The 57671-nt window shown below is 33.8% G+C and carries 52 protein-coding genes (1 of these 52 running past the window's edge); 23 read left to right on the top strand and 29 right to left on the bottom strand.

Translation table 11 applies throughout. The features are described 5' to 3' along the window. The 3 genes from ACEN2K_RS14140 to ACEN2K_RS14150 form a co-directional block, all read right to left on the bottom strand. Positions 1 to 331: DUF1801 domain-containing protein (locus ACEN2K_RS14140; RefSeq protein ID WP_441759985.1), on the bottom strand; the 331-nt coding region annotated here is incomplete at its 3' end. Then, positions 332 to 1609: a peptidase T gene (gene pepT / locus ACEN2K_RS14145; protein ID WP_441759986.1), complete on the bottom strand. Its 1278-nt coding sequence runs from the start codon at positions 1607 to 1609 to the stop codon at positions 332 to 334. Between the two features lie 100 nt (positions 1610 to 1709). Further along, positions 1710 to 2255, bottom strand: coding sequence for a histidine phosphatase family protein (locus tag ACEN2K_RS14150; RefSeq protein WP_441759987.1), 546 nt, complete (start codon positions 2253 to 2255; stop codon positions 1710 to 1712). Positions 2256 to 2401: 146 nt separating this feature from the next. On the opposite strand from ACEN2K_RS14150, the gene ACEN2K_RS14155 reads away from it, so the two are divergent. Further along, complete coding sequence (locus ACEN2K_RS14155; protein ID WP_441759988.1) at positions 2402 to 3424, top strand: quinone-dependent dihydroorotate dehydrogenase; 1023 nt, start codon at positions 2402 to 2404, stop codon at positions 3422 to 3424. 63 nt (positions 3425 to 3487) lie between these two features. On the opposite strand, the gene ACEN2K_RS14160 is transcribed toward ACEN2K_RS14155, so the two are convergent. Continuing rightward, positions 3488 to 4186 (bottom strand): DUF3307 domain-containing protein, encoded by a 699-nt coding sequence (locus ACEN2K_RS14160; protein WP_441759989.1) that lies wholly within the window; start codon positions 4184 to 4186, stop codon positions 3488 to 3490. Continuing rightward, a complete protein-coding gene (locus ACEN2K_RS14165) occupies positions 4183 to 4794 on the bottom strand; it encodes a hypothetical protein (protein ID WP_441759990.1) in 612 nt (203 codons plus the stop codon). Before ACEN2K_RS14165 ends, ACEN2K_RS14160 begins: the two co-directional genes overlap by 4 nt. A 209-nt stretch (positions 4795 to 5003) precedes the next feature. On the opposite strand from ACEN2K_RS14165, the gene ACEN2K_RS14170 reads away from it, so the two are divergent. The 4 genes from ACEN2K_RS14170 to guaB all read left to right on the top strand — a co-directional run bounded on the left by ACEN2K_RS14170 (position 5004) and on the right by guaB (position 9606). Continuing rightward, a complete protein-coding gene (locus tag ACEN2K_RS14170) occupies positions 5004 to 5867 on the top strand; it encodes a hydroxymethylglutaryl-CoA lyase (protein WP_441759991.1) in 864 nt (287 codons plus the stop codon). Between the two features lie 107 nt (positions 5868 to 5974). Further along, entirely contained in the window at positions 5975 to 6523 is a 549-nt protein-coding gene (locus ACEN2K_RS14175; protein ID WP_441759992.1) for a hypothetical protein, read from the top strand. Beyond that, a complete protein-coding gene (locus ACEN2K_RS14180; RefSeq protein WP_441759993.1) occupies positions 6520 to 7908 on the top strand; it encodes a DUF5723 family protein in 1389 nt (462 codons plus the stop codon). Before ACEN2K_RS14175 ends, ACEN2K_RS14180 begins: the two co-directional genes overlap by 4 nt. 225 nt (positions 7909 to 8133) lie before the next feature. Beyond that, positions 8134 to 9606 (top strand): IMP dehydrogenase, encoded by a 1473-nt coding sequence (guaB, locus tag ACEN2K_RS14185; RefSeq protein ID WP_441759994.1) that lies wholly within the window; start codon positions 8134 to 8136, stop codon positions 9604 to 9606. 61 nt (positions 9607 to 9667) lie between these two features. Here the strand turns inward: guaB and ACEN2K_RS14190 are convergent, their stop codons facing one another. The 3 genes from ACEN2K_RS14190 to ACEN2K_RS14200 form a co-directional block, all read right to left on the bottom strand. Next, positions 9668 to 11905, bottom strand: coding sequence for a cation:proton antiporter domain-containing protein (locus ACEN2K_RS14190; RefSeq protein ID WP_441759995.1), 2238 nt, complete (start codon positions 11903 to 11905; stop codon positions 9668 to 9670). Positions 11906 to 12243: 338 nt separating this feature from the next. After that, on the bottom strand, positions 12244 to 13590 hold the full coding sequence (gene purB / locus ACEN2K_RS14195; RefSeq protein ID WP_441759996.1) for an adenylosuccinate lyase: 1347 nt from the start codon (positions 13588 to 13590) through the stop codon (positions 12244 to 12246). A gap of 67 nt (positions 13591 to 13657) precedes the next feature. Beyond that, complete coding sequence (locus ACEN2K_RS14200) at positions 13658 to 14350, bottom strand: SIR2 family NAD-dependent protein deacylase (RefSeq protein ID WP_441759997.1); 693 nt, start codon at positions 14348 to 14350, stop codon at positions 13658 to 13660. 265 nt (positions 14351 to 14615) lie between these two features. On the opposite strand from ACEN2K_RS14200, the gene ACEN2K_RS14205 reads away from it, so the two are divergent. Together ACEN2K_RS14205 and ACEN2K_RS14210 are read left to right on the top strand one after the other, a co-directional pair. Continuing rightward, positions 14616 to 16631, top strand: a complete 2016-nt coding sequence (locus ACEN2K_RS14205; protein WP_441759998.1) for an ATP-binding protein — start codon at positions 14616 to 14618, stop codon at positions 16629 to 16631. 107 nt (positions 16632 to 16738) lie between these two features. Then, positions 16739 to 17401: a TrmH family RNA methyltransferase gene (locus ACEN2K_RS14210; RefSeq protein WP_441759999.1), complete on the top strand. Its 663-nt coding sequence runs from the start codon at positions 16739 to 16741 to the stop codon at positions 17399 to 17401. A gap of 199 nt (positions 17402 to 17600) precedes the next feature. Here ACEN2K_RS14210 and ACEN2K_RS14215 read toward each other — a convergent pair whose 3' ends face one another. The 10 genes from ACEN2K_RS14215 to ACEN2K_RS14260 form a co-directional block, all read right to left on the bottom strand. Continuing rightward, positions 17601 to 18098: a hypothetical protein gene (locus ACEN2K_RS14215; RefSeq protein ID WP_441760000.1), complete on the bottom strand. Its 498-nt coding sequence runs from the start codon at positions 18096 to 18098 to the stop codon at positions 17601 to 17603. 595 nt (positions 18099 to 18693) lie between these two features. Beyond that, entirely contained in the window at positions 18694 to 18891 is a 198-nt protein-coding gene (locus ACEN2K_RS14220) for a hypothetical protein (protein WP_441760001.1), read from the bottom strand. Positions 18892 to 19070: 179 nt separating this feature from the next. Beyond that, a complete protein-coding gene (locus ACEN2K_RS14225) occupies positions 19071 to 19577 on the bottom strand; it encodes a hypothetical protein (RefSeq protein WP_441760002.1) in 507 nt (168 codons plus the stop codon). Between the two features lie 144 nt (positions 19578 to 19721). Next, positions 19722 to 20531 (bottom strand): hypothetical protein, encoded by an 810-nt coding sequence (locus ACEN2K_RS14230; RefSeq protein ID WP_441760003.1) that lies wholly within the window; start codon positions 20529 to 20531, stop codon positions 19722 to 19724. Positions 20532 to 20643: 112 nt separating this feature from the next. Then, positions 20644 to 21195 carry an STM3941 family protein gene (locus ACEN2K_RS14235; RefSeq protein ID WP_441760004.1) on the bottom strand — a complete coding sequence of 184 codons (552 nt, stop codon included), beginning with the start codon at positions 21193 to 21195 and terminating at the stop codon, positions 20644 to 20646. 325 nt (positions 21196 to 21520) lie between these two features. Further along, on the bottom strand, positions 21521 to 24862 hold the full coding sequence (gene secA, locus ACEN2K_RS14240; RefSeq protein ID WP_441760005.1) for a preprotein translocase subunit SecA: 3342 nt from the start codon (positions 24860 to 24862) through the stop codon (positions 21521 to 21523). 87 nt (positions 24863 to 24949) lie between these two features. After that, positions 24950 to 25171: a DUF2795 domain-containing protein gene (locus tag ACEN2K_RS14245; RefSeq protein ID WP_007138072.1), complete on the bottom strand. Its 222-nt coding sequence runs from the start codon at positions 25169 to 25171 to the stop codon at positions 24950 to 24952. Between the two features lie 163 nt (positions 25172 to 25334). Further along, complete coding sequence (locus ACEN2K_RS14250; protein WP_441760006.1) at positions 25335 to 25904, bottom strand: cob(I)yrinic acid a,c-diamide adenosyltransferase; 570 nt, start codon at positions 25902 to 25904, stop codon at positions 25335 to 25337. Positions 25905 to 26179: 275 nt separating this feature from the next. Continuing rightward, positions 26180 to 29104: a M16 family metallopeptidase gene (locus ACEN2K_RS14255; protein WP_441760007.1), complete on the bottom strand. Its 2925-nt coding sequence runs from the start codon at positions 29102 to 29104 to the stop codon at positions 26180 to 26182. 67 nt (positions 29105 to 29171) lie between these two features. Next, on the bottom strand, positions 29172 to 29858 hold the full coding sequence (locus ACEN2K_RS14260) for an ABC transporter ATP-binding protein (RefSeq protein ID WP_441760008.1): 687 nt from the start codon (positions 29856 to 29858) through the stop codon (positions 29172 to 29174). 350 nt (positions 29859 to 30208) lie between these two features. Between ACEN2K_RS14260 and ACEN2K_RS14265 the strand changes: the two genes are divergently transcribed. After that, positions 30209 to 30868: a hypothetical protein gene (locus ACEN2K_RS14265; protein ID WP_441760009.1), complete on the top strand. Its 660-nt coding sequence runs from the start codon at positions 30209 to 30211 to the stop codon at positions 30866 to 30868. Positions 30869 to 30923: 55 nt separating this feature from the next. Here the strand turns inward: ACEN2K_RS14265 and ACEN2K_RS14270 are convergent, their stop codons facing one another. Beyond that, positions 30924 to 31703, bottom strand: coding sequence for an O-methyltransferase (locus ACEN2K_RS14270; RefSeq protein ID WP_441760010.1), 780 nt, complete (start codon positions 31701 to 31703; stop codon positions 30924 to 30926). A 160-nt stretch (positions 31704 to 31863) separates the two neighbouring features. Between ACEN2K_RS14270 and ACEN2K_RS14275 the strand changes: the two genes are divergently transcribed. Continuing rightward, positions 31864 to 33411 carry an SDR family oxidoreductase gene (locus tag ACEN2K_RS14275; RefSeq protein ID WP_441760063.1) on the top strand — a complete coding sequence of 516 codons (1548 nt, stop codon included), beginning with the start codon at positions 31864 to 31866 and terminating at the stop codon, positions 33409 to 33411. Between the two features lie 506 nt (positions 33412 to 33917). Here the strand turns inward: ACEN2K_RS14275 and ACEN2K_RS14280 are convergent. From ACEN2K_RS14280 to ACEN2K_RS14290, 3 genes are all read right to left on the bottom strand, one after another. Continuing rightward, positions 33918 to 35780, bottom strand: coding sequence for an ABC-F family ATP-binding cassette domain-containing protein (locus ACEN2K_RS14280; RefSeq protein WP_441760011.1), 1863 nt, complete (start codon positions 35778 to 35780; stop codon positions 33918 to 33920). 224 nt (positions 35781 to 36004) lie between these two features. Beyond that, complete coding sequence (locus tag ACEN2K_RS14285; RefSeq protein ID WP_441760012.1) at positions 36005 to 37276, bottom strand: DUF445 domain-containing protein; 1272 nt, start codon at positions 37274 to 37276, stop codon at positions 36005 to 36007. A gap of 109 nt (positions 37277 to 37385) precedes the next feature. Then, positions 37386 to 38351 (bottom strand): T9SS C-terminal target domain-containing protein, encoded by a 966-nt coding sequence (locus ACEN2K_RS14290; protein ID WP_441760013.1) that lies wholly within the window; start codon positions 38349 to 38351, stop codon positions 37386 to 37388. Between the two features lie 204 nt (positions 38352 to 38555). Here ACEN2K_RS14290 and ACEN2K_RS14295 point away from each other — a divergent pair, with 204 nt between their 5' ends. From ACEN2K_RS14295 to ftsY, 10 genes are all read left to right on the top strand, one after another. Continuing rightward, a complete protein-coding gene (locus ACEN2K_RS14295) occupies positions 38556 to 39719 on the top strand; it encodes a glycosyltransferase family 2 protein (RefSeq protein ID WP_441760014.1) in 1164 nt (387 codons plus the stop codon). 84 nt (positions 39720 to 39803) lie between these two features. After that, positions 39804 to 41108 carry a dihydrolipoamide acetyltransferase family protein gene (locus ACEN2K_RS14300; RefSeq protein WP_441760015.1) on the top strand — a complete coding sequence of 435 codons (1305 nt, stop codon included), beginning with the start codon at positions 39804 to 39806 and terminating at the stop codon, positions 41106 to 41108. A gap of 175 nt (positions 41109 to 41283) precedes the next feature. After that, a complete protein-coding gene (locus ACEN2K_RS14305; RefSeq protein ID WP_441760016.1) occupies positions 41284 to 42054 on the top strand; it encodes an exonuclease domain-containing protein in 771 nt (256 codons plus the stop codon). A 64-nt stretch (positions 42055 to 42118) separates the two neighbouring features. Next, complete coding sequence (locus ACEN2K_RS14310) at positions 42119 to 42730, top strand: fumarylacetoacetate hydrolase family protein (protein WP_441760017.1); 612 nt, start codon at positions 42119 to 42121, stop codon at positions 42728 to 42730. After that, positions 42730 to 43074 carry an Hpt domain-containing protein gene (locus ACEN2K_RS14315; RefSeq protein WP_441760018.1) on the top strand — a complete coding sequence of 115 codons (345 nt, stop codon included), beginning with the start codon at positions 42730 to 42732 and terminating at the stop codon, positions 43072 to 43074. Before ACEN2K_RS14310 ends, ACEN2K_RS14315 begins: the two co-directional genes overlap by 1 nt. A gap of 102 nt (positions 43075 to 43176) precedes the next feature. Next, positions 43177 to 44430 (top strand): CinA family nicotinamide mononucleotide deamidase-related protein, encoded by a 1254-nt coding sequence (locus ACEN2K_RS14320; RefSeq protein WP_441760019.1) that lies wholly within the window; start codon positions 43177 to 43179, stop codon positions 44428 to 44430. Between the two features lie 72 nt (positions 44431 to 44502). Next, on the top strand, positions 44503 to 44739 hold the full coding sequence (gene rpmB / locus ACEN2K_RS14325) for a 50S ribosomal protein L28 (RefSeq protein ID WP_072941276.1): 237 nt from the start codon (positions 44503 to 44505) through the stop codon (positions 44737 to 44739). A 30-nt stretch (positions 44740 to 44769) separates the two neighbouring features. Continuing rightward, complete coding sequence (gene rpmG / locus ACEN2K_RS14330) at positions 44770 to 44952, top strand: 50S ribosomal protein L33 (RefSeq protein WP_007138097.1); 183 nt, start codon at positions 44770 to 44772, stop codon at positions 44950 to 44952. Positions 44953 to 45028: 76 nt separating this feature from the next. Beyond that, on the top strand, positions 45029 to 45181 hold the full coding sequence (locus ACEN2K_RS14335; RefSeq protein WP_084157731.1) for a DUF4295 domain-containing protein: 153 nt from the start codon (positions 45029 to 45031) through the stop codon (positions 45179 to 45181). A gap of 126 nt (positions 45182 to 45307) precedes the next feature. Beyond that, positions 45308 to 46261 carry a signal recognition particle-docking protein FtsY gene (ftsY, locus tag ACEN2K_RS14340; RefSeq protein WP_441760020.1) on the top strand — a complete coding sequence of 318 codons (954 nt, stop codon included), beginning with the start codon at positions 45308 to 45310 and terminating at the stop codon, positions 46259 to 46261. Between the two features lie 188 nt (positions 46262 to 46449). Here ftsY and ACEN2K_RS14345 read toward each other — a convergent pair whose 3' ends face one another. After that, complete coding sequence (locus tag ACEN2K_RS14345; protein WP_441760021.1) at positions 46450 to 47526, bottom strand: serine hydrolase domain-containing protein; 1077 nt, start codon at positions 47524 to 47526, stop codon at positions 46450 to 46452. A 268-nt stretch (positions 47527 to 47794) separates the two neighbouring features. Here ACEN2K_RS14345 and ACEN2K_RS14350 point away from each other — a divergent pair, with 268 nt between their 5' ends. Together ACEN2K_RS14350 and ACEN2K_RS14355 are read left to right on the top strand one after the other, a co-directional pair. Further along, positions 47795 to 48235 carry a lipocalin family protein gene (locus ACEN2K_RS14350; RefSeq protein ID WP_441760022.1) on the top strand — a complete coding sequence of 147 codons (441 nt, stop codon included), beginning with the start codon at positions 47795 to 47797 and terminating at the stop codon, positions 48233 to 48235. Then, positions 48216 to 48512: a DUF721 domain-containing protein gene (locus tag ACEN2K_RS14355; protein ID WP_441760023.1), complete on the top strand. Its 297-nt coding sequence runs from the start codon at positions 48216 to 48218 to the stop codon at positions 48510 to 48512. The genes ACEN2K_RS14350 and ACEN2K_RS14355 overlap by 20 nt, the downstream gene beginning before the upstream one ends. Positions 48513 to 48628: 116 nt before the next feature. Here ACEN2K_RS14355 and ACEN2K_RS14360 read toward each other — a convergent pair whose 3' ends face one another. Both ACEN2K_RS14360 and bshC read right to left on the bottom strand, forming a co-directional pair. Next, the gene (locus ACEN2K_RS14360) at positions 48629 to 49048 is read right to left on the bottom strand and encodes a nucleoside-diphosphate kinase (RefSeq protein ID WP_072941331.1); all 420 of its coding nucleotides are present in this window, start codon (positions 49046 to 49048) and stop codon (positions 48629 to 48631) included. 85 nt (positions 49049 to 49133) lie between these two features. Next, a complete protein-coding gene (bshC, locus tag ACEN2K_RS14365; protein WP_441760024.1) occupies positions 49134 to 50723 on the bottom strand; it encodes a bacillithiol biosynthesis cysteine-adding enzyme BshC in 1590 nt (529 codons plus the stop codon). Positions 50724 to 50820: 97 nt separating this feature from the next. Between bshC and ACEN2K_RS14370 the strand changes: the two genes are divergently transcribed. Together ACEN2K_RS14370 and ACEN2K_RS14375 are read left to right on the top strand one after the other, a co-directional pair. Beyond that, the gene (locus tag ACEN2K_RS14370) at positions 50821 to 51075 is read left to right on the top strand and encodes an autorepressor SdpR family transcription factor (RefSeq protein ID WP_441760025.1); all 255 of its coding nucleotides are present in this window, start codon (positions 50821 to 50823) and stop codon (positions 51073 to 51075) included. A gap of 4 nt (positions 51076 to 51079) precedes the next feature. Further along, positions 51080 to 51733, top strand: coding sequence for an SdpI family protein (locus ACEN2K_RS14375; protein ID WP_441760026.1), 654 nt, complete (start codon positions 51080 to 51082; stop codon positions 51731 to 51733). A 145-nt stretch (positions 51734 to 51878) separates the two neighbouring features. On the opposite strand, the gene ACEN2K_RS14380 is transcribed toward ACEN2K_RS14375, so the two are convergent. The 4 genes in view from ACEN2K_RS14380 to ACEN2K_RS14395 are tightly spaced (at most 45 nt apart) and all read right to left on the bottom strand, a layout consistent with a single transcriptional unit that may run on beyond the window. Next, positions 51879 to 53213: a DUF4302 domain-containing protein gene (locus ACEN2K_RS14380; RefSeq protein WP_441760027.1), complete on the bottom strand. Its 1335-nt coding sequence runs from the start codon at positions 53211 to 53213 to the stop codon at positions 51879 to 51881. Positions 53214 to 53258: 45 nt separating this feature from the next. Next, on the bottom strand, positions 53259 to 54122 hold the full coding sequence (locus ACEN2K_RS14385) for a zinc-binding metallopeptidase (RefSeq protein WP_441760028.1): 864 nt from the start codon (positions 54120 to 54122) through the stop codon (positions 53259 to 53261). A 13-nt stretch (positions 54123 to 54135) separates the two neighbouring features. Then, positions 54136 to 55617, bottom strand: a complete 1482-nt coding sequence (locus tag ACEN2K_RS14390; protein ID WP_441760029.1) for a RagB/SusD family nutrient uptake outer membrane protein — start codon at positions 55615 to 55617, stop codon at positions 54136 to 54138. Between the two features lie 9 nt (positions 55618 to 55626). After that, positions 55627 to 57671, bottom strand: the 3' portion of a protein-coding gene (locus ACEN2K_RS14395) for a SusC/RagA family TonB-linked outer membrane protein (RefSeq protein WP_441760030.1). 1669 nt of this gene lie beyond the right edge of the window; 2045 of the gene's 3714 nt are visible here — the last part of the coding sequence; the start codon falls outside the window, past its right edge; the stop codon is at positions 55627 to 55629.

Below are 57671 nucleotides of genomic sequence, written 5' to 3' on the forward strand. Positions count from 1 at the left end.
CTACAATATACGCTAACACTTTTTTTTCATTCACCTCTTCAATAGTATTGAAACGCCATTGTCGTAAGGACTTCGTGGGTCCTTCTTGCGCGTTCACCAATTCTTTAGAGTCATCTTTTAAAAAGACGCCATTGTAAAACCAAATTCCGAAATAACTTTTAAATCCTCCAATACCAATTACATTTTTACCATTTAAAACATAAACTGGGCCTCCCCATTTAGTTGTCTCAATCAGCTCTGTTTTTGCAATAATTTCTTTTAGAAGATTCAGTTCTTCCGTCCAGTTATTATTCTTGTCCCAAACATGTTTTTTTGGTGTTGCAGCTTCCACTTATTTTCTTTTTTTAGTTTTAGGAACTTCTAATCCGTGATTAGGCATTGACGTCAGCTCAGCAATTTTGACAATTACTTCTACCGCCTTTTGCATGCTCTCAACAGGAACATATTCGTATTTACCATGGAAATTGTGGCCTCCTGCAAAAATGTTAGGACAGGGTAACCCTTTGTAAGATAATTGACAACCATCTGTTCCGCCACGAATGGGTTTAATTAATGGTTTAATGTCTAATTCTCTCATTGCTTTTTCAGCGATATCAACAATATGTTTAACAGGGACTACCTTTTCTTTCATATTGTAATACTGATCTTTGATCTCAGCTATCACAATATCTTCTCCAAATTGTTTGGCAAATTTCTTGTTGATCTTTGCCGTTATTTTTTGGATTTTTTCTTTTCTTTTCTCGAATTTTTTCTTGCTATGGTCTCTAATAATTAATTCCAAAACAGTCTCCTCAATACTTCCAGTTAAATGGTGTACATGATAAAAGCCTTCATAACCTTTAGTCTCTTGTGGTGTTTCGTCAGCTGGTAATGCATTGATAAATTCATTAGCGATCAACATAGAATTAATCATTTTTCCTTTAGCATAACCTGGATGCACACTTTTACCTTTAAAAGTAATTTTGGCTCCAGCCGCATTAAAATTCTCATATTCTAATTCTCCTATCTGACTACCATCCATAGTGTACGCCCAGTCAGCACCAAATTTCTCTACATCAAAATGATGGGCTCCACGACCAATTTCTTCATCAGGTGTGAATCCCACTCTAATTTTACCATGTTTAATTTCTGGATTTTTGATTAGGAATTCCATTGCTGTAACAATTTCGGTAATTCCAGCTTTGTCATCTGCACCAAGAAGAGTAGTTCCATCGGTAGTGATCAAAGTTTGCCCTTTGTACTGTAATAAATCTTTAAAATAACTAGGAGATAAAACAATGTTTTGCTCTGCATTTAAGATAATGTCTTTTCCGTCATAATCTTTGATTATTTGCGGGTTTACATTTGCTCCAGTAAAATCAGGAGTCGTATCAAAGTGGGAAACAAAACCTATAGTAGGTACTTCATGGTCGACATTACTGGGTAAAGTAGCCATGATATATGATTTGTCATCTATCGTCACCTCTTGCATTCCAATCGATTTTAGTTCCTCTACTAATTGATTAGCTAAGTCCCATTGTTTTGCAGTGCTTGGAGTGGTGTCTGAGTTTGGATCTGACTCTGTATCAACAGTTACATAACTGATGAAACGATCAATAATATGTTGCATAAAAGTATTTTTTTAATGAAGGTCAAAGATAAGGTTTATTTAGAATTCAGCCAGTAAAACTCCAATTATGAGTAGTATTTATACTGATGAAAAATTGTGTTTAGTGCATCATTTGCTCGCCCTCTGTATAACTGTTTGGCGCTCCGTAATGCATTGCTGTAACTTCAGTAGAACCGTCTGGATTGATGATCAGTAAAAATAAATTATTATAGTCTTGATCAGCAATACTATCAAATGGTCTTTTAGCACCCATCGCTTCAATAGTTTCTAGCACGGTGTTTGAATGCCCTACAATTAATAGGTTTTTACCTTTGTTATTCTGTAGCATAGAAGATGCGGCTGTCTTTATATTTTTAGCATCATACAATTGTATTTCTAAATGTTGGTCTTTAGCGGTAGCTGCGGCAGTAGCTCGAGTACGTTTGTAATCAGTAGAATAAATGGCATCTAGAGAAACGGCGTTTAAGAGTTTTGATAAAGCTAAAGCTCTTTCATTTCCCTTTGAAGTTAAAATAGGATCTTTCTCTTGAGGGTTATCGGTCATTTTTTCGGCATGGCGTACCATATAAATTGTAGTTGCCGTTTCTTTTTGTGCAAAAAGAGTTATAGATATAAAGAGAAATGCTAAACTGATATAATTTTTCATGTTGCTTATTTAAGGGCACTAATTTATTGCTAATTATTCAAAATAGGGGCATTAAATACGTCTTTAACAGCTTCTTTAATTTTTAGGTCGAAATATTTATTTATCGGGGAGATAATTCTATTTTTGCAGCACACAACTAAAAAGCTATGTACAAACTACTTATTCGACCGTTATTTTTCTTTTTTGATCCCGAAAAAATTCACCATTTTACCTTTTCATTAGTACGGTTCACTTCAAAAATCCCTGGATTTTCGGCAATATATCGATCGCTTTATTTGGTTGATGATAAGCGATTAGAGACAGAAGTTTTTGGTTTAAAATTCAAAAACCCAGTGGGACTGGCTGCAGGTTTTGATAAAGATGCTAAATTATACAAAGAGCTATCTAATTTTGGTTTTGGATTTATAGAAATAGGGACTTTAACACCAAAAGGGCAGGAAGGTAATCCTAAAAAGCGCTTGTTTCGTTTAAAGGAGGATTCAGCAATAATCAACCGTATGGGTTTTAATAACGGCGGGGTGCTAGAAGCGGTAGAACGATTAAAGAAGAATAATGGCGTTTTAATCGGAGGGAACATCGGTAAAAACAAAGTTACGGCTAATGAAGATGCAACTGCTGATTACGAAATTTGTTTTGATGCGCTGTTTGATTATGTGGACTATTTTGTAGTGAATGTGAGTTCGCCAAACACGCCTAATCTTCGTGCATTGCAGGACAAAGAACCTTTAACACAACTGTTACAAACATTGCAAAATAAGAATTTGGCAAAGCCCAAACAGAAGCCTATTTTATTAAAAATTGCTCCCGATTTAACTGATGAGCAATTGCTTGATATTATTGATATTGTGGCTTCGACAAAAATTGCAGGAGTAATTGCAACGAATACCACGATTTCTCGTGAGGGATTGCAATCTGTCAATAAAACGGAAATGGGTGGGTTGTCAGGAAAACCGTTAACCAAACGTTCTACAGAGGTGATTCGTTTTTTATCTGAAAGAAGTAATAAAGCTTTTCCAATTATTGGTGTTGGTGGAATCCATTCTGCCGATGATGCAATTGAAAAATTAGAAGCTGGTGCAAGTTTATTGCAGTTGTACACTGGATTTATTTATGAAGGACCAGCACTAGTAAAAGCAATAAATAAAAAGATTTTGAGGCGAATGAAATAAGCCGCTTATTTCAATAGTTAAAAGTCTGCTAGAAAATATTTAGCAGACTTTTTGTTTTTAGAATTAGGGAACTTGTACAAGAAGTCCTGTTAGTAGAGCAATCCCAAAGCTTAATAAAGTTCCTATTAGTACATACTCGGTTAATTTTCGATCTTTGGCTTCTTTTAAGTCACCAAAACGAAAAATAGATTTGGCCGCTAATAAAAATCCGATGGCTTCAAAATGGCCCGTGATTATAAAACTAAACACAAACAAGCGCTCTAATATTCCAATGTAATTTCCCGCATTTGATAATGAATCGTCATGGCTGTTTTTGCTTTCTGGAGTCCAGATGGAAATTACGTTTTTGATGATGATTGATGTGGGTTTTGTCAAGAAAACAACCCCAGTTAGCAACATCCAAAACGATTTGTCAAACGAAAATAGAAATAGAGGCTCATTTGTATACAAGTAGGTTATTCCAATGATGACCATAATATGCAGGGCTTGATCCAGTAGAAACCAACTTCGTTTTGTCTTGTTTTTTTGATATCGAAGTTTAGCATAGTCAATAAATCCATGGAGCGCAGCAAGTACTATCGCTAATCCTATAAAATCAATTTTTCCAACAAGAATGAAAGCCAAAATGGCGTGTAAAGCGATGTGGAAGTAGAGGTAGATACTATTATGTTTTTTCTTTTCTTTATCAGCGACCCAAGAAGTTGGTTGCAATACAAAATCCCCTAGAATATGTGCTAAAAATAATTTTATAAAAATAATCATAGGTCTATTGTTTTTATTTTTTTTCTAAAATAGCGCTCTAGGTCCATCACAAGGTCAAATTTAGCTCTCGTTCTTCGACGGCTTACTGCGGCTTGATTAATATGCAGTAACAACCCTATTTCCTCTTGTGAAAGTGTAGGGTTCTCTAAAGTTACTAGAGCAAACTCAGATGATTGAACTAACCAGCTATCCATGAATGTCATGGCTAAACGCAGCATCAAATTTATCTCTTCATCAAACGCAGCATTGCTTGTTTGAATGGCAAGATTATTTTTTTGCTGTTTTAAGGTATCAAAAAGAAGTCCTGAGCGTACAAATGCAGATCCATTGCTTTCCGATATGGTATCGGCTACGTAGGTCTTATCCCCAAAACCAATACTAATGCGAACATCTAACTGTACGCTTTTTAAATATGCCTTAATATGGAAAGCGACCAGCAAACTGTCTTCAGGGTTATTGACTTCCAGCTGAAACTCATCCCCCCGATAAATCTCCCACTGTTTAGGAGTGGTACCAAAGCGATTCAACACTTTTTTCAAGCCGTCCATCCATATAGAAGGAGAACGTTTACGTGAGTTAATTATGTCGGCGGTGATAATGCTAGTCATGTTCAAATATAATTAAAATTAAAATTTTAGTGGCATTTAATTAGATACTATCAAATTACGTAATAATAATTAATATTACCAAATAATGTAATAATTTAAAATATTACCATAATATGGAATATTTAAAGGTACTGTTTTGCGTCAATTTTTTAAAAACTTTAAATAAGAAACCTTTGCTACTTTGTCACTTTTATTATCTTTGAAACTATATGAAGCCAGTAAAAATTATAGAATGTCCACGTGATGCCATGCAAGGTATCAAACCTTTTATTCCTACACACAGGAAAGTGGCTTACCTGCAAGCGTTGCTGCGAGTAGGTTTTGATTCCATTGATTTTGGGAGTTTTGTTTCTCCAAAAGCGATTCCACAAATGCAAGATACCGCAACTGTTTTATCCCAACTGGATTTGTCTCAAACTACTAGCAAACTCTTAGCTATAATTGCAAATACTAGAGGTGCTGAAATAGCTTCAAAGCATGCTGAAATTCAGTATTTAGGTTTCCCATTTTCGATTTCTGAGAATTTTCAAATGCGAAATACGCATAAAACTATAGCAGAATCTTTAGTCACACTGAGTGAAATTTTAGCAATTGCTGATCAAACAAATAAGGAAGTGGTTGCTTATTTATCTATGGGTTTTGGTAATCCATATGGAGACCCTTGGAGTGTAGAAATTGTAGGAGAGTGGACAGAAAAATTATCTACTATGGGAGTTAAAATTCTCTCTTTATCCGATACTGTAGGAAGCTCCACTCCAGACGTGATTAGTTATTTGTTTTCTAATTTAATTCCGAAATATCCAGAGATTGAATTTGGAGCTCATTTACATACCACTCCAGACAAATGGTTTGAAAAGATTGATGCAGCTTATAAAGCGGGCTGTACCCGTTTTGATGGTGCAATTCAAGGTTTTGGTGGTTGTCCAATGGCTAAAGATGATTTAACGGGCAATATGCCTACAGAGAAATTACTGTCTTATTTTACTGCTAATAAAGTAGCAACCAACTTGAATCCGCTTAGTTTTGAAAGTGCTTATAATGAAGCTTCTAAGTTATTTGGTGAATTTCATTAATGAGAAATAATAGTATCGTTGGATAACAGCAATTGGTATATAATAAGTTGACTTAGCATACGTTCTAAATAGCTAGCATAGTGTATCCTATAAGCATGATGATGATTATGAAAAAAACACACATTAAAAAATTGGTCTTCACGCTATTCAGCCTGTTTGCTTTTTCATGCAGTAGTGATTTGGACTTTAATCAGGCAAATGAACTGTTGTTAGAACCTGTAATTGTAGCTAATCTTACTTATTTTGATATAGCTGCTCCACAGTTTGTAACTAATGGAGTAGAAAATAACTTACTCTTTGATGCGCAGGATTTTGATGTTTTTCGGGATTCTTTTTTTCGAGATAATTTAAAAAGAGCCGACTTCTATTTTGAAATAAGCAATACCATTTCCAGAGCATATACTATTAATATCCTTCTGTTGGATAAAAATGATCAAATTCTCTACACTATCCCAATGACTGTCCCCGCGTATACTGGCTCAGAAAATGTAGTTAAGACCACAGAGTTTTTTGAGAATAATAAGTTGGCTTTACTGAAGAGTACAAAACGAATGGCTTTTATGCTTACGATGGCTCCGGGAACTCCATTAACAGCAAATAGTCCAGGGAATTTAAAACTTAAGTCAAGTGCAACCGTTTATTTAGAGATAAAATGAGGATAAAGTACTTGCTTTTACTACTGATTGTTTCATTTAGTAGTCTTTCACAAAACAAACAAATTTTATATAACTTCACCTCTATTCCTCAGTCAATGATGAGTAATCCTGGAGCTGATGTGAAATATAAATATTATTTTGGTGTACCATTGCTTTCAGGTATTTCTGCAAATGTGGGCTCTACAGGCTTTTCAACCTATGACTTATATGCTAAAAACGATGTGAATTTCAATACTAAGCTGCGTCAAGTTGTTAACTCTGTTTCAAGGAATGACAAATTGCTTGTTAATGAACAAGTCGAATTATTTACAGGTGGCTTTCAGCTGGGAAACTGGGAGAAAAAAGGATACGTATCTTTTGGTATGTACCAAGAATTTGATTTTGTTTCCTATATGCCTAAAGATTTGGCCATCATTGCGCTAGACGGTAATCGAGATCATTTAGGAAAAGTTTTTAACCTAGGGGATCTAAATATGAAAACCGAAATGCTTTCTGTACTGCATATTGGTTATCATAAAAATCTAAATGAAAATTTCATAGTAGGGGGAAGGGCTAAACTTTATTCAAGTGCTTTTAATGCTCAAACTACAAATAATTCAGGATACATTTATACGATCCCAGGCGAGAACACCATTTATGAACAAGTGATTTATTCTGATTCAGAGCTGAATACTTCGGGGGTAGCTAAATATTTTGAAGATGATTACGAAGGCGATGCCGCCAGTGATATCATAAAAAAGACACTTTTTGGAGGCAATTTAGGACTCGGATTTGATGCTGGTTTTACTTATTATCCAAAGAAGAATACCCAGATAACGGCAAGTATTACAGATGTGGGTTTTATCAAACACAGCAAAGAAGTGAAGACATTTACTTATAAAGGTTACTATAAGTATGAAGGGGTTAATCCTAATTTTGATACGGCTAATAATTCAGGAAGTACCTACGAAGAATTTCAAAATGCCATTCCGTATGATTCGGTTTACACCAAATATACAACTTGGAGACCTGCTAAATTAAATGCGTCTTACCAGTATTCATTCGATGAATCTAGAACTGCAGATTGTAATTGCAGCGGAGAAGAAAATGAATTTAAAAGTGCCGTGGGTGGTCAATTGTTTGTGATGACCTTGCCTAGAAAACCCATAATGGCACTCACCGCTTATTATCAACGCCAACTTGTTAAAAATCTAAATGTGAAGGCGACTTATACGTTAGATTCCTTCTCCTACACTAATATTGGCTTGGGACTGTCAGCACAAATTGGGAAACTAAATATGTACTTACTTGCAGATAATCTACTGGAATATCGTGATGTTTCTAAGGCAAACAGTTTGTCATTCCAGTTTGGTTTCAACTTTATTTTTAAAGAAGTTAATGATTAAATTCAGCTATTATTATTATTATTATTAAAATTTATAGAGTAGTTATCAGCAGGATTCTATAATAAACACAAATTTATAATAATCATTACATAGTTAGCTAGGGCATAATTGAAAGTGGACTGCAGTAGCCTTGATTTAAAGCGTTAAATATTAAAACTGTATGTTTTCGAGCATTAAATCAAATAATTTGCTATATTTGCACGCAATTCAACTAGAAATTGCAACATGATAGCACACAACTCCAAGATTATCGGCGAAGGTTTAACTTACGATGATGTATTATTAGTTCCTAACTACTCAAATGTGCTTCCTCGCGAAGTGAGTATTCAATCAAAATTTTCACGAAACATTACACTTAACGTTCCTATTGTATCTGCAGCTATGGATACAGTAACAGAGAGCGCAATGGCAATTGCTATGGCTCAAGAAGGAGGAATTGGTGTTTTACATAAAAACATGACTATTGAGCAGCAGGCTGCCAAAGTGCGTAAAGTAAAGCGTGCTGAATCAGGAATGATCATTGATCCAGTAACTTTACCGTTAACCTCTACTGTTGCTGATGCTAAAAATGCAATGAAAGAATTTGGTATTGGCGGAATTCCAATTGTAGATGAAAATCAAACACTTAAAGGAATTGTAACCAATAGAGATTTACGTTTCGAAAAAAACAATTCTAGACCAATAGTAGAAGTGATGACAAGTGAGAACTTGGTTACCGTTGCTGAAGGAACTTCTTTAGAACAAGCTGAAGTTGTTTTACAAGGTCATAAAATCGAAAAACTTCCAGTGGTAAATGCAGCTAATAAATTAGTGGGTTTAATCACTTTTAGAGATATCACTAAATTAACTCAAAAACCTATTGCTAACAAAGATGTTTACGGACGTTTGCGTGTAGCAGCTGCTATTGGTGTTACTGGTGATGCAGTTCAAAGAGCAGAAGCTTTAGTAAATGCCGGAGTAGATGCTATTATCATTGACACTGCACATGGACATACTCAAGGTGTAGTAAATACGTTGAAAGAAGTAAAAGCTAAATTCCCTCAGATCGATGTTATCGTAGGAAACATTGCTACTCCAGAAGCAGCTAAATTTTTAGTAGAAAACGGAGCTGATGGTGTAAAGGTCGGAATTGGGCCTGGTTCAATATGTACTACACGTGTGGTAGCTGGTGTTGGTTTTCCTCAATTCTCTGCTGTATTAGAAGTAGCAGCAGCATTACATGGAACTGGTGTTCCGGTAATTGCTGATGGTGGTATTCGTTATACAGGTGATATTCCTAAAGCAATTGCTGCAGGTGCTGCCTGCGTTATGTTAGGATCTCTTCTTGCAGGAACGAAAGAATCTCCAGGAGAAACTATCATTTTTGAAGGTAGAAAATTCAAATCATACAGAGGTATGGGATCCGTAGAAGCGATGGAAACAGGTTCTAAAGATCGTTATTTTCAAGATGTAGAAGATGATGTGAAAAAATTAGTTCCAGAAGGAATTGTAGGACGTGTACCTTACAAAGGTGAATTGAACGAAAGTATGTTGCAGTTCATTGGTGGTCTTCGTGCCGGAATGGGGTATTGTGGTTCAAAAGACATTCCTACATTACAAGAAACAGGACGTTTTGTGCGTTTAACTTCTAGCGGAATTGCCGAAAGTCATCCTCATAATGTAACCATTACAAAAGAAGCACCTAATTATTCAAGATAGTTTAGGATAAATAGATCCAATTAAAAAAGGCAAAAGTAGTTTACTTTTGCCTTTTTTGTTTTTATTCTGGAAATAAGGAATTCATTAATTTGTTGTTTCCTACGATCCATAAAATATCGTCTTTTTGTAAAACAATGTTCGACTCGGGATTCAATATTCGTTGCCCGTTACGCTCAATTCCTACAAGCAAACCATTGGTACGCTCGCGCAATTTAGATTGGCCCACGCTGACTCCTATAAATTCAGGATTATTGAGTTCTATTTGTTTTAAGACAAGGTTGTTATCTTTTTTCAAAGGTTCCTTAATTTCATTCAGTTTTAGATAATTCGAAAATTGCTCTACCTGTTCGTCGGTACCAATGACACAAATTTCGTCCCCAGGGAACAATCGCTCTAGTTTATTCGGAATTTGAATCGTCAATTCACCACGTTTTATAAAGGCGATATTGATTCCTAAATCTTCTCTCACCTGCAGTTCCCTAAGGGTCTTTCCAGCCAAACTGGATTCTTTAGCAATTTCAAAGGTAGACATATGTCCATCCCAAGGTGTTAGATTTGCATGACGACGGTCTACTTTTTTTACCTCTCTATTGTTGAGGTTTTTTAGAAAGTGATTTTCAATTTTATGGTATTGCGCATGCAATTGCTTTGGGAAAAAGTAGTAGGTAGTTATGGCTACTAATAAAGCAAAAAAGGCAATGATTGGGGAGAAGAATATGTTCAATAAAAAACCAATATAAAACAAAGCAAGTCCCATTCTAAAAAAGATCATCATCAAAATGGGACCTCTATATTTACGTTCTTTATACAATGCATCTACTTGTTCTACGGCTACACGACGGAGTGCTAATGCCCATAAAAATGGCGAAATAACAACTATGGTTATTAAGGCAGCTATCGCATTACCAAATTTAGAATCTTCTACTATCGGCAGTATAAAATTAGCAGACAATAAGATAATGGAGGTAATGATTATTGTATTGAGAATAATCTGCATTAAGTAGGCACGTATCGCGATTTGCCATGTACTCACAGAACGAATAGCTTGCGCATTAGTACTATATCTAGCAATATTTTTAACCCATTTACGAGGTAGTTTTCGCTCTAATATTTCCGAAAAAGGCACCGCCATTTTCACCATAAAAGGTGTAGTAAAAGTGGTGATGGCTGATACGGCAACGACAATTGGGTATAGAAAAGAACTCGTTACATTCATTGACATACCTAGCGTTGCTATAATAAAGGAGAATTCTCCAATTTGTGACAAACTCATTCCAGTTTGCACAGCTTGTTTTAAAGGTTGGCCTGAGATAAGCGCTCCAATGGTAGAACTAATCGATTGTCCAAATATCGTCACAAAGGTCAGAATTAATACCGGTATCGCATGCTCATATAACATTACAGGATCAATCAACATCCCAACAGATACAAAGAAAATTGCACCAAACAAATCCTTAACGGGTTTTACTAAATGTTCGATATGTTCGGCTTGCGTCGTTTCGGCAATGATGGAACCCATGATAAATGCCCCTAAGGCTGGTGAAAAACCAACATCTGAAGCCAAAATAACCATCATCAAGCAAAGCGCAAGCGAAATAATTAACAACATCTCATCTGTCAATAAATGCTTAGCTTTCTTTAGTAAAGACGGAATAAAAAAGATACCTCCCATAAACCAAGCCGTCAGGAAAAAGATAAGTTTTAGGATGGACATCAACAATTCTGTTCCAGAGAACTTTTGACTTACTGCAACGGTAGAGAGTAAAACCATCATTAAAATGGCAACGATATCCTGCACAATAAGCGAACCAATCACAATTCCGGCAAATTTTTTAGCCTTAACACCCAGTTCGTCAAAGGTTTTTAAAATAATAGTAGTCGAAGATATAGAAAGGATGACACCCAAAAATATCGAGTCCATTTGGCTCCAGCCCATCCATTTTCCGGCCAAGAATCCCATCAATACCATCGATATAATCTGGGTGACGGCAGTAATGGAGGCAGTACCTCCCACCTTCATCAACTTCTTAAAACTAAATTCGAGACCCAAACTAAATAGTAAAATGATGACACCGATCTCTGCCCAAACTTCGACACTTTTAACATCCTTAACAGAAGGGAAAAAGTCGAAATGCGTACCCGCTAAGAATCCCGCAATTAGATAACCTAATACTAAGGGTTGTTTTAACTTTTTAAATAGTAAAACGGCGATACCGGCGGTCATCAAGATCAATCCCAAGTCGCTAATTAATGGTTCTAAATGTGTTGTCGTTTCTGCTATTGTTGCTGCGGCGCTCATAATTTATTGTTGTAGCTAATCCAGCTTTTCATTTCAAGCTTTCGGTCAAAAAACTTTTTTATCAGGCAGTTTGCAGGAGTTTCCGTTGGTCACTCTGCATAATGCCATAAAAATAGTTTTTATCCCTCTAGGCTTTTCATTGCATTCTGGGCTAGTGCTATTGTATAAAGTTGTACTTCTGATTTTCTAAACACTATTGTAGTTTAGGGACTTAAAAAAAGCTATCGATAAAGATAGCTTTTTTTGAAGATTTTCAATTTATATCCGTTAGGATGAAAACACTTTTATTAAAATCTATAAAATGATAAGGTGTAAGTTAATATTTTTTATTTTCAAGTCTAGATTCCTAAGAAATTGCTAGGTGTAATTTGCATTAATTCGGCTTTTATAGCTTCAGATACATCAAGCGTTCCTATAAAACCATGAATAGCATTTTTGTCAATAGCTTCATTAGTTCTAGTTAAACCTTTCAATGCTTCGTAAGGATTTGGATAGCCTTCACGACGTAAGATTGTTTGAATTGCTTCTGCTACAACTGCCCAGTTTTTCTCTAAATCTTCGTGGAACTTTGGTTCGTTCAATAACAATTTATTCAATCCTTTTAAAGTAGCCTCAAATCCAATGATTGTGTGTCCTATTGGCACACCTACATTTCTTAAAACAGTACTGTCTGTTAAATCACGTTGCAATCTTGACAACGGTAATTTAGCTGATAAGTGTTCAAAAATAGCGTTTGCTATTCCTAAATTTCCTTCTGAATTTTCAAAATCAATTGGGTTTACTTTATGTGGCATTGCAGAGGAACCGATTTCTCCTGCTTTGATTTTTTGTTTGAAATATTCCATGGAAACATAAGTCCAAATATCTCTGTCTAAATCGATAATGATCGTATTGATCCTTTTCATTGCATCAAAAAAGGCTGCAAAATGATCGTAATGTTCAATCTGAGTTGTTGGGAAAGAGTGGTGCAATCCTAAAATGTCTTCGACAAATTTTCCTCCAAATTGTTTCCAATCAATTTGTGGATAGGCCACATGGTGTGCATTGTAGTTTCCGGTTGCTCCTCCAAATTTAGCAGCAAATGGAATATTGAATAACAAACGCATTTGCTCTTCTAAACGCTCAACAAAAACGCCAATTTCTTTACCCAAACGAGTAGGTGAAGCAGGCTGTCCGTGTGTACGTGCTAACATGGGTACGTCCTTCCATTCTACACTTAACTCTTTTAATTTTGAAGTTAATGTGATCAATGAGGGCATATAAACTTTTTCAAAAGCTTCTTTTGTAGAAAGCGGAATCGCCGTATTGTTAATGTCTTGAGAAGTTAAACCAAAATGGATGAACTCTTTGTATTGTGATAAACCTAATTTTTCAAACGCATCTTTAATGAAGTACTCTACCGCTTTTACATCGTGGTTGGTTACTTTTTCCGTTTCTTTGATCCATAGCGCGTTCTCTGTAGAAAAGTTTTTATAGATGTTGCGTAAGCTTTCAAATACATCGGGATTCACAGCTGTTAGTTGTGGCAAAGGCACTTCACATAATGCAATGAAATATTCGATTTCAACTAATACGCGGTATTTGATTAAAGCTTCTTCCGAGAAAAATGGAGCTAAAGAAAGGGTTTTACTTCTATATCTTCCATCGATAGGAGAAATAGCATTCAATTCGTTTAAAGTAGTCATTGTTGTGTTATTTATTGGAAAGGCACAAATATAAACCTTTAAGGGCAATTTCGAAAAGGATTATTTTTTAAATGAACTCAATTAGCCTCTTTTTTAGTTGTTTCATTCCCTCAGATGCCATTTCTGGAATCACCTGCAACGGATTCCTTAAATTCGGAATGCTTGCAGGTTTAGGATCTATGTAAAAAAGCGGAATTGAAGCTTTTGTAAAGTCGATTAAGCCAGCTGCTGGATAGACTTGTAAGGAGGTTCCAATAACAGCAAAAAAATCAGCAGTTTCAGTAATACTGACCGCTTGTTCTAAAGCAGGCACTTCTTCACCAAACCAAACAATATGTGGTCGCAACTGGTTTTGTTCAGTATCTACATCACCAAAATTCAAATCGCTTGTCCAATCCAGGATATAATTAATATTTTTTGTACTTCTTACTTTTAATAACTCGCCATGCAAGTGCAAAACATTAGAACTTCCCGCACGTTCGTGCAAGTCATCTACATTTTGTGTAATGACGTGCACTTCAAATTGAGATTCTAATTCTGCCAGAATTTGATGCCCTAGATTGGGCTGTACTTCCTTTAGTTGTTTTCGTCTCTGATTATAATAATCAAGAACTAAAGCAGGATTTTTATGCCAGCCTTCTGCAGTGGCAACATCCATAACATTATGTCCTTCCCAGAGACCGTTGCTGTCTCTAAAAGTCTTGATGCCACTTTCGGCACTGATGCCAGCTCCTGTCAAAACCACTAATTTTTTTTTCATGAGTAGATTTGCTAAAAATTTTATGCGAAGGTTAGTAGTAATTGTAAACTTTCCTAGTGATGCAAATTAAGAAATTAATTAAAAAGGTTTTCTCTTTTTATGTCGAATTGTCGTTTAGTTTTTAAAAAAATAAAAGTATAGAAAGTAAACAAAATTAATTTTAATTATATTTAGTGTTTTTTAACTTATTGATATAGTTGCTTTTAAAAAAAAAATAGTGTCCAAATTTTTTTGGGCTATGATGTAGAATGATAAAGCTGTCGTTATGAGAAATAAAATTTTTGAAAAGACAAATAATGGATTTGTATACCGGTATGTATATATTTTTTTTATTGTATTACTTAGTATTGTAGTGTTATTATCTTATGCGCTGTATACAAATATTAATGAACTTAATAGCAAGCAGGAAATTAGGCAGCAGTCACGCTTAACTGCTGATTTAATGAGGCAAAGTTCTGATGACCTTACTCGATTTTCAAGAACCTTCGTCATCACCGGTGATTCTAAATACGAAAAAATATATTGGGATATTTTGAATATTCGCAACGGAAAAAAAACAGTGCCTTCAAATTACAATAGGGTTTATTGGGATTTGGTAATAGGGAATGAAAAATATTTTCATGGAGATAAAAATGTAATCTCTCTGGTTGAAATGATGACCAAAATGGGTTTTACAAAAAAAGAATTTGCGCAACTGTATCAGTCAAAAACGCTTTCTGACCAACTTTCCTCTACCGAAATTATGGCAATGAACGCTGTGAAAGGGGTCTATAAAGACAAAGGAGGAAATTATACCATTCATAAAAAGCCAAATAAAGAAATGGCAATCAACTTGGTTTTCGGACCTCAATACCATGTTGACAAGGCTGGGATAATGAAACCAATTGATGCGTTTTTTGCAAAAATTGACAGTAGAACAAATAAGGAGGTAGAGAAACATATAGTCAGAGGAAAACTTATACTGACTCTCATTATTGTTTTTACCATAATTATGATGGTAGTATTGTTTTACATTTTAATTGTATTGATAAGAAAGTTAATCGTTAACAAAGCATTAGTCGAAAAATACAATAAGCGACTTCGAGCAGATAATGGCTTATTACACAAAAACAAATTAGAACTGATCAAGGCAACACAAATAGCAGAATCTGCAAATAAGGCTAAATCAGATTTCTTGGCTAATATGAGTCATGAAATTAGAACGCCCATGAACGGAATTTTGGGCTTTATAGATATATTGACACACATTGAGACAGATGATGAAAAGAAGGAATACTTGGATATTATTCATACCGCTTCAAATAACTTGTTAAGTATTATCAATGATATTTTGCACATTTCAAAAATAGATTCGGGAAATTATGCTACTACAGAGGAAGTACTGGATATTTATAACGTGGTTAGAAAAGTATCTAGATTGTATGAGGAACAAGCTAAGGTGAAAGGAGTAGAGTTTATTTTTGAGTTCAATATTAAAATGAAACGGTATTTACTGATAAGTGAAAGTTCGCTTTTACATATATTAAACAACCTGCTGTCTAATGCACTTAAATTTACTGCCACCGGGTTTATAAAATTATCATTAAAAGAATTAGCAGCTAATAAATTAGAAATAATTGTGCAGGATACAGGAATTGGTATCAGTGAGAGTAAAAAAGAAAAGCTGTATGATCCTTTTGATCAAGGAGAACATTTTCTAACCAAAAAATATGGTGGCACAGGATTAGGCTTGCCTATCGTTAAAAGGCTTATTGATTTGATGGGTGGAACAATCATTTTCCATTCAGTTACTGGGATAGGAACGACTGTGATTGTTACTTTACCTTTTAAAGACGCTTTGTTAGTTGAAGGTTCTCAAGAAATGGTAATCGAAAATAAAAAAATCCATAATCATCTTAAAATCATCTCGGCAGAAGACGTGGAGATAAATCAGAAGGTGGTTGAAGGTATTCTCAAAGGACAAGCACTCGAATTAAAAAAGGTGTACAACGGTCATGAGTTAATTGAAGAACTTCATAATGAGCAGTATGATATTATTCTAATGGATATCCAAATGCCAGAGTTAAATGGGATTGATGCCACTAAGCAGATTCGAAACAACAGTAAATTTAAAAATATAATCATTATTGGTCTCTCCGCTTTTGCTTTGAATGAAGATGCAAAAAAAGCCTTTGACGCCGGAATGGATGACTATATTTCGAAGCCGTACACAAGAGACGAATTAATCAGTAAGATCAATAAATGGGGACGCAAAATTGTCAGTAAATCGATAGAAAAATAGCTGAATAGTACTTTGGATTTGTTGTTTATAGTAGAAAAATAGATTTGTAGTATTAATTTAAAAGCTGACTCAAATATTCTATTTTTGCAAAAAAAATAAATAGTCAAATGGTCGATATCGATTACCTTAATTTTCTTGAAAACATCCTTACTGATAACCGCAAAGAGAAATTCTTGAAAGTACTGGAAAATAGAACCAATCATTTTACTATTGCTGTTGAAGATATATTCCAAATGCACAATACTAGTGCGGTGATGCGTAGCTGCGAAGTTTTTGGGATCCAAGAATTAAATGTTATCGAACAGCGCTACGGAAAAAGCATCGATAAGGAAATCGCAATGGGAGCCCAAAAATGGGTCGATATTAATACCTTTGATAGTATAACTAACTGTGTCGATACTTTGAAAAATAAAGGCTACCAGATCATTGCAACAACACCACATGACAATGATTGCTTGATGGATGATTTTGATATCACAAAACCGAGTGCTTTGTTTTTTGGAACTGAAAGAGATGGATTATCTGAAGAGATTTTACAACGTGCCGATGGTTTTCTGAAAATTCCAATGGTAGGATTTACAGAAAGCTTGAACATCTCTGTTTCGGCTGCTATTATCATTCAAAACCTAACGAACAGATTAAGAAAGTCCAATATTGATTGGCATTTGTCCGAAGAAGAAATACTTGTAAAACGCCTGGCTTGGGCTAAAAATTCTATAAAAGACATTAAGAGAATTGAAGCAAGGTATTTTGAGGAAAATCCGAGTTAGTATAACAAGCACTCAAAAGAGTTTATATCCATTAGCTGAGTCACTGCGAACTGTGAAGCAATCACATCCAGTTTTTCGACAAAGTATGTAATGAGTTAAAGTAAGTAAGTTTCTTATTATAAACCGCGTTACAAACGCTACGATTTGTTTTTTAATTTAAGTAGGTATATTTTTTTTCACTGTGTAACGTTTAATTATTTTACTTCTTTATAGAATCCACTTGTTCATTAATCAATTGTGCAACTAGTTCCTCTATATCTTCTTGAGTATATGTACCACTTTTTATTTTAAAGCTGCCTTTTTTATTTAAAACCGCTATTCCTGAGCAAGTTTTATCTCTAGGAAAAAAAATCGTACGTAGAACTTCATCGTTGTCCAAGTGGATTAATTTGCTGTTTTTTAGTTGTTCCCTTCCAACACAGTCTGAATACACTAATTTAACTTTGAACTTTTTAGAATCAAAATTTTTGTAAAAATCATTCCAATAGCTAACTGTAGTTGCTTCTGCTATGCTATTACCGGATGAATCCAAAGGAGTGATGAAATTGATAATTAAAATAGTATTATCATCCCAATTAAGTTTTTGCACAACAGCATTTGTTTCAGCGGAAGTTAGCTTAACAAATCTTGGAATTGCGTTTTGTGCAGTTGATTTTAGGCCGTAAAATATTAGAATAATTAAAATATATTTTTTCATTTTCTTTCAGTTAACATTAATGCTAACGTTTTGCCACATTGATATGGCTGGAAGTTGGTAACCTTCAACTTTCTGCTTTGCAGAAAACTTTATGCGAAACGGTAATTCTACTAAACTCCAGCTAGCTCAAAATGGTTGTTGGCAAATTGGCTTTTTCGCCATTTCAATTTTCGGTTTAGTTTCCGCACCGATTCTAAGCGGATTCAAATTTAAAATTATTTGTTCTTAAAAAGAAAAGATAATATCAAAGTCTAGATTAATTATTTTTGGCTTCCCATACAATTAAGTATACAAATGCTAAAGCAATAATTGTTTCCATGTTATCTCAACATTAAAAGTTAAACTTAGGTTATTCCAGTCGGCAGGAAGCCGATAAAAGCCTATTTTGGTTTAACAAACTAGGCTTAACCTTAATAAGAAAAACCGTATTTTCAGTAAATGTTTTTTAATTTTTATTATATATCTTTTATTTTAAAAATTATTATTGTGTCAAAAGAACAAAAACAAATTAGTTAATGATTATGAAAAACTTAAAAAAGTCAATTCTTTTGCTTTTAAAAAGGCGGAAAAAAACAATAAATTTGTTAAAAATGAATCAACTGTTTATTAATTTTATTATTTCTCCATATTCAACGTTTGTTTTTATAAGTACTTTCTCAACTGTTGTAATTATAGCTGTTCTGTGATTATATTCTGAGAAATCATTTCTATTTATAACTGCTACAATATGATTAACAAATATTGTTAATGTCAAGCCATCTGTATTTTTTACTTCAATTGTTTTTAAACTCATCTTTAAAAATTTTAATTATTATAAAAATATTATTTGTTTAGTTTATTCCTTCCAAGCTGTAATATAACGTTTCGCAGCTACACGATGCACAAGGTTTCGATATCCGAGTATTTTCGGCTTAACGAAAACTTGATGCGAAACGGTAATTTTACTAAACTCCAATTAGCTCAAAATGTCTGTTAGCTGTTGCCTTTTAGCATTCGTTTGATCTTTCCAAAGAGAGACAGTTTCGTTTTTTTAGGTTCAATTTCTGTTTTGCTGACAGAATTAAAACTAATTTCATAAGCTGTTTCCATTATTCTTTTTTTTGGTTTATATATTTTTCCGTTTTCGTTTTCTAAATAAGGATAACAATAAATTGTCCGCGTAATAGTTGGGGAGTCTATAGGGATTTCAAAACGAATTATTGCTTTTTTTATAAAGGACATTTCAAAGGCGTTATTTTTCAGTTCGGTTTGTATTATAACTTTTAGTTTTTCAAGGTCTGCGGAAAGAGGTTTTATTGCAACTTCTTTTGGAATTATGTTTTTGTTTAAAATATCTATTTCAATTTCGGCTACATTTTTTTCTCTAGCAATATAGTTTAGCCAGTCAGCCACATAGCCACCGTCATAATATCCAAGAGTACTCAAATAACTAAGGGCTAAATTTCCAGGAAGTCCATTTAAATTTTTCGCTTTCGCCATTTTTTTCTTTAAGGTTACCGCTAAGGTCTTGGCACTACAGCGGGTTTGGGACTAAATTAAGCCTATTCTTCGGATTTGCCAAAACTTCCAAATACAAGACCATTTTTCCATTAAGCCAAATGCCCAAATCCGTTGTAGTGGCAGTTACCTGTTGTTTTTTTTATCTAGCATTCTATTAACTATCATTCGATTTAAATCTATCCATTTTTCAATACCTCCCATAGCAATAATTACTTTTTCATTTTGTTTATTACTATAGAATTTTAAAATTGGGCCGATTGAGTTTTCATCTGTATAAAAAAAGACAGCAAAATCAATCAACATTAACAAATGTGCTTTTTCTCCTAAATTAAATGCTGTGAAGATTCCTCTTGATTGCTTATTTCTAGTAATTGGTTTTATTAAACAAAAATGATAAGAAGGATATCTAATATCGTTTTCGATATTTTCTAATAATTCTTTATGAGTTATTTTCAAATTGTCATTTAAAAACAATCTTAATTCTTCCTCTACTTTGTCATCAATATGATATTTCTCAAATTCAATTAATTTCGATATTGAACTTCTCCAAACTAACGAATAAATAAAAAGTTTGAACATTGTCGGTTTGATATTTTTGCAAATTAAATGTTTTTCGTTCGAAATAGTTTCTAAATCTATTCTGTCTTTTACATTTGAAAAATTGTGAATATCAATTATTTTCTTCGAGAAATAAGTTTCTAAAATCTCAATTTTTTTTTCACAACTTGTACAGAGAATATTATTTTCTTTTGGAGAATCTTGTATTTTTTTTGATTTCCCTTTATTGTTGATTTCAATAGAATGTCTCGGTATTGCATCTTCAAAAAGTCTTTTACACATAAATTTTGGAATTATGTGAGAATTCATTTTGTCAGCAATATTAGTTTTACATAATTTACACTTATTCATCTTTTGCATTAAAATAACAGCCAACGTTTTGCTACTTTGAGATGGCTGGTAGTTCGTAAACGCTCAGTTTTCGGCTTAACGAAAACTTAATGCGAAACGGTAATTCCACTAAATTCTAGCTAGCTCAAAATGGCTGTTAGCGGTTCGGCATAATTTCACGTTGTTTATTCAGTCTGTCTTTTAGTAGTTTTTCCAAGTCATAAAAGTTATATTTTAGTGTATTGGAAGTTATTGATACTGGTGTACCATACATTTTCAAATTTCCAGCCATAACCCTGCGTTTTATTCCCGTAACTTTTGCTAAAATTCCGTTCGGGTCTTTTGTGTATATGAGCAGAAATTTTGTCGACATTACTTGTTCTGTTTTGATTTCCATTATTTCAGACCACTTAATAAGTCCAATGCTTGAAGCATTTGTATTGTCAATAATTCCATTATCGTCAATTAACAGTCCTACCTTATTCTCAAACATTTTTTTAATTCCATAAAATCCTGTAGCACCAAAAAACAAAACTCCTGCAATTCCAGCAATTTTAATTATTGTTGGATTTCTTAGGATTCTCAACGGCATATTCTGAAACTCATCTGAGTAAGTAAACAACCATATTCCAAGAACTATAAATAGAATTGAGCCAGCAATCCCTAGTAATAATTTTGTTTTACTTAACGGTATTTCAATTTTATCCATTTTAAATGTTTTTTCTAATAATTGTTGTCTTTTTCTCGTTGTCTTTATGCTGACCGCTAACTAATTTATATAATCAAATATATACAACTTTTTTATATATTCTTAAACAATGAATTAGATGTTTACCCTAGCCCTGATAGCAGTGGAAATCCTTTTACTTTTTTCTTTAAAAAGGAAAAGATTGCAACGTATAGCAGGAAATAGCTCCTAAAGGAACTTTTACTACTGTTATAAAGTATAAGCTGGTTTACATTCAGCATATAAAAAAAATCCCCAACTACTTACGTAATTGAGGATTTTAATATTATAAAGAAATGTAACTTTATTAGTTCACAATAACCCATTTTCCAGAAGCGATTAAGCTTTCGGCTTTTTTGTATTTCATTTCTTGTGTTTGTCCGCTTGCCACGTTTTGAATAGTAACAGTGTCATTACGGTTGATCTTTGGCATATCTCTAACGATAGTCTCAGTAACTTGGCGTTGTTGCGTTTGCCCAGCTTCTTGATTTGCTGCTTCGCTACTTACAATTTCGTCTTTTGAAGTTTGGTAGTCTTCTTGTTGACGTACTTCTTTTGCTTCTTGAATATGTTGGTTTTCTCTTGCTGGTAAATCACCTTTGAACAAGAACGAAATCACCTCTTTGTTAATTCCATTCAACATTGCATTAAACAAGTTAAACGCTTCAAATTTATAAATAAGCAATGGATCTTTTTGCTCATGAACGGCTAGTTGAACGGATTGTTTCAACTCGTCCATTTTACGTAAGTGTTTTTTCCAAGCTTCATCAACAATTGCTAGGGTGATGTTTTTCTCAAAATCAGCTACTAATTGTTTCCCTTGTGTCTCGTATGCTTTCTTTAGATCAGTTACCACATTTAATGATTTTACACCATCTGTAAAGGGAACGACAATGCGCTCAAACTGGTTGTTTTGATCTTCATAAACACTTTGAATGATAGGGAAAGCTTCTCTAGCGCTACGCTCTGTTTTCTCGTTGTAATATTTTAAAGCTTCTTTGTATACTTTTCCAGTTAATTCAATTTCGCTCAATTTCATGAAATCACTTTCACTCACAGGAGAGGTAATAGAGAAGTAACGAATTAAGTCAAACTCGAAGTTTTTGAAATCGTTATTTGCTTTTGTATCTTGAATGATTACTTCACAAGTGTCGTAAAGCATATTTGCAATGTCCAGTTTTAAACGTTCTCCAAACAAGGCATGACGACGACGTTTGTACACAACCTCACGTTGAGCGTTCATTACGTCATCATATTCTAACAAACGTTTACGTACACCAAAGTTGTTTTCCTCTACTTTTTTCTGAGCACGTTCAATAGACTTAGTCATCATAGAATGTTGGATTACTTCTCCTTCTTCTAATCCCATTTTGTCCATTACTTTAGCCACTCTTTCAGAACCAAATAAACGCATCAAGTTGTCTTCAAGAGATACATAAAATTGAGAGCTTCCTGGATCTCCTTGACGTCCTGCACGACCTCTTAACTGACGGTCAACACGACGAGAGTCATGACGCTCTGTACCTATAATTGCTAAACCACCCGCTGCTTTAACTTCGGCAGATAACTTAATGTCGGTACCACGACCAGCCATGTTAGTTGCTATAGTAACTACACCTGGTTTACCCGCTTCTTCAACGATTTGTGCTTCTTGCTTGTGCATTTTAGCATTCAATACATTGTGCTGAACACCTCTCATTTTAAGCATTCTGCTTAACAATTCAGAGATATCTACAGAGGTTGTTCCAATAAGTACTGGTCTTCCTGCTTGAGAAAGTGCTGTTACATCTTCAATAACTGCATTGAATTTTTCACGAGTTGTTTTGTAGATAAAGTCTTCTTTATCTTGTCTTGCCATTGGTCTATTAGTAGGGATCTCTACTACGTCCAATTTGTATATTTGCCATAACTCCCCAGCTTCAGTAACCGCAGTTCCGGTCATACCACCTAGTTTGTTGTACATTCTAAAGTAGTTTTGTAAAGTTACTGTAGCAAATGTTTGTGTAGCTGCTTCAATCTTTACATTTTCTTTCGCTTCAATCGCTTGGTGTAATCCGTCAGAATAACGACGACCATCCATGATACGACCTGTTTGCTCATCAACAATCATGACCTTGTTGTCCATGATTACATATTCATTGTCTTTTTCGAATAAAGAGTAAGCTTTCAATAATTGTGTTAACGTATGAATACGCTCACTTTTGATTCCGAAATCTTGGAACAATTTTTCTTTCTCTTCCGCTTCTGCATCTTTCTCCAAGTTTTTCTTTTCGATAGCTGCGATTTCAGTTCCAATGTCTGGAAGGACAAAAAAGTCAGCATCAGTATCTCCAGAAAGGAATTTGATTCCGTTATCTGTCAACTCAACTTGGTTGTTTTTTTCTTCAATTACAAAATACAAGGCTTCATCAATCTTGTGCATTTCGCGATTGTTGTCTTGCATGTATTGGTTCTCTGTTTTTTGAAGTAATTGTCTAATTCCTTCTTCACTCAAGAACTTAATTAATGCTTTATTTTTAGGTAAACTTCTATAGGCTCTTAAAAGTAAAACGCCACCTTCTTTAGTGTTGCCTTCTTTGATTAATTTTTTAGCGTCCGCTAAGAATCCATTTGCTAATTGACGTTGAATAGCCACCAAGTTTTCAATCTTTGGTTTCAATTCATTGAACTCATGACGATCTCCTTGTGGTACTGGACCAGAAATAATCAAAGGTGTTCTCGCGTCATCGATTAATACAGAATCCACCTCATCGACAATCGCATAGTTGTGTTTTCTTTGTACTAAATCGTTAGGAGAATGGGTCATATTATCTCTTAGGTAGTCAAAACCAAATTCGTTATTTGTACCATAAGTAATATCAGCATTATAAGCCGCTTTTCTTCCTTCAGAACTCGGCTGGTGATTGTCAATACAGTCAACAGTCATACCGTGGAATTCAAATAAAGGTGCTTTCCAAGTACTATCACGTTTTGCTAAGTAGTCATTCACAGTTACTAAATGCACACCGTTTCCAGTCAAGGCATTCAAGTAAAGAGGTAAAGTCGCCACTAATGTTTTTCCTTCACCGGTTTGCATCTCTGCAATTTTACCCATATGAAGTACCATTCCACCAATCAATTGAACATCATAATGAATCATGTCCCAAGTGATTTCTTTACCAGCAGCATTCCATTTGTTTTGCCAAACAGCATTATCACCATCTAAAGAAACGTAAGGCTTAGTAGCAGAAAATTCTCTATCTCTAGCTGTAGCAGTAACCGTTATTTCAGAATTGTCTTTGAAACGTCTAGCTGTTTCTTTTACTACTGCAAAAGCTTCAGGAAGGATTTCTAATAAAGTTTTTTCTGAAATATCGTAAGCTTCTTTTTCTAGAGCATCGATAGCAACGTAAATGTCTTCTCTTTTATCAATATCTTCAATTGATTCTACTTCTTTTTGTAGGTTAGCGATTTTAGCATCGATATTTGCTCTCGCTTCTTTAAGTTGGTCTTTAAAAAAGAAAGTACGTGCTCTTAATTCGTCATGTGACAAAGCGATCAAGCTACTTTCAAAAGTTTTTATTTTAGTTAAGTAAGGTTGTAGAGCCTTAACATCTTTCTCGGACTTGTCTCCGACAAAGGCTTTAATAATGCTATTTATGAAACTCATAATATGGTTGTATTTCTAATTTGTTTTATGTTGTAAATTTAACCAAAAAAAAAGCCTCTTTTGAGACTTTTTCTTGGGTTTTATTCTTTAATATTCATCCTCATTCCAAAGATAATCTTCGTCAGTAGGGTAATCAGGCCAGATTTCTTCCATTGATTCATATATCTCGCCTTCGTCTTCAATAGACTGTAGGTTTTCTACTACTTCTAATGGAGCACCAGCACGTATAGCGTAATCAATAAGTTCGTCTTTGTTAGCAGGCCACGGTGCATCACTAAGATAGGATGCTAATTCTAATGTCCAATACATCTTTTGTCGATTTAGTTTTGTGCAAAAATAATTTTTTTACTGAAAAAGACAAGTAAAAATCTATTTATTTTATAAAAAAGTTAAGAACGTGTTTTTTTTAATGTTCAGTATTTGGTTTTTTAGTGTTCAGTTTGTCACTGTTTACCCTTATTCAGTTAACTGATTATTTACGCGGAATCCATTGAACTTCCTCAGCATTCAAATCAAAAGACAACTTCCGTGCCAAGACAAAAAGGTAGTCAGAAAGTCGGTTTAAGTACTTAATTGCTATATCAGCAACGGGTTCATTATGGCTTAAATGTACGGCAAGGCGCTCTGCACGACGGCATACACAACGGGCAATATGACAATATGACACTGTAGTGTGACCACCAGGTAATACAAAGTGTGTCATTGGCGGAAGCGCTTCTTCCATGCTATCTATTTCATTTTCTAATAATTCAATATCACTTTCAGTAATGCCTAACTTTTGCAAGCGTAATTCGCCATTTTTCATTACTTCTTTTTCTGGTGGTGTGGCAAGTATGGCTCCTATGGTAAATAAACGATCTTGTATTTCGATTAATATCGTTTTATAATGGTGATCCATATCTTGATCCCTAATTAAGCCTATATGCGAATTCAATTCGTCTACGGTTCCATAACTTTCAATTCTAATATGATCCTTTGGTACGCGTGTCCCTCCAAATAGGGCAGTTGTTCCTTTATCACCTGTTTTTGTATATACTTTCATAAGATTAAGCGGTAAATGACTAGTATAGAATAACTAGCTTTATTAATTATTTCTTGATTACCTTTTCTTTGCACTGTATCATTAAATGATTTTATAGGCAGTACAGTAATAGCCTATTATGCTACATGAAATTAGAGTAGCATTTATTAGAACTTTTAATCCCTTCAAAGATAAAGTATTGATGGGGAAAGAAAAAAATCATTTATAAATATATCTTCACTAAATAAAAATAGCTATTCTTTCGAATAGCTATTTTTATTTAAAATGGTTTTGGATTAATATCCAAAAATTTCTTCTAAAGATAATTTTTTAACCTCACCTAATTTTTTCATTTCCTCTAATGGAAGGTTTTTTTCTGAGGCTACAATGGCATAAGTATACGGTTTGTTAGAGAATTGTTTCGTTTCAAATGCAACTACGTCACTCATTTTAATTCCGTCTACAGTACTGTAAGTATCTTTTCTAATGTCATCAGATAATCCAAGTTCTATTGCTGCTAAATAGTTAAAAATAATATTGTCTTGAGTGATACGCTCTGTCTCGATATCTTTCTTAACTTGATTTTTTGCTAAAAGTAAATTTCCGTTTAGCTCTGGCATTGTATTTAACAATTCATTCATACTTGCAGTAGCATCTTTGAATTTGTCCGCCTGGCTTCCTACATATCCAATATAGTAGTATTGGTCTTCTTTCTTTTGTGGACTAACATAGAATCCAAAAGTGCTATACGCTAAAGCTTTACTTTCTCTTATGGTTTGGAAAACAATAGATCCCATTCCGCCACCAAAGTAGTTGTTAAATACATTAACCACTGTATTTTGTTTTGGGTCATATTTATCTGTGTTTCTAATCCATCTTGTTTCTGCTTGAACCATGTCGTAGTCAGCAAAAAGCACTTGGTTTTTGGTCTGTGTCAATTGTTTGAATTCTTGAGCAGGACTGGCAACAGCAAATTTTGAAGGGATGCTGTGAATTTTTTGTAAGTCACTTACCAAAGATTTAATTTCCTTAGGTCCGTAATAAATTACTGTTTGCTCGTAATTGTTTAAGTTTTTAATACTTTTAACTAATTCGGCTGCAGTTATGTTTGCTAATTCCGCATCAGAAAGGTTATTGTTGAACTTGTTTTTTGCTCCATACATAGCGTAACTTGTCAATCCTTGAAGAATAGCATTTTTATTTGCTTTAGCATCAGTTCTAGACTTAGTAATTCTTGCAATTAATGCTTTTAGAGCCGCTTCATCTGGCTGTACATTTGTAATTACTTCTTCATACAGTTTTACTGCTTTGTCAAAGTTTTCCTGTAATCCTTCAATGCTTACCGTTGTATATTCTTCCCCGGTACTCACTTTGAAACTACATGCTATGGTATAAAATTCTTTGGCAATTTCTTCAGAAGATTTTTTATCAGTTCCTAAAAAACTAATGTACTGTGTGGCTAATGATTGTTTTAAATCATTTAAGGTTCCAATTTTATATCTGTATTTCAAACGGAATATTTGGTTGTCCTTATTAGGTACGTATAAAACAGTTGCAGGCCCAATATTTGATTTCTGGATGTCTTTATCATAATTGATAAAAACAGGCTTACTTGCGTTACTTGGCATTGCATCTATACTGGCTACAAATGGAGACTGCTTGTCAGCATTTGTTTCTACAGGTGTGATTTGTGGTTTTTCAATTTTTTCTGAAGTAGATTTTTCTCCTTTTCTTTTAAAGATAGCTACGTAGTTTTCACCCAAATATTTATTGGCAAAAGCAACAATATCTTCTTTTTTAACTTTCGAAAGATCATTTACATAAGCAACTTGGTCTTTCCAATCTAACTCAGCTGTAAAGGCATCCATTAAGATACTGGCTCTATCTGAATACTTTTCTGTTTCGTAAATCTTATCTTTTTTGATATTGTTAATGATAGAGGTAATCAACTGGTCATCAAAATTTCCTTTTTTAAGGTTTTCGATTTCATTTAAAACTAATGTTTTTACTTCTTCTAGTGATTGACCGTTTGTAGGTGCAGCAGATAAATATAAAATACCGTGATCAATAAGGGTATAGGTAAAAGCACTAGCATTTAGTAATTTTTGTTTTTTAACCAGGTTAAGGTCTAATAGACCAGCTTTACCATTAGTCAAAATTTTCCCTACTAGATCCGCTAGAAGAACATCTTTGTCTTTGTTTCCAGGTAGGCGATAACCTAATGTTAAGTTTTCGGCATCTGGACCTACAATTTCTTTAATTATAGGAGCAGTGATGGGTGCTTCATTTTGGAACGTATATTTCTCAAAAGGTTTTGCCTGCATTTGACCAAAAGTCTTGTCGATTTTAACAATTACTTCATCCGGATTGAAATCACCAGAAAGAATAACTCCCATATTGTTAGGAACATAATATTTGTTAAAATATTTTCTAATCTCTACTTGTGACGGGTTTTTTAAATGTTCAACAGTTCCTATCGTAGTTTGAAGTCCGTAGTTGTGTTTTTTAAACAAACTAGAAAATAATTCTTCAAAAACCTTACGGCTATCGCTATCTAAGGTTCTGTTTTTTTCTTCATAAACCGCTTCTAACTCTGTATGGAATATTCTAAAAACAGGATTTCTAAAACGCTCAGCTTGTACAGCTAAATATTTGTCTAATGAACTACTAGGAACATCATCAGTATATACAGTTTGTTCAAATGAAGTAAATGCATTCGTTCCTTGCGCTCCCATTGCCGACATCATTTTGTCGTACTCATTAGCAATTGCAAATTTACTTGCAGCACCAGAGATTGAATCAATCACTTTGTAAATTGCTTTTCTTTTCGCATCGTCTTTCGTCTGGTTATATTGCTCATATAAATCGGCGATTTTGTCAAGCTCCACTTTTTCTTTATTCCAGTCAAGGGTACCGTATTTGTCAGTACCTTTAAAAAGCATATGTTCTAGATAGTGTGCTAATCCAGTATGGGTAGCGGGATCAGTTTTGCTTCCTGCTTTTATGGCCACATAAGCCTGAATCCTTGGGTCTTTGTTTGTAGGGCTTAAAATAACGGTTAAGCCATTTTTTAAAGTGTAAAATCGTGCTTTCGCAGGGTCATTGTTTACATATCTGTATTCATAACCATTGCTAGTTTGTTTTTTCCATTCAAACTGGTTTTGTGCAGTAGATACGACACTTATGAACAGTGTTAGCAGTACTAGAATTGTTTTTTTCATGTTTTTTTGTTTGTTAGTTGTAAAATGGATGCTATTTAAAAAGTGGTTGTTATAGTGAATAATTATTTTATTTTCGGGTATCGCTTTCCACTACGCCGTCACGTAAACGAATGACGCGGTGCGCATACTCAGCAATTTCTTCCTCATGTGTTACAAGAATAACCGTATTCCCGTTAGCATGTATTTCATTAAAAAGCTTCATGATTTCTACTGAGGTTTTACTGTCTAAGTTTCCTGTAGGCTCATCGGCTAGAATAATAGATGGATTGTTAACCAGTGCTCTTGCTACTGCGACACGTTGTCTTTGACCTCCTGATAGTTGGTTAGGATGATGATCCATTCGATCAGATAAGCTTACTTGAGTCAAAACTTCTTCGGCACGCGCTTTTCTTTCTGATTTAGAATAACCAGCATATATCATAGGCAGGGCTACATTGTCTAAGGCAGTTGTTCTAGGTAATAAGTTGAATGTTTGAAAGACAAAACCAATCTCCTTATTTCTAATTTCAGCTAATTCATCATCCTTCATCTTACTTACATCTTTACCATTTAATATATAAGTTCCCGACGTAGGAGTATCTAAACATCCTAAAAGATTCATTAAAGTTGACTTCCCAGAACCTGAAGGTCCCATCAATGCCACATACTCTCCTTTGTTTATTTCTAAATCAATGCCTTTTAAGACATATACAATTTCGTCTCCAAGAACAAAGTCTCTTTTTATATCAGTAATTTTAATTAATGGGTTTGCCATTGCTCTATATAGATTTGAATTAGATTTTCGTTTTTTAAAAGTACAAAAGACTTTTGAATATACTATTGGTAGCTCAAATTAGATTTTTGTTACACCATAATTAATTATTGCTTTTTTTAAAGTTGACTGTAATTCAAATTAACATTTCATATTTACCACTGCTTTTCTTACATTATTAAGTTGTAGACTAGCTTATATTATTTAATACTAATCTTATAGTATTAGCATATTTAAACTGTTATTTCACAATTTTAGAATTAGTTTACAAGATTAACATGTTTATATTGAATACAATACAAAGCAATGTACATTTGTTCTATAATATTTAATAAATCAAAAAATCAAACATTATGGAAAGTAAAAAATTAGTTTTAGGATTAGCGGTTATCGCACTAGGTTTTACATCTTGTAAAGGTGAAAAAGAAAAAGAAGCAGAAAAAACAGTTGATACCTATGTAGTATATGTTGACTCACTTGAGAATGTTGCAGCAGAAGATGCTAAAGCAAACTGGCAAGCAATCGAAGCTACTTACGAACTTAAAAGTAATCAAGCAGAAACAGCTTTGTCTGACTTAAAAGATGACCAAAAAGCAAAAGAAAAAATAGAGGCTTCAAAAATGAAATATGAAGCTATGAAAGCGAAAATGCAAGCTGAAATGGAAGCTGCTGCTCCAAGTCCAAAACAAACAATGAGAAACTCATTATTTGGTGAAGGTAAAGTAGGAGATGATATGGATTTTTCATGGGTTAATGCATCAAACATTCACGGTGTTTACCAACAATTTGTACATACAGTTGAAGATAATAAAGATAAATATTCTCGTGAAGACTGGGATGAAATCAAATTAATGTATGAAGCATTAGACAGCAGAAAAAATACTGTAGAAAAAGAAGGTTTGTCTTCTGAAGATAACAGAAAAATTGCTGGATTAAAATTGAAATTTGCACCAATGTATACTGTTAACAGAATGGGAGCAAAATCTGAAGAAATGGAAAAAGCAAAACAATAATAAGTTGTTAATTCGATGAAAAATGACAGTCAGCAATGGCTGTCATTTTTTTTGTTTAAACGCGAATGATAAAATGTTCTTTTGGTTGTTCTCTTCTAAAGAAAACAAATCCCCATTGAAAAGTGTCAATTGTGACTGTAACTCTAGGATGCAACTTAATGATTTTCCAAGCTTCCTCCATATCTGCTGACCAGTGGATGTCATCAAAAATCCATACTGTATCATTAGTAACAGTGCAAAGTAATTTTTCGAAATAATCTACAGTCGCTTTTTTAGAATGATTGCCGTCGAAAAATATAAGTTTGAAGTGTAAAGTTTCAAGTTTCAAGTCGTTCAAATAACTTTCAAATTGAGTCACAACAGAAGTTATATTAGCTAATTTAAATTCTTGAAATTGATTTTGGGCAATTTTGGCAGTTTCGGGACAGCCTTCTAGTGTTGTGATTTTAGCCTTTTTGTTTCCCAATGATAGTGCAGTAGTGGCTAGTCCTAATGATGTTCCTATTTCTAATATCGATTCTGCCTCAAAGTAGGCGCTAATTCTAAATAGTAATTCAGCACGTTTTTTAGAAATTCCCGCTGTTGCTGCGATTTGTGCTACAACTCTGGTATTCGATTGGAATACTTTTGAACCAGCCCCATAGTCGGTTACTTCAATCGTACTCGTGTTTGCCAAAAGAGATTTTCTATATTCTTTTAAAATAGCATATTCAGGTTTAGGCTTCTTATCATAAAAACACTTAGTAATTAATGTGAAAACAAAAGGGGAATGAACCGCATGTTCGTTTTTAGAATACCAAAGGAATTTTAAATAGGATTTTATTTGGAATAACATAGTTTTTCAGGCTTCAAAGTGGCAAAGGTACAAAGTTTAGGAGTTAATGCGTGTTGGCTTTTTAAAGTTTAAAAGATACTTATCACTTCAAAATTATGGCACTTCAAAAAAAACTATATTTGCGCTCTTAAAAACAATACACATACCATTTTTGAAGATGATGAATGAAGAACGAATAGAGGAAGCTGTAATCACATCGGAAGAAATTAACCGTTGCATTGCCATTCTTTCTCAGTTAAATAACGACACAGATCAAATATTTGATATCCCAAAAGAGCAGAGAACAGCTTTGATAAAAGCAGCAGGGCAATTTTCTAGACCTGATCGCGACGAACTTTCTCGTAGAAAAAAGGATGGTAAATTAGCGGCTAAACGCAAAATGGAAAAGCGCGATAGAACTGCTCGTAAAGAAACAGGGATTCGCTATGCTCGAGAAGCTAGTGTCTTTGTCGCTCCTAAATTATTGCCTTTTCATGAATTAGCGCACAAAGAACAACAAGAACTTGAAACGCCTAGGAATTGTTATGTGTGTAAAACTGAGTTTACTAAAATGCACCACTTCTATGACACGATGTGTATAGATTGTGGCGATTATAACTACGCTAAGCGTTTTCAAACAGCTGATGTAAAGGGGCAGGTGGCTGTTATAACGGGTTCTAGATTAAAAATTGGCTATCATATTACGTTGATGTTACTTCGAGGAGGCGCTACCGTCATCGCTACTACCCGTTTTCCAGTTGATTCGGCATTGCGATTTGGTAAAGAACCTGATTTCATGGACTGGGGACACCGTTTAAAAATCCACGGCTTAGATCTAAGGCATATTCCTTCAGTAGAGATTTTCTGTAATTTTATAGAACAAAAGTACGAACGACTCGATATTTTAATCAACAATGCTGCACAAACAGTACGACGTCCTGCGGGATTTTATACTCATATGATGGAAAATGAAGAGCGCCCAATTGCGACTTTGCCTAAGCAAGCACAAGAATTATTACTGGATCATGTAAACTGTTTGGATGAATTAAAAGTACTAACGTCTGGCGCGTCATCTAATGAAAATATGCCAGTAACTTGGCACGGACCTGAGCCAGGAATTGGTTTAAGGGCTTCCGCCAAATTATCTCAGATTCCGTACTCTTTTGACAATGCACTTGTGGCTACAGAAGTATTTCCAGAAGGAGAACTTGATGCCGACTTACAGCAAGTGGATTTAAGAAAAACGAACAGCTGGCGTTTGAAGTTGGGTCAAATTGAAACTACTGAAATGATAGAAGTACAATTAGTAAATTCAGTTGCTCCGTTTGTCCTGTGCAACCGCCTTTCGGAAGTAATGAAAAAAGACAATACAGGGCAAAAACACATTATTAATGTATCGGCAATGGAAGGAAAGTTTCACCGCTTTTTTAAAGAAGCGCGTCATCCACATACCAATATGGCTAAGGCAGCTTTAAATATGTTAACGCATACTGCAGCTGGAGAATTGGCGAAATCCGGTATCTTTATGAATGCAGTAGACACCGGTTGGGTAACTGATGAAGACCCCGCAGAACTTGCCAAAAAGAAACAAGAATTAGAAGATTTTCAACCACCGTTAGATATTGTAGATGGAGCAGCCCGAGTAATGGATCCATTGTTTGATGGAATCAATAGCGGGAAACACTGGAGCGGTAAATTCTTAAAAGACTATAATCCAATTCCTTGGTAAGAAGATAAAAGCATACGTAAATAAGAAAACCACAGCAAATTAATATTTTGTTGTGGTTTTTTTAGATTCACTTCCATTTATTTTTAGATTTTCTGTAACAAGAAATGCATCTTTTAGTTTTAACAATGATAGCAATTAAGTTATCCTATTTAAAATTTAATAAGATGATAAAAGTCATTAAAAAACGAGTTGAAGAACTTTCAACAGTTAAAGTAATACTTTGGTAAAGTTTTCTTTTTCTATCGGTGAAAATAATTTAATCTTAAAATTATCTGAGTTTGAAAAAGAAATAGAAAGTTTGAAAAAACTGTACAGTTTTAAAATATGTAAAATTCATGTTGAGAACTGGAATACAATACATTTAAAACTACAGCTTAAATTTCTACATCCGTCTTTGGATATCCGCTAGTTTTATTTTTTAAATGTATAAATAATTAGCCCCAACAATTCTAGCATAATCTCTAGAATTGTTGGGGCTATTATAAAAATACTATGTTGTCTGATGATTATCCCTCCATTTTGGCGCTTAATTCAAACCAGCGTTCTTCTTTGGCTTCCATTTTATTAATGAGGTTTTGCAGTTCGTTACCTTTTTTCTCGATATCTGCTTCTGCCACTTTTCCTTCTGAAAATAAAAGCTCGATTTTGGCTTTTTGTTCTTCTAGGTCTTTAATTTCTCTTTCTATTTTCTGAAATTCTTTTTGTTCGTTAAAAGTTAAATTACCTGTTGGATTGTTTTGTTTCCAGTCTTTCTTTTCGGCTTTGTTTTCTTCTTTTTGAGCTACATCGGCACTGTCTTCATAGGCTCTAAAATCAGAATAGTTTCCAGGGAAATCTTCGACAACACCATCACCTCTAAAAATGAATAAATGATCTACAATTTTATCCATAAAATACCTGTCGTGAGAAACCACTAACAAACAGCCAGGATAATCAAGCAAGAAGCTTTCTAAGACATTCAATGTTACAATGTCCAAGTCATTGGTAGGCTCATCTAGAATTAAAAAGTTGGGATTCTGAATTAAAACAGTACACAAGTACAAACGCTTTAATTCTCCACCACTTAAACGGTCTACAAAATCGTATTGCTTTTTAGCATCAAATAAGAAACGTTCTAATAACTGTGAAGCCGATATTATTTTTCCCTTCATCAACGGAATGTATTCTCCGTATTCTTTGATAACATCAATAACACGTTGTCCTGGTTTTGGATTGATTCCGCTTTGGGTATAATAACCTACTTTAATGGTTTCTCCCATCACTACTTTTCCAGAATCCAGCGGTAGGGTACCTGTCAATAAATTCAAAAAAGTCGATTTTCCTGTTCCGTTTTTACCAATGATTCCAATGCGTTCTCCACGTTGGAAATCAAAGCTAAAATTATCCATAATCACATGGTCTTTGAATTTTTTGGAGATTTTGTGAAGCTCGATAATCTTGCTTCCCATACGTTCCATATTAATTTCAAGTTCTACTTTGTTTTCACGACGACGGCTTTGTGCTTTTTCCTTTATTACATAAAAGTCATCTTGACGAGATTTAGATTTGGTTGTACGTGCTTTTGGTTGACGACGCATCCATTCTAATTCTTTAACCAATAGGTTTTGGGCTTTATCTACGCTAGAGTTTTCTGATGCGATACGCTCTTCTTTTTTCTCTAAATAGTAAGAATAGTTTCCTTTGTATTGGTATAATTTTCCATTGTCTAATTCGATGATTTCATTACACACACGCTCTAAAAAGAAGCGGTCGTGCGTCACCATAAACAACGTAATATTTTCTTTGGTAAAATAACTTTCTAACCATTCAATCATCTCTAAATCTAAGTGATTTGTAGGTTCATCCAGAATTAATAGATCAGGACGATTGATTAAAATGATGGCTAAGGACAAACGCTTTTTTTGTCCACCAGAAAGATTTTTTACTTTTAGTTTAAAATCCTCTAGTTTTAGTTTAAACAAAATTTGTTTGTACTGTGTCTCAAAATCCCAAGCATTGTGTTGATCCATTCCATCAAAAGCTTTTTGATAAGCTTCTTCGTCTTCTGGATTCTCAAGTGCTTTTTCGTAAGCTTCAATGATTTTTAAGGTTTCATTATCAGAAGCAAAAATACTTTCTTCAATTGTTAACTCCTCTTGTAAGTTGTTGTTTTGAGATAAAAAGGCCATTCTAATGCCTTTTCGCAACACCACTTGCCCAGTATCTGGTTCATCAAGGCCATTAATGATGCTCATGATGGTTGTTTTTCCAGAACCGTTTTTGGCTATAAAAGCAATTTTTTGGTCTTTATTAATTCCAAACGAAATGTCTTTAAAAAGGGTGCGTTCTCCAAACGACTTTGAAATATTCTCAACAGATAAGTAATTCATGCGTATTCCTAGGTGTATTTGTTATGATTAGGTTTTTTTAGAAAATATTTTCTAATTCCATCTCTAATTAAGAGGGGACCAAAAAAACCACCGCGCAAAGGTAGGTTATTATTTTAAGGATAAAATTATTCTGAAAGAAGAACTTTTTTGTAGCGCTAAGTTTTTGACAACACTGTTGAAATAAGGGAATTACTTAACGCACTTATAGTTATGTAGAACTTCGGTTAAAGTAATTTAAGCAGCGCAATTACAATTCCTACTAGCCCACCCACAACGGCACCATTCAAACGAATGTATTGTAAATCGCTACCCACTTTTTCTTCTATTTGTTCGACTAATTCTTTATTGTTGAGTTTCATCATGCTGGTTCGAACCATATTTCCTATTTCACTTTGAAACTTCACTAGTAATTCTGAGACGGTTTCCTGAATCCAGTGATTTATTTTCTGCTGTGCAATAGGGTCTTCTTGTAAATCAGCCAGCATACGATTCAGGTTACCAATTAAGAATTGCATGAGCGGCGTGTCGTTGTTTTTAAGCTGAGCAGAAAGGTTTTCTTTTGAACTACTTAATAGTTTTTGAATTACTCTTTCCTCTTCTACATGCTGTAGCACACGTTCTTTAAAATTCTGTATCAGAGTAATTGACTTTTCATCGCCACTGATTAACTGTTGCGCGAATTCAAATATCCAGTCATCAAATTTAATTCTAATAGGATGATTAGCATCTGCTTTAGCTTCTAATAAAAGTTCTTTTGCTTTAGAAAGCAATTCATCAGTAATCAGATCTAAATCGATGCCACCACTTTTTTTCGCTAGAAATAAGGTTGCTTTTTTGAAAAAACCTTTATCTGAATATTCTGCTGCGGCAATTTTAAGTTTTTCAAAAAGTAGTTCTCTTGTCTCATTATTAGCAATGCTTTTAGCGCTTTCATCAATAATCAATTCCCATATTTGATGATGGTCGCCATTTTTTATTGCTTTTTCTAACCAAGTTCCCAGAGGAGAAGCGATATCGATATGGGCAATTTGCTCACGAAGTATTTTTTGTAAAGCAGCAGCAAATTTTGGATTGTCTAATTCATCTGTAAATTTTAAAACAATATTTTGGATCAAACTGATAATATTATTTTGATTTTTGGGTTGTTGGACGAAATCCAATATAGTTTTGGCCCAGTCCACTTCGTTTAATTTTTCAGCAATAACATCTGGAGAAAGCCATTTGTTGGTTACTAAATCTACGATACCTTCGGTCAGTTTTTCTCTATTTTTAGCAATAATATTTGTGTGTTTACGTACAAAAGGAATCGGAATTTCATGAAACAAAGCACTGACTGCAAACCAGTCAGCTAATCCACCGATAGTTGCAGCCTCAAAACCAGCAATCACAATTTTCCAAGCTTGATGATTAATTATTTCTAACCGCAATAGCACTTCAAAAAATAGAAAGCCAGCAAATGCAATAAGTAAAGAGATGGATCCAAGTTTGTTTTTCATAATATAATGGTGGCTTTTAGAAATTGGAAAATAAATAATTAGTAAATCTATTGTAGCAAGATGTTTTTACATAAGATAAAGTTACGATAAAGCAATATAAAATAGTAATTTATTGCCTTAGATGTTGCGATATAAAAGGACTTAGGTCAAATTGATGTAATTGTTGTACGGTATTTATAAAAGGTTTTCTTGTAAAATTTTCATTAGAGATATAATAATGAATTCCATCTTTTGTAGCAATGCCTTCGACTTGATGAAAAGGCAAATGGAGCTTTATTTTGCGTTTATTAGCACTAGCAAATGGGGTGTCCTGAAAATCATACAGCAGGTAAATAAATGGAGATAGTGATTTACTGTAGCCACATAAAACGATCATTTTTTTTTCAGGAACATAAGTAGCTCCAGTAATTAGCCCTTTGGTATTTATGGTTTCTTGATATTGTGCAATGTGTTTTCCGGCCGTTTTAGGTAAACTATATACGCTGGTTTTCTGACTACTCCATTCTTTGGTAAACAAATAAATACGGTCTTGTGTTACAATAAATGCTTCACAATCAAAATTTGTAGTATTTGACTTTACAGCTGAAAAATCCGTTTGATTGGAATATGAAAACGAAATGCTGTCTATTTTTTGGAGATTTGAATAAAGAGACTTTTTTTCAATTCTTAAAATACGCAAGTCTTTTCGATTACCAGATACATTGTTTCCAAAATCACCTATATAGAAGTAGCTGCTATCCTGGGAGATTTCTTCCCAGTCAGTATTCTTTACATTTTGCAACACAATTTTCTCTTTGATATTTCCTACTGTATCTACAGCATATAATGCGGTGTCATGATCATCATTATGAGTCCACAATAATGTATCGTATAACAATAAACCAGAAGTTTCTTTTACTTTTTCTGAAAGCGTGGCGGTATAGGTGGGTTTAATTTTAGTGAAGCGATATTGACAACTACCATCATTTAGGATAGTAAGAGGATTAAAGTTTTTGGCAAGGGCATCAGTGCAGCCCGCAATTTGGGCATAAGTTAGGCTTGTAAAGAATAGAAAGAGTATGCTTGCGATTTTCATATCATCAAAAGTAATTGTTTCTAAAGGATTATTTTAAAAATTAGAAGCGAATTAATCGGTGCTATTTGTAGATAGAATTCCTGCTCTCGCCTTTATCTTTGCTCGTTCCTTACAAAGGATATCGGCTCCATCAGGGCTAAGGGGAAGTATGGTTTTTTAAATGTAAACTTTGTGACTTTCCCTCATTAAATATATCTTTGATGCATGCAACTCTCTGTTATTATTCTCAATTATAATGTTCGCTATTTTTTAGAACTCTGTGTTTTAAGTGTACAAAGTGCACTTACAAATATAGAAAGCGAAATTATAGTTGTCGACAATAATTCTACTGATGGCAGTGTGGAGATGATGAAAATGCGTTTTGCCACTATAAAATTAATAGAAAACAATGAGAATTTAGGTTTCCCAAAAGGGAATAATAAGGGCGTAGCGCAAGCTAAAGGCAAGTATGTATGTATTCTTAATCCTGATACCGTAGTTGCTGAAGATACTTTTTTAAAGGTCTTGTCTTTCGCCGAAAGGCAAAAAAATGTAGGGATTATTGGTGTAAAATTGATCGACGGTTCAGGAAACTTCTTGCCAGAGAGCAAACGCGGAGTTCCCACCCCTTGGGTAGCTTTTACTAAGATGACAGCTTTGTATAAATTATTCCCCAATTCTAGAGTATTCAATCAATACTATGCGCAACATGTAGCGCAAGATAAAACAGCTGAAGTCTCTATTCTAGTAGGTGCTTTTATGGTTCTTAAAAGGGATTTATATATAGAATTAAAAGGGTTTGACGAGGACTGTTTTATGTATTCTGATGATATTGACTTATCTTATAGAGCTTTGCTTTTGGGTAAAAGCAATTACTATTTTGCAGATACAATCGTTATTCATTACAAAGGTGAAAGTACGATTAAGGATTTGGTCTACAGGAAGCGTTTTGAAGAAGCGATGACCTATTTTTACAAGAAGCATTTTAAGACAGCTATTTTCTTATTGAGGTTTATGAAATTGGGAGCATTCTTATTTTCTTTTGTTAAGAAAAACCAAGGTCAGGCATTTGTAAAAGAAAAACCAGAGCAATACCTCTTGTACGCATCTACAGATGAACTAGTGAATAAATTGCAAACTAAGCTTCAAAAAAAAGTAGTGTTTGACGTTTTTGAAGCAGAAAAAATGGTAATTTCGTCAAAGATTAAGAGTAAACTACCTACCGAAATACTTTTTGATAATGCGTCTGTTTCTTTTAAAGAAATTATTTTGGGGCTACACTCATTGAAAAATAAGGGGTTAAGCTTTAAAATAAAGCCTAGAAATAGTGCATTTCTAATAGGAAGTGATGATTCTAATGGGCGAGGAACGGTTATAAAAATCGATTGAAAAATTACAGTAAATGTAATTTATATTTAAAATATTTAGTAATTTCGCAAACTGAAAACAAAAATCACCTTTTAGGTTAACAATATGGCAAGATTTGAATTGAAACTTCCAAAAATGGGAGAAAGTGTCGCTGAAGCAACCATTACAAACTGGTTAAAAGAGGTAGGTGATAAGATTGAAGCTGATGAGGCAGTACTTGAGATAGCAACTGATAAAGTGGATAGCGAAGTGCCTAGTGAAGTTTCAGGAATATTAGTGGAACAATTATTTGGTAAAGATGATTTAGTGCAAGTTGGTCAAACAATTGCCATCATTGAAACTGAAGGAGGAGATAGTGCAATTGAAGCTACAGATGCTGCAACTCCTGCAGCTGTTGCTGAAGTGACTAAAACAGTAGAAACCGCTAAAGAAAGTGTGGCTACTCCTACAGATTTATCAGAATCAGATAAGTTTTTCTCTCCGTTAGTAAAAAATATTGCTAAAGAAGAAGGAGTTTCTGTTGCTGAATTAGAAGAGATAGCAGGAACTGGAAAAGAAGGACGTGTTACTAAAAATGATATTTTAGATTACGTTAAAAATAAAGGAAGTCAAGCTGTTGCAGCTCCTATAAAAACTGTAGAGGCTCCTAAGGCCGCTCCAGCTCCAGTTGCTCAAAAAGCAGCACCAGTATCTGTTAATGGAGGAGATGAGGTAGTTGAGATGGATAGAATGCGTAAATTGATTTCTGGTTACATGACCGCGTCATTACAAACATCAGCTCACGTGCAATCTTTTATAGAAGTAGATGTGACTAATATTGTAAAATGGAGAGAGAAGAATAAAAATGCTTTTGAGAAAAGAGAAGGTGAGAAGTTAACTTACACGCCTATTTTTATGGAAGCCGTTGCTAAAGCAATAAAAGATTATCCTGGAATTAATATTGCTGTAGATGGGGATTATATCATCAAAAAGAAAAATATTAATTTAGGTATGGCAGCAGCATTGCCTAACGGTAACTTAATTGTGCCAGTTATTAAAAATGCTGATCAATTGAACCTTGTAGGAATGGCGAAAGCGGTAAACGATTTAGGGAACCGTGCTAAAATGGGGAAATTGAAACCAGACGACACACAAGGAGGAACGTATACCGTTACAAATGTGGGAACGTTTGGAAGTGTTTTTGGTACACCGATTATTAATCAACCGCAAGTAGGTATATTAGCTTTAGGTGCAATTAGAAAAGTGCCTGCAGTAATAGAAACTCCAGAAGGTGACTTTATAGGAATTCGCCAAAAAATGTTCTTATCGCACAGTTATGACCACCGTGTTGTAGATGGTGCTCTAGGAGGTAGTTTTGTAAAAAGAGTGGCTGAATATTTAGAAGCATTTGATGTAAATAGAGATTTATAGACTTTACTTTATACAGTATTATAAACCCGACAGTTTTTTTAATTCTGTCGGGTTTTCTTTTGTAAAATCTTTGATTATAGAAGCGTTCTGATTTTTTTGATCGAAATATTATCCTGCATTCTATAAATAAATTCAAACACAAACCTTTATATTTGTATTCAATCAAAAACAAAAAATGGAACTTAAACTCAATAAACCAATTTGCTTTTTCGACCTGGAAACAACAGGAATTGATATTGGAAAAGATAGAATTGTAGAAATAGCAATATTTAAAGTTTATCCTAACGGTAACAAAGAAAGTAAGACGTGGTTAGTGAATCCTACGATTCCAATTCCGCCACAAACAACAGCTGTGCATGGTATAACAAATGAAAAAGTAGCTAATGAGCCTACTTTTAATGAATTAGCGCCTCAAGTGTACAATATGATCAAAGACAGCGATTTAGCGGGTTTTAATTCAGATCGTTTTGATATTCCGCTACTAGCAGAAGAATTGCTTCGAGCAGGAGTAGATTTTGATATGAAGAATAAAGTCTCCGTAGATGTGCAAACGATATTCCATAAGAAAGAAGAGCGTACTTTAAGTGCTGCTTTTAAGTTTTATTGTGGAGAAACGCTAGAAAATGCACATTCTGCCGAAGCGGATACTATGGCTACTTATGAGATTTTGAAATCACAATTAGAGCGCTATCCTGATTTAGAAAACGATATGAAGTTGCTTTCCGAATTTTCGACAAGAAAGAAAAATGCTGATTTTGCAGGAATGATTTCGTTTGATAAAGATGGGAATGAAGTTTTTTCTTTTGGAAAACACAAAGGAGTGAAGGTAGATCATGTTCTTGATACAGAGCCAGGATACTTTAGTTGGATTCAAAATGCTGATTTTCCTTTGTATACTAAAAAAGTGTTGACGGCAATAAAACTTAGAAAGTTAAATACGAAATAGCTGTTAGCGTAATTTATTTGGGGAAAAACACCAGAATAAAGAGCTCAAAATTTAAATTGAAGTTATGAAGATCATTTGCATTGGCAGAAATTATGCTGAACATATAGAAGAATTGAAGAACGAAAGGCCAACAGAGCCCGTGGTTTTTATGAAGCCCGATTCGGCAATTTTATTAAAACAACATCCTTTTGTGATTCCTGAATTTTCAGAAGATATTCATCATGAAATTGAGATTGTCGTTAAAATAAATAAGGTAGGAAAGTACATAGAACCTAAGTTTGCTCATAAGTATTATGATGAAATAAGTGTAGGGATTGATTTTACCGCTAGAGATTTGCAGACGAAGTTAAAAGCAAAAGGTTTGCCGTGGGAAAAAGCAAAAGCTTTTGACGGATCAGCAGTGATAGGAGATTTTTTACCAAAAGAGCGATTTAGTTCGCTAGAAAATCTTACTTTTGAATTAACTAATAATAATAAATCAGTTCAAAAAGGAAATTCCAGTTTGATGTTGTGGAAAATTGATGAGCTTATTGCGTATGTTTCACAATTTTTCACATTAAAAATTGGTGATATTATTTTTACGGGAACACCAGCTGGAGTAGCTGCAGTGCAACCAGATGATGTATTAGAAGGATTTTTAGAAGGAGAAAAACTATTTAGAATACAAGTAAAATAATGGCTTTAAACTACAACCTTTCAAAAGTGTACGCACTTTCAGATAACGACCCAGAATTTGTAAACGAAATTCTAACCTTGTTTGTGACCGAAGTTCCAGATGATTTAATTCAAATTAAAGAAGGAATAAAAAAGAAGGATCACAAACATGCTTATGCTTATGCGCATAAGATCAAACCTACATTAGACTTGTTAGGTCTTAATGTAGCTTTTGAAGAAATTCTTCAAGTAGAAGCTTGGACAAAGATCGAGGGTAAAAAGAAAGATATAGAAGATACTTTTAAAAGTATCAAAAATCAAGTACATGATGCTATAAAAGAAATTAAAAAAGACTTTGATTTGTAGTTTAGTACAAGAGTATCACTGTTTTTAACAACTATTAAAATTCAACATTCAAATTATTTGAGTGTTGAATTTTCTTTATATAACCAAATTTGAACTTGTAATATGAAAGCAACCATAGTTACCATAGGTGACGAAATTTTAATAGGTCAAATTGTAGATACTAATTCAGCTTTTATTGCTAAATCATTGGATAGAATTGGTGTTGAGATAAACGAAATGATTTCGATAAGTGATGATAAGCAGCATATTGTAGAGACTTTTTCAGCACTTCAAAACAAAGTGGATTTAGTGATAGTTACTGGAGGGTTAGGTCCTACAAAAGACGATGTAACTAAGAAGACTTTTTGCGATTATTTTGAAGATGATTTGGTGGTTGATCAAGATGTTTTAGTGCATGTGATACAACTGATAGAAGGATTTTATAAAAGACCCATAACACAGATTAATAGAGATCAAGCTTTGGTTCCGTCAAAATGTACTGTGCTTCATAATCAAATGGGTACAGCTCCCGGAATGTGGATGAAAAAGGAAAATACGGTCTTTATATCGCTTCCTGGTGTTCCCTATGAAATGAAATATTTAGTAGAAAATGAAATCATCCCAAAGGTTGTAAAAGAATACAGTCGCCCGTACATTATTCATAAAACAATTCTAACTTATGGTCAGGGAGAAAGTATGGTGGCAGAGCGCATTGAAAGTTGGGAAAATAGTCTTCCTGAGTTTTTAAAGCTAGCTTATCTACCTAGTCCGGGAAGAGTGCGTTTGCGACTTTCTGCAAGAGGAACTGATAAGCTTTTATTGGAGAATCTTATTGCGGAATATGTGCATACTTTAGATGCGATAATCAATGATATTATTGTTGGTTTTGACGAGGAAGAAACCATTGAGGTTGTAATAGGTGAATTGCTTAAAAAACAAAATAAAACGATTGCGACAGCCGAAAGTTGTACTGGTGGTTCAATAGCCGCGTTGTTGAGTTCTGTGAGTGGAGCTTCAAATTATTTTAGAGGAAGCGTGGTGTCTTATGCAACCGATGTTAAAATAGAAGCGCTTGGAATTTCGGAGCAATTAATTGAGGAATTTTCAGTGGTAAGCGCTGAGGTGGCGTCAGCTATGGCTTTGAGTGTAAAAGAATTAATGAAATCTGATTATGCTATAGCGACAACAGGAAATGCTGGGCCGTCAAAAGGAGATTCAAATGCAGAAATAGGCACTGTTTTTATTGCATTGGCTACACCAAATGCAGTATTTGTTGAAGAATTTAATTTTGGGCAACCCCGTGATAAAGTGATAGATAGAGCTGTGTATAAGAGTTTAGAAATGGTGCAGAAAGAAATTTTAAAAAATGTCCTTTAATTATTTTGCTTAATAGGTTTATTTTTCTTTTCTTTGCACCCTGATTTTGAATAACGATAAAAGATAAGTATAATGTCAAGAGTTTGTGACCTTACAGGTAAAAGAGCGATGGTAGGAAATAACGTTTCTCACGCTATGAATAAAACTAAGAGAAAATTTTCTGTTAACTTAGTGAAAAAGCGTTTTTATCTTCCAGAAGAAGATAGATGGATTACTCTTAGAGTAGCAGCATCTACGATAAAAACAATTAACAAAAATGGAATTGCAGCTGTTTTGAAAAAAGCACAGTCACAAGGATTTATTAAATAATCTTTAATTCCAATATAAAAAAATAGCAAGATGGCAAAGAAAGGTAATAGAATCCAGGTAATTTTAGAATGTACTGAGCACAAAACATCAGGTGTTGCAGGAACTTCAAGATACATTACAACAAAGAACAAGAAAAACACTCCAGATAGATTAGAGATTAAGAAATTTAATCCAGTTTTGAAACGTGTGACTCTTCACAAAGAAATTAAATAATAATTAGAGATTTAAATATTATCTCAAATGGTTTTTCATTTAGAGATTTTATTAAAATACATATAACATTTAAATCATGGCAAAGAAAACAGTAGCAACGTTACAAACTTCTTCTAAGAGATTATCAAAAGCCATCAAAATGGTGAAATCTCCAAAAACTGGTGCATATACTTTCGTAGAAACTATTATAGCTCCTGAGTTAGTTGATGAGTTCTTGAAAAAGAAATAATTAACAAAAGCATTATATAGAAAAGCTACTTTCATTCGGAAGTAGCTTTTTTATTTTCTATCTTTACCCCTTAGAAATAGTATTAGTTCATTGTGTCTAATGCTTCATTTTAATTCTGTTTACACTATGAGTTTTTTCAAAAGAATATTTTCATCAGAGAAAAAAGAAACTTTAGACAAAGGTCTTGAAAAATCAAAAACAACTTTTTTTACTAAGTTAAGTAAGGCCGTTGCCGGAAAGTCTAAAGTTGATGATGACGTTTTGGATAATTTAGAAGAAATACTTGTTTCTTCGGATGTAGGCGTGAATACTACCCTAAAAATAATTACTAGAATTGAGGCTCGTGTCGCTGAGGATAAATACCTAGGTACAGATGAGCTTAATAAAATTTTACAAGAAGAAATTGCCAGCTTACTTTCTGAAACAAATACGGGTGAAGCAACCGAATTTGTTATTCCTATAAACACAAAACCTTATGTTTTGATGGTGGTAGGAGTAAATGGTGTAGGTAAAACAACGACCATTGGAAAACTTGCATACCAGTTTAAAAAGCAAGGATACAAAGTAGTTCTAGGTGCTGCAGATACTTTTAGAGCAGCAGCAATTGACCAATTACAAATTTGGGCAGATAGAGTGGGTGTTCCTATTGTAAGACAAAATATGGGAAGTGATCCTGCTTCTGTTGCATTTGATACATTACAGTCTGCTGTAGCTCAAGATGCTGATATTGTCATCATTGATACAGCTGGACGTTTGCATAACAAAGTTAATTTAATGAATGAATTAACTAAAGTGAAACGTGTCATGCAAAAAGTAGTTGCGGAGGCGCCACATGATGTATTGTTAGTTCTTGATGGATCAACAGGTCAAAATGCGTTTGAACAAGCAAAACAATTCACAGCTGCTACAGAGGTGACTTCTTTGGCAGTAACTAAATTAGATGGAACAGCCAAAGGTGGAGTGGTAATTGGTATCTCAGATCAATTTCAAATCCCTGTAAAGTACATAGGTGTGGGTGAAGGAATTGAAGATTTACAAGTCTTTAATAAATATGAATTTGTAGACAGTTTTTTCAAATAAAAGAGTTCAATGAATTTTTCTTCTATTAAAAATTTAAGTTCTATCTCACTATACTTAATTAGTGTTATTTGCTTTGTTATTGCCAATATTATTAGAGACAAAAGCATCATTTTTTACTATATACTATTGGTTGTCGGTATTGCTTTCTTTGTTTTTGGTTTAACCAAAAGAACAAGAAGGCAGTAGTACTATTGGTACAAAGTGCTAATTTTCTTCCAAAGCTCTTCGTCAAAATTAGATAAGGCTAGATTTACATTGTCAGCGGCATCTCCCATTCTAACTATTACCATTTCTTTAGAAGGTACAATGTATATTTTTTGGTCATTTTTCCCTAATGCCATATACATATCGTTAGGAGCTGAAGGAATAATGCTGCCTGAAAATTGTAACTGCGATTGCGGTAAGTGGTAACTACTTTTTCCATTTAACCACCATAAGTAGCCGTAACCTAAATTGATGTTTTGTGATGTAGTTGTAGCCGCATTAAAATAGTTTTCATTTAAGATCGTATTGTTTTCCCATTTCCCTTTGTTGGCCATTAAGAGTCCAAAACGGGCCATACTTCTTGTTGTGCTTGCATAAACTGAATTATTACCTGATTCGAACCAAGCACCTTCCATGCCAATTTTATCCCTCAAACTGGAGTTAAAATAACTACTCCATGATTGCTTTGTTGCTTTTGATACCACATCTTGCAATTTTACATATACATTATGGTATGCCCAACGAGTTCCCGCATCTGCTTTAAAAGTGAGGCTTGCAGGGTCTACGCCATCACCATTGTTGACGTCTTCTAAGCCAGAAGTCATGGTTAGTAGGTGTTTATTTGTGATCAGGTTTTCTTTGGCCAAAGGTAGGCTTGTCCAGCCTGTGCCAATATAATCAGAGACTTTATTATTACTATTTATAAAGCCCTCTTGCTCTGCAATTCCGGTAATAGTTGCAGTTAAGGTTTTGCCCGCACTAGCCCAGTACCAATTAGTAGTTGCGGAATGTCCGTTAAAATAATGCTCTATGACAATACGGCCGTTGATTAATATGATGAATGATTTGGAATTTTTAAGTGTTAAATAGTCTATTAAGGGCTGTACAGCTTCTTGTTTCCAACCTATATCAGCCACTGATTTTGTTTCCCAATTTGTATTATTTAGCGGTGGGAAGTAGGGGGCTGTATTTGTTTGATTATTACTATCTTTTTCTGCTTTTTCAGTGGTGCAGCTAAAGCACAATAATAGCGTGAGTATAAATAAACTTGCTTTTGACATCGTTAATCAATTAGATAATGGCGCTATAAATATATAAAATTGTTCAATGCCAAGCGTTTTTTGTTTTTGTTTGCGTTATTAAAGGTTAACTTTGTAATTGTAAAAAATAGTGAGGTTGATCCAATTGCCCTAGCCCTGATGGGAGTGGCATCCCATACTATAGTTGTGAAGGCACAGAACAACAATAGTATGGATATAGCAGACAGCAGGAAAAAGCTCCATATCATTTTTGATTTAGTATACTAATCTCCCTTTAAATAAAATTATAATGAACAACATGTTTCGAATTCTATTTCTATCATTATTTTTTGTCAGCTGTAGTCAAAAAGTTGAACCATCAGATATCGCAAAAATAAATGGTTATTGGCAAATTGAAAAAGTGGTTTTTGAGGAAGGAGAGGATAAGGATTATAAAATGAATGAGTCGTATGATTACTTCAAGATTGTAAATAATAGCGGGATTAGGAAAAAAGTGATGCCCCAATTAAATGGCAGTTTTTTAGTAAACGATTCCTATGAGAATGTAAAAGTTCGTTTTGATAAAGATAAGGTTTACTTAGATTATGCAACAGCCTATGCAAAATGGAGTGAGGAATTGGTAGCACTAACAGATGATGAATTAGTGTTAAAAAATACAGAGAACAAAGAGTATCATTATAAAAAAGCAGGACCAATAAACTTGACAGGAGATGGCGAAGAGACTAAATAATCAGAGTACAGTAGGAGATGTGTTGCAACAAATTATTAAAGTAAATAAATTGCAGCCAGGCATGGATCAGATTGATGTTAAAGACGCATGGAGCAATCTAATGGGTAATGGTGTGAATAGTTATACTCGAAACGTTGTTTTGAAAGGAAGTACACTATATGTAGAACTAACGTCATCAGTGCTTAGAGAAGAGTTGAGCCATGGAAAGGCTAAAATCGTGAAAATGATAAACGAGGAACTTAGACGAGATGTTGTAACTGCCGTTGTTTTAAGATAGTTGTCTAATTTATAAATAAAAAATCCCGTCTTGATTTATAATCTCGACGGGATTTTTATATTGTAAAGCTTTTAGCATTTGTCTATGACTAAAAAGTAAAAGCCAAAGAATGCATATTAAAACTGCTCTCTTCCTGCAAAGTGAAAAGCACCTTCAATAGCTGCATTTTCATCACTGTCAGAACCGTGAACTGCGTTTTCTCCAATTGAAGTAGCGTATGCTTTACGGATAGTTCCTTCAGCAGCTTCAGCAGGATTAGTAGCACCAATTAAAGTTCTAAAATCTTCAACAGCGTTATCTTTTTCTAAAATAGCAGCAACGATAGGTCCTCTTGACATAAATTCAACTAACTCTCCGTAGAAAGGTCTTGCAGCGTGTACAGCATAAAATGCTTGAGCATCAGCAACAGTAAGTTGAGTTAATTTTAAAGAAACGATTTTGAAACCTGCATTAGTAATCATTGCAAGAATGTTTCCGATGTGTCCATTAGCAACAGCATCAGGCTTAATCATTGTAAAAGTTCTATTAGTAGCCATTTTTTATTTTTTTAAATTTTGTGCAAAAATAGTTTATTTTGTTTAATAATGTTAGCCTTTTTTCATTATAGTTAGTTAATTACCTTTATAATGTTATAATTTCAAATTTTTGATCCAATGGCTTTAAGCGCGCTATTAATTTCGGAATTAGATCAGCACCACTTTCCAGGTAAAATTCAGAAAAATTAGCCTGTCTTTCTTGCAAGGATTTATTTGGAAAAAGTTCGTTTTGTAAAGCCGTTGTCCGCTCAATTTCTTCACTAAATTTTCTTTTTTGTGCTTTCATCAAACGTTTCTCAAGATTTTCTAATCCTTTTACTTGCTTGACTTCTTGTGCTTTGACAGCACCTGTAAAGGATTTGTCTGTATGTTTGGCTAGTTCAAATAAGTCGCTAAATTGCTTGTGCAATTGTTCTTTTTGAGGGCTTAAATCAATTGGGAATTCAGAGCTTTTTTGAGTGATTTTATTAATAAGTTCAGCTTGTTTTGAAAATAAATCACTCCAATTCAACTTTAACCGATCTATTTTTTTGATTTGTTTCTCAGAAGCTAATAAAACGGAATTACGTACTAAAAGCATTGGGAAAGTAACGTTTACAGTATTGAAAAAAGATTTTAGTTCTAACCAATATGCAATTTCTCCACCTCCACCGATGTAGCATAAATTAGGCAATATGACCTCTTGATAAAGTGGGCGCATAATTACATTTGGGCTGAATTTTTCCGGTTGACTTTCTACAAGTTGTAGTATTTCGCTTTCAGTAAATTCAATTTTAGTATGGTTTACCTTGTATTTGTTGTCAACCAAAATAATACGTTCTCTCAAGTTGTCTTCAATGTAAAATAAATTGATCTCCCTTGGATTAACTTGTACATTGTACTCTTTTAACTTCTCAGTAGTTTCAATAACTGCTTTGTGTGAAGTTTGTTTGCTAAGCTCTTCTTTTATGAAGGGAATAAAGCTTTGTTTTAAAGTAGCTTCATCTGCATCGATGATCACTAGTCCTAATGCTCCAAAAAGGCGGTTTGCTAGGTGCCTAGTAGCATCAGCAAGGTTACTATGTTGCAAGTAAGCTTCTTCAAAAATTTGTTTAAGATCGGCCGCATTAGAGCTTGTTCCTAATTCTTGCTGGTACACTTCAAACAATTCGGCTAGGCCTTCAGTAGATAATCGGCCTACAGGTCCAGTGCTTTCTTTGTTCCATCTAAATTTTTTTCCTTTAAAATTAAAGTAATTGATTTCTTCAAAATCATGGTCCTCTGTAGCCATCCAATAAATTGGCACAAAATTATAAGCTGGATATTTTGCTTTTAATTCCTTAGTTAGATTAATTGTAGAAATGATTTTGTATAAAAAATAAAGCGGTCCGCTAAACAAATTCAATTGGTGCCCTGTTGTGATAGTAAAGGTGTTAGGCACTTTTAAAGCTTGAATATTTTGTTGCGTTAAAGAAGAAATAGCAATATTTTGATACTGCTTTTGTAAAACGCTAACTAATGAAGTTCGGTTTGCATCATCGAAACTAGTTTGTTTTTCAAGAATTTGTGCTTCAAAGTTTTCAATTTTTGGAAAACGATTGTATAAGGATTGTAAGTTTGATTTTTCATCTAAATAATCATTCATCAAAGGAGAGAAATATCCAGAATTTTGATAGCTGATACAGTCGGTAGGCATAGTTTACTTATTTGTGTAAATGTAATAAATTCAAATTTAATTTTGCTGTTTCCAATAATATTTAGATATTTGTCTAAATATATAATTACAACAAAATATGAATGATATATTTAAGGCTTTGAATGATGCTACAAGGAGAGAAATATTAGAGCTACTTAAAATTAAAGATTTATCTGCGGGCGAAATTGCGGATCATTTCAATATTTCAAAACCAAGTATTTCTCATCATTTAGACATTTTAAAACGAGCTGATTTAATCACTTTCGAAAAAAACGGTCAATTCATCATTTATTCTATTAACACCTCAGTAATGGAAGATGTCTTGCAATGGATATTAACTTTAAAAAAATAGTACGATGAAATTAACATTTAAAAATGAGTTGCCTTTAATTGGAATTGTTTTAGCCCCATTTGTGTATTTGTCCATAATTTGGGATACACTCCCAGAGAAAATACCAACACATTGGAACTATAAAGGGGAAATTGATAAATGGGGAGATAAATACTCTTTGATTATCCTCTTGTTTTTATTGCCAGTATTATCCTATGTTTTAATGCTTGTAATTCCAAAGATTGATCCTAAAAAGAAAATGGAACAAATGAGAGGGAAGTATTACCAATTGAAATTTATATTGGTTTTATTCATGTCAACATTGGCTTTTGTTATTTTGTATTTGACCCAAAAGGAATCTACTTCAAGTCCCAATTTAATTTATATTCTTATTGGTATACTTTTTATTGCGCTGGGGAATTATTTTAAGGTTATTCAACCTAATTATTTTATTGGAATAAAAACACCATGGACATTGGAAAATAAAGAAGTTTGGAAATTAACGCATACACTGGCGGGTAAACTTTGGATTTTAGGAGGATTGATTATTGTCATTGGTAGTTTAGTAATTGCAAATAGTGTTTTTATTTATGTTTTTGGTGGAGTAGTAGCAATCATATCATTGGTACCCATAGTTTATTCTTATCTTAAATTTAAAGAATTAAAAAAACAGGATTGATTTTGTAAAAAAGAACATCATAATTATATATAAAAGGAACTTTGTAGGTAGGATTTGTACGCTCATCAAATGATTAAATTTTCCATATAATAAAAAAGGTTGCCCTATGTGAGGCAACCTTTTTAGTTTTTATTAAATCTAATTATTACAATCCGTAAGTTGTAATTCTGAAATTATTTGATGCGGTTGTTAAAGTATAGATCGTGTTAGAATAAGTAATTTTAAAACTTTCTTTTTTAACATATAGTCCTTTTGGATCTAATAGTTGTTTGTCCAAGTCTTTTAATAGTGCAGGTTCGCTTCCTCCAAGCCATCCGTCGTCTTTAAGAATAATTGTTTTGTTAACTGGATCTTCAGTTACAGTTACAAAATGATATAACGTTGATTTACCGCCAGTAAAAGAATATGAAATATAACTTCCATTAGCACCATCATTAAAATAGAAGGAAACTCTATTGACTTTTTGTGTTGATGGTAAACTTGCATTTATTGCGTTCAGTAAGGAATTACAAAGTAAAGAGTTACTTGGTGCCGTAGCTAGATTGGCAGCAATATAAGCATATATCGTTCTAGGGTTTCCAGGTAATAACACTTTGTAATCATCAGTTAAAACTAATGGTTTATTTGAATACTTAATTGACGCCGTAACGCCTCCAGTTCCAGTAGCATTAAAGTTTCCTGTGGCAGGGTCATAAGTAAATACAGATAGACTTTGATTTCCCACTTTTACTGCAGGACTAACAATGATACCAGTAGGAGTATATGCTATACCCATATTGTAACTTACACTTGAACCCGTTTCAATTGAATTAGCTGTAGCAAATCTCGTAGCACCAGTGAAATTAAAATCAAACTGATTAATTTTTGTACCATTGTTAGTTTCTAAAAGGCGAAACAATGGTCTTGAAGTTGATCCTGCTACGTTAGGGATCATAGCTCTGTTTTTGGCCAGATCAGTCCAGTCAGAAGCAGTAGCTTTTACAAAGCGCACTTCTTCAAAACTTCTATTTGTTTTAAAAATAATTTGACCATTTTCTTGTCCATAATATAGAAACTGGAAATCTCCTTTATATCCTTTGCCACGTAAAGCTGCAACGGGGTAGTTGTTAGAATCTGATAATAAGTGAATTTTGTTTTTTGTTGTAAAAAGTAGGCTTACAGTGCTTCCTAATTCAATACTATATTCACTAGAATATACAGCAGTGTCATCATCAAAGTCTGAGGCCATATCCACTTTACCGTCTTTAAATTTAAAAACGTGAGTGAAACCACCTAATTGAGTTGTGTCTGTAAAATATATGGCTTTCCAACCAAATTCTGATGACTCTAATGCATCATTTAATTCTTTTTGTCTAGCATTTAAGCGCTCAGTAGGAGTCGCATTAAAAGGGGAATCTACTGATTCCTTGTTATCACAAGAAACCAATTGCACTGCTAACATAGCAATGAGTAGATAATTAATTAATTTTTTAAATTTCATACTATTAATTTATATGTTTATAAATAAATTTTTTAAAAGCCATTACTAATTACCATTAATGACAGCGGTTGTGTTTTTTTCTGCTTCGTCTCTCAACTTATAAAAATCTATACCAAAAGCATCTTTAAAGTATTTGACAACGACAGCTTCTTTTGCTTTTATATTTGCAACGGCAGTTTGATTGGTAATACCTGCTAAGATCGCATCATACTCAGCTTTAGAATTCACTAACATAGTTGAGGCCATTTCAGCAAAATCTTCATTAATATTTGATCTGGCATAGTCTGTTATAAATCCTTCTTCTCTTGCTACGGAAGTTGGAGTAGCATACCAATTTGAAGTATAGCCAGTTGGTGTGATTTTGGACAGTGTTTTTTCGTCAAATGGTTTAGTCTGATTTAATATATGAATATACTCATGTTGTATGGTATGTACAAAGCGTTTAACATTGGCACGGTTAGTCTTATTCACATTATCTGTTTCAAATAACGTGATTCTTAGACCGCCTTCTGCTAAACCTAGAGTAACTGTTCCAGTTGTGTTCAAGTTAACGCCACCGACTAAAACAAATTCTCTAGGCGCAATTTTTTTGACAAAATCTGGACCAGCAACCGCCTTATAACTATTCAACCATATTTTTTGTACAATTTCTAATGCCGGTTGTACTTTAGATTGTAATGGTGGAGCTAAGTAGCGATTGTTGTCAACAACATTTTGATTCCACTTATATTGAACATTAATATTGTAGGGTATTAAATAGTTAGTCTCAATCCAATTATCTAATGCTGTTTTTGATGGAACTGACACATCAAGAATACTATCAGTAAGTGGCTCATCATTTGCGCATGCTCCAAGGAATAAAACCGAAGAGAGTACAACTACTTTTTTATAAATATTTATTTTTTTCATTTTCTTTAAGGTATTAACGTGGATTTTTCTCTACTCCTGTATTAGTAACATGTAAAGGCAGTTGAATAGCTTTACGTAAATCGTCTTTCGCTAAAATTTTGTCTGGCTGATTATAAACTTTATGAGTTACTTGTAATGCAAAACGCTTAATGTCTAACCAACGTAAACCTTCGTGAATAAACTCTCTTCTTCTCATTTCTGCAACAGCTTTAATGTAGGATTTTTGAATTGGAGTTAAGCTGTAAAAAGGGGTGTATTCATTATCAATTACAGGGTACTTAGCCACTATTTTAGATTCTGTAACTTTATCTGTTGCGGCGTTATATCCTGAAATTCTTATTGATAGAAAATAATCCATCTCTTCGATAGCCAAAGCGAACTGATTAGTCATTATATGTGCTTCGATTCTATTTAGAAACAACTCATCATTACTTAATAGAACTAAAGCATCATAAGGTTGTCCGATTCCTGCATTTGCATTTGTATACTTAAAATACTCTACAAATTTGGGAACAAAAATCGTAATTTGACCATTATAAGATAGTGGTCTATACAAATACCCTTTATTAGCTAAATTTGTTGATGCTCCAAATAGTACATCCCTATCCGCACCAGTTAACTGAAAACGGTTAGAATAAAAACTTCTTGAATAAATTGAAGAAGCCGAAACAATTAATAAATTGGTGTTTTCACTTTCTTGTGAATACTTTCTCATACCCGTATTAAAATCAACATCGAGGTAAGATTGATAATTTCGTAATTGCCCAATAGGTTTATTTCCTAGATCATTTGATACGGCTATAACTTTATCCCATTCTCCAATTATTGCATAAAAACGACTTGCGAAAGCATTTGCAGCTGCCTTGTTAAAATGATATTTAGGCTGTTGGTAATCGCTTGTGACTAATGTAAGACCTTTTTCAATATCAGCTTTTAAATAGGAATAAACCTCTTCTACAGAGTTTCTAGTGTATTTTTTTATCAACTCTTGTTCTGGTTTTAACACGTAGGGAATTCCTAAATCAGTTTTAGCTGTACTAGGGTTATATCTTTGTGAAAATAGATTTACTAACATAAAATGTGAGTAGGCTCTAGCTAATAATGCTTCCCCTTTTTGAGGATTTAAGTTTGTAGGATTTCCTAATTTATCGATAGCATCAAGTGCTTGGTTAGCATGTGCAATGGCACTGTAGCATGCATCCCAATAATCTGAAGGCGTATCTTGGTTAATGTCTTCTTGCATTTCCCAATTGTAGTTTTGACTGTTTTTTGTAGTAGTAAGTGTTAAGTCGCCACTGTCGAAAACGTTGTCTGTCATTGTTTCAGCAAATTCCATATAGTTAGCTTGAGGATATGCATTAACTAGGATTTCTGATATTTTATCTGGGGTATCTAATTGCGTTCTGTTGTCTGGAATTTCAGAAAGGAAATCATCACAACTGCTACTAAGCCCTAGAATTACTAAAAGCGATAGTGTTATTTTTATTTTTCTCATGTCTTTAAATTAAAATGATACGTTAATAGAGAATGTGTACTGGCTAGTTATCGGCTGAGAAACTCCTCCCGATCTATAAAATTCAGGATCTTGTCCATTTAATTTCTTATCTGAATAGATTAACAATGGGTTTGCTGTTGAAGCTTTCATAGAGAAAACATTTACTCCTAATTTTTTCTTTAGATCTTTCGGAAATTCATAACTTAAGGAAACATTTTTTAGTCTTACAAATGATCCATCTGCCACTCGTTCATCAGAGAAATTATAAGCATTATAAGCTCTTGCTAAGTTTTTTGATTCTGCATCATAATTAGCAATTAATCTTTGGTCTGCAATTACAGGAATGTTAGTGTAAGCTTCATCACCAGCATTGATCCATCTGTTAGTGAATTCTTTAGTAAAAACTGTCAAATCATCATATTGCTCAGCATATATAGGGTTCAAACGAACTTTATTTCCACCCGCTGCAACGATAAATATGTTTAAAGACCAATTGTCATACGTAAATGTATTTGAGATACCTGCTGATTTATTAGGTTCAATTGATCCTTCGTATTTCAAATATTTAGTAACATTTTCTGAATCTTGAAAATTTGCTCCAGCTATGTTATCCTCTTCACCATCTGCCATGATAAATGTAGGTAATCCCTGATTATTTAATCCTGTGAATTGGTAAGAATATAAAGCATTTCTTGGATGTCCTACCGTATTTCCACCAGTACCGTCTACTAAACCTAATACAGATGGATTGTTTTGTAATCTCGTAATTTTTTGGTCATAAACTGAAAAATTAAAAGAAGTGTTCCACTTCAATCTAGTATTATTTAAATTTCTAGTTGAAAGTGAAAATTCAATACCTTTCGTTTCCATATCGGCATTGTTCCCTTGCTTTAATTTTTGTCCACCAATTCCTGATGTTGTAACAAAATCAACTAAATCAAATGCTTTACGACTGTAAACATCTGTTGTAAATTGAATTCTGTTGTCAAACAAACCTAAATCCAATCCGAAATTAGTTTCAAACTGTTTTTCCCAAGTTAAATCACCATTTTGAAGTTCATTGATGTTTAAACCTGTTTCTCTATCACCTAGATTTAGACGATCAGTTATAAAACTTTTATAAATTGCTAAGGAGTTAGTTGCTGGTCCTGCAGTTGCAGTTAGACCATATGAACCTCTTAGACTTAAACTGTTGATTGTGCGAGCATTTTTCATGAAGTCTTCCTCCATAATGTTCCACTTACCACTAAAAGTATAGGTAGGTAACCATCTTGATGAATTACTATTCCCTTGTCTATTCGATCCATCATAACGACCCGTTATCGATCCCGTATAACGTCTGTCATAAGTATATCCAACTTTACCAAAGAAACCTACAGTTCTCTCTCTCTCTTCATTGAAAGAATAGTAAGCATCACCACCATTGATTAATTTTTCTAAGATTCTTGGGTCTGTAAAAGCAGTTAATCCTCTATCATATTGTAAACCATAAGCAGTGAAATTATTACTATTTCTATCCACAGATCTTAATTCTTGTCCAAATAATGCTTCAAGTTCATGCTTGTTGCTGAAAACATTTTTGTAATTAAAACTATTTCTAATGTTATAAGAAGTTAAATCATTTGAGAATTTTCTTAAAATACCTCCGTTCGGTAATACAGAAACTTTTGGAGCTGTTAGGTCATTCGGATCTTGATATAGGAAGATATTAGCATCTCTAACAAGAGTGGTTTCTTGTGCGTTATATGCACCTACAATATTGGATTGTTCTAAAATATTGTGCTCTCTAGTTGTATTTGCGTAACGTGCATTCGCTGTCAAGTTATAAGTTAGATTATTATTTATTTTATAGGCTAAATCTGCTTGAAAACGAATGTCTTTGACCTTAATTTCCATATAATTGTTTTCTAACTCTTCAATGATATTTATCGGTGCCCAGTTATTTCTATAGTATTCATAATTGCCATTATCATCGTATGGACGTAATGCTCTATTTGTATTTAGCACATAATTAAATGGGTTAATATCAAAGTCCCTAGTAGTACTACCATTCA

Source organism: Flavobacterium sp. W21_SRS_FM3, from assembly GCF_052113625.1.
Taxonomy (GTDB): domain Bacteria; phylum Bacteroidota; class Bacteroidia; order Flavobacteriales; family Flavobacteriaceae; genus Flavobacterium.

Coding starts and splice junctions, on each gene's coding strand:
- pepT (WP_441759986.1), bottom strand. CDS start 1,609: ATGCAACATATTATTGATCGTTTCATCAGTTATGTAACTGTTGATACA.
- ACEN2K_RS14150 (WP_441759987.1), bottom strand. CDS start 2,255: ATGAAAAATTATATCAGTTTAGCATTTCTCTTTATATCTATAACTCTT.
- ACEN2K_RS14155 (WP_441759988.1), top strand. CDS start 2,402: ATGTACAAACTACTTATTCGACCGTTATTTTTCTTTTTTGATCCCGAA.
- ACEN2K_RS14160 (WP_441759989.1), bottom strand. CDS start 4,186: ATGATTATTTTTATAAAATTATTTTTAGCACATATTCTAGGGGATTTT.
- ACEN2K_RS14165 (WP_441759990.1), bottom strand. CDS start 4,794: ATGACTAGCATTATCACCGCCGACATAATTAACTCACGTAAACGTTCT.
- ACEN2K_RS14170 (WP_441759991.1), top strand. CDS start 5,004: ATGAAGCCAGTAAAAATTATAGAATGTCCACGTGATGCCATGCAAGGT.
- ACEN2K_RS14175 (WP_441759992.1), top strand. CDS start 5,975: ATGAAAAAAACACACATTAAAAAATTGGTCTTCACGCTATTCAGCCTG.
- ACEN2K_RS14180 (WP_441759993.1), top strand. CDS start 6,520: ATGAGGATAAAGTACTTGCTTTTACTACTGATTGTTTCATTTAGTAGT.
- guaB (WP_441759994.1), top strand. CDS start 8,134: ATGATAGCACACAACTCCAAGATTATCGGCGAAGGTTTAACTTACGAT.
- ACEN2K_RS14190 (WP_441759995.1), bottom strand. CDS start 11,905: ATGAGCGCCGCAGCAACAATAGCAGAAACGACAACACATTTAGAACCA.
- purB (WP_441759996.1), bottom strand. CDS start 13,590: ATGACTACTTTAAACGAATTGAATGCTATTTCTCCTATCGATGGAAGA.
- ACEN2K_RS14200 (WP_441759997.1), bottom strand. CDS start 14,350: ATGAAAAAAAAATTAGTGGTTTTGACAGGAGCTGGCATCAGTGCCGAA.
- ACEN2K_RS14205 (WP_441759998.1), top strand. CDS start 14,616: ATGAGAAATAAAATTTTTGAAAAGACAAATAATGGATTTGTATACCGG.
- ACEN2K_RS14210 (WP_441759999.1), top strand. CDS start 16,739: ATGGTCGATATCGATTACCTTAATTTTCTTGAAAACATCCTTACTGAT.
- ACEN2K_RS14215 (WP_441760000.1), bottom strand. CDS start 18,098: ATGAAAAAATATATTTTAATTATTCTAATATTTTACGGCCTAAAATCA.
- ACEN2K_RS14220 (WP_441760001.1), bottom strand. CDS start 18,891: ATGAGTTTAAAAACAATTGAAGTAAAAAATACAGATGGCTTGACATTA.
- ACEN2K_RS14225 (WP_441760002.1), bottom strand. CDS start 19,577: ATGGCGAAAGCGAAAAATTTAAATGGACTTCCTGGAAATTTAGCCCTT.
- ACEN2K_RS14235 (WP_441760004.1), bottom strand. CDS start 21,195: ATGGATAAAATTGAAATACCGTTAAGTAAAACAAAATTATTACTAGGG.
- secA (WP_441760005.1), bottom strand. CDS start 24,862: ATGAGTTTCATAAATAGCATTATTAAAGCCTTTGTCGGAGACAAGTCC.
- ACEN2K_RS14245 (WP_007138072.1), bottom strand. CDS start 25,171: ATGTATTGGACATTAGAATTAGCATCCTATCTTAGTGATGCACCGTGG.
- ACEN2K_RS14250 (WP_441760006.1), bottom strand. CDS start 25,904: ATGAAAGTATATACAAAAACAGGTGATAAAGGAACAACTGCCCTATTT.
- ACEN2K_RS14255 (WP_441760007.1), bottom strand. CDS start 29,104: ATGAAAAAAACAATTCTAGTACTGCTAACACTGTTCATAAGTGTCGTA.
- ACEN2K_RS14260 (WP_441760008.1), bottom strand. CDS start 29,858: ATGGCAAACCCATTAATTAAAATTACTGATATAAAAAGAGACTTTGTT.
- ACEN2K_RS14265 (WP_441760009.1), top strand. CDS start 30,209: ATGGAAAGTAAAAAATTAGTTTTAGGATTAGCGGTTATCGCACTAGGT.
- ACEN2K_RS14270 (WP_441760010.1), bottom strand. CDS start 31,703: ATGTTATTCCAAATAAAATCCTATTTAAAATTCCTTTGGTATTCTAAA.
- ACEN2K_RS14275 (WP_441760063.1), top strand. CDS start 31,864: ATGAATGAAGAACGAATAGAGGAAGCTGTAATCACATCGGAAGAAATT.
- ACEN2K_RS14280 (WP_441760011.1), bottom strand. CDS start 35,780: ATGAATTACTTATCTGTTGAGAATATTTCAAAGTCGTTTGGAGAACGC.
- ACEN2K_RS14285 (WP_441760012.1), bottom strand. CDS start 37,276: ATGAAAAACAAACTTGGATCCATCTCTTTACTTATTGCATTTGCTGGC.
- ACEN2K_RS14290 (WP_441760013.1), bottom strand. CDS start 38,351: ATGAAAATCGCAAGCATACTCTTTCTATTCTTTACAAGCCTAACTTAT.
- ACEN2K_RS14295 (WP_441760014.1), top strand. CDS start 38,556: ATGCAACTCTCTGTTATTATTCTCAATTATAATGTTCGCTATTTTTTA.
- ACEN2K_RS14300 (WP_441760015.1), top strand. CDS start 39,804: ATGGCAAGATTTGAATTGAAACTTCCAAAAATGGGAGAAAGTGTCGCT.
- ACEN2K_RS14305 (WP_441760016.1), top strand. CDS start 41,284: ATGGAACTTAAACTCAATAAACCAATTTGCTTTTTCGACCTGGAAACA.
- ACEN2K_RS14310 (WP_441760017.1), top strand. CDS start 42,119: ATGAAGATCATTTGCATTGGCAGAAATTATGCTGAACATATAGAAGAA.
- ACEN2K_RS14315 (WP_441760018.1), top strand. CDS start 42,730: ATGGCTTTAAACTACAACCTTTCAAAAGTGTACGCACTTTCAGATAAC.
- ACEN2K_RS14320 (WP_441760019.1), top strand. CDS start 43,177: ATGAAAGCAACCATAGTTACCATAGGTGACGAAATTTTAATAGGTCAA.
- rpmB (WP_072941276.1), top strand. CDS start 44,503: ATGTCAAGAGTTTGTGACCTTACAGGTAAAAGAGCGATGGTAGGAAAT.
- rpmG (WP_007138097.1), top strand. CDS start 44,770: ATGGCAAAGAAAGGTAATAGAATCCAGGTAATTTTAGAATGTACTGAG.
- ACEN2K_RS14335 (WP_084157731.1), top strand. CDS start 45,029: ATGGCAAAGAAAACAGTAGCAACGTTACAAACTTCTTCTAAGAGATTA.
- ftsY (WP_441760020.1), top strand. CDS start 45,308: ATGAGTTTTTTCAAAAGAATATTTTCATCAGAGAAAAAAGAAACTTTA.
- ACEN2K_RS14345 (WP_441760021.1), bottom strand. CDS start 47,526: ATGTCAAAAGCAAGTTTATTTATACTCACGCTATTATTGTGCTTTAGC.
- ACEN2K_RS14350 (WP_441760022.1), top strand. CDS start 47,795: ATGAACAACATGTTTCGAATTCTATTTCTATCATTATTTTTTGTCAGC.
- ACEN2K_RS14355 (WP_441760023.1), top strand. CDS start 48,216: ATGGCGAAGAGACTAAATAATCAGAGTACAGTAGGAGATGTGTTGCAA.
- ACEN2K_RS14360 (WP_072941331.1), bottom strand. CDS start 49,048: ATGGCTACTAATAGAACTTTTACAATGATTAAGCCTGATGCTGTTGCT.
- bshC (WP_441760024.1), bottom strand. CDS start 50,723: ATGCCTACCGACTGTATCAGCTATCAAAATTCTGGATATTTCTCTCCT.
- ACEN2K_RS14370 (WP_441760025.1), top strand. CDS start 50,821: ATGAATGATATATTTAAGGCTTTGAATGATGCTACAAGGAGAGAAATA.
- ACEN2K_RS14375 (WP_441760026.1), top strand. CDS start 51,080: ATGAAATTAACATTTAAAAATGAGTTGCCTTTAATTGGAATTGTTTTA.
- ACEN2K_RS14380 (WP_441760027.1), bottom strand. CDS start 53,213: ATGAAATTTAAAAAATTAATTAATTATCTACTCATTGCTATGTTAGCA.
- ACEN2K_RS14385 (WP_441760028.1), bottom strand. CDS start 54,122: ATGAAAAAAATAAATATTTATAAAAAAGTAGTTGTACTCTCTTCGGTT.
- ACEN2K_RS14390 (WP_441760029.1), bottom strand. CDS start 55,617: ATGAGAAAAATAAAAATAACACTATCGCTTTTAGTAATTCTAGGGCTT.